Source organism: Acinetobacter sp. TG2027, from assembly GCF_000302435.1.
Lineage (GTDB): Bacteria > Pseudomonadota > Gammaproteobacteria > Pseudomonadales > Moraxellaceae > Acinetobacter > Acinetobacter pittii.
In genome coordinates, this window is the sequence record NZ_AMJN01000066.1 from 1 (window position 1) to 46,038 (window position 46,038).

Consider the following 46,038-nt stretch of genomic DNA (forward strand, 5'->3'; position numbering starts at 1 on the left):
GAATGGTGAGATGACCAAAGAAGCGATCTAATCAATTAAAAAAAGAGACCACAAAATGGTCTCTTTTTAATTTCCACATCCAGAGCTTATAGATAGAATAAAATTTCCTAAATTAATTTGATTTGTAATTGATATTTTTTAAAAACAAATCAACAGCGTATTCAACCCAAGTACTGATTTCATTCTCTGATATTAAATAATCAGGATGCGTCAAACATTTTAGATGAGCATCACTTCTTAATAGCGATAAAAATATATTCGTAGCAACTTCTGAAGAAGAGCTTAATTCAATTTCGCCCTGTTTAACGGATTTTTCTAGATATCCTGCAATGATATTTGCTAGACGCTGTGGACCCAATTCAAAGAATTTTTCAGATAACTCTGGGAACCTTACCGCTTCTGCAATACAAACCCTAAAAAAAGCCAAGCCTGAATGCGATAATATAAAACACAGATAGGTCTTCCCAATTTCAGTTAGTGCTGATCGTAAATTATCGGCTTTTGTCTCAACTAAAATAATTTGTTTTTGCATGTTGGTACATTGACGTTCAATCACCGCTGCAAACATCGCTTCTTTATTCTTATAGCAACCATACATCGTTGCTTTTGAAACCCCCGCTTCCTTTTGAATCATGTCGGTCGTTGTTCCACTAAAGCCGTGGATCAAAAAAAACTTTGTTGCTGCATCCAGAATTTTTTGATCTTTTTCATGAGCTTTCGTTAAACCAGACATATTGACCTTATAAAAATTTTAGCGATTTCGTTCTAAGTGTAACTCATCGAAAAGTTCAAAATCGAGAATTGACGGAAATTTAATTAAAGAGTAGAGTACCGATCGGTACAGTACAGTAAATATTTACTCCGTGCAATGAATTGATGTTTAAGATTTAAGGTAAAAGATGAATACAAAGCCACTCATCGGTTTAGCAGGTGCAATATTTGCTGCAATGACTGTTGAATTTAATAACCGAATTACCAGCATTACTTTAGTCGACATTCGAGGTGCAATGGGTATTAGTGTCGACTCGGGTTATTGGGTTAACAGTATTTACGCAAGTGCAATGATTATTGGCATGATCCTGTCTACGAGTTGGGCAGTCATTTTTTCTATGCGCAGAGTTCTTCTTTTTGCTATAGGACTTTGCCTTTTTTCTAGCGTTTTAATTCCTTTTAGTCCAAATATCGAAATCTTTTATCTATTACGTGGCTTACAAGGGCTCGCCAATGGTTTAACCATTCCTTTGCTCATGGCCTGTGCGCTTAGATTTTTAGGACCTGATATTCGACTATGGGGTCTCGCCTGCTATGCATTAACTGCGACGTTCTTTCCCAACTTAAGTGCTGCACTCTCAGCTTTTTACTTAGATGTAATTGGATGGAAAATGATATTTTTCCAAACCATTCCTTTTTGTGCGCTAAGCGCTGCACTGGTGTATTTTGGTATTCCCCAAGATCCTCTTAATTATTCAAGAATAAAAACTTACGATTGGATTGGTGCCATTTTAGCGATTATTAGCTTAGCTAGTCTGAGCACCCTGCTTTTGCATGGCAATCATTTAGATTGGTTCCATTCTCAATTAATTTGTGTATTGGCTTTAATTAGTGCGATTACTTTACCTTGGTTTTTTATACATGAATGGCGTTATCCGTCACCACTCATTAAACCGCAAATGCTCGAAATCCGAAATTTTGCTTATGCTGTTTTCGCACTCTTTTGCTTTGTCATTATTGGTATGTCCACCAGCACATTACCACTCAATTACTTAAGTGCTGTACATGGCTATAAACCCACTCAGACCATGTGGATTGGCTTACAAATTGCGGCCCTGCAATTTATCTATATTCCTATTGTTGTGAAGCTTTTAAATCAAGCTTGGGTGGATAGCCGGTATGTACACGGGTTTGGCTTACTTCTGGTCATTGCGGGTTGCCTAGGTGCAAGTCAACTTGATACCACATGGAATCAAGACCAATTTTATTTTTGGCATGCAATCTCATGTCTGGGGCAAACCTGTGTCGTGCTCTCGCTCTTAATGATGGGGACAAACAGTGTTCACCCAACTATGGCAATTTATGCATCCCCTATGATTAATACCCCGCGTGCTATTAGCGGTGTACTGGGTGTTTGTATTTTAGACTGGATCAGTCGAGTACGCGGTGAATACCATTCAACACGACTGATTGAAAATACAGCCCAACATGTTTTCCAAAATATTCAAGGCCCTGTTATTAATCCACTTACTCCACCTGTGCTCACCGCAAATGGTGCAGATCGTGTTTCAGGTGGTTTATCTGCCCTAAATTCTGCGATTCAAGCGCAACAATCAGTTTTAGTTATTAGCGATCAATATCTCATCTTAGCTGGCCTTACCGCTATTTTATTCATCGTGATGTTGATTTTGCCAGTTCGAACTTATCCGCCACGTATTGCTCTCATTAAGTTAATGAATAGTCATAACTCAGGAAAATCTTTATGAGTACTCTCGAAGCCCAAGACACCATCCATACCGAACCACCCAAGTTAACCAAGGTGCAATTTCTCAAAAAGCATTGGGTTATGGCTATTGCGTTTATTATTGTCTTAGCATCTATTTTGTGGGTTTTAAAACTTATATTTTTACCGTCTTCGGTTGTTGAAACAGACGATGCACGTGTAGATGTAGAGTATTCAACTATTGCCCCTAAGGTATCTGGCAATATTGAAGAAATTTACATTAAAGATCATCAGACCGTAAAAAAAGGCCAACTTTTAGCAAGGATTGATGCACGTGATTATCAAGCTGCTTTGGCTGAGGCTGAATCTAATTATGCCAAAGCGCAAGCTGACCTGAGTGAAGCAATGCTCGCAGTGGATAGACAACCCACTGTTATTCGTGAAACTGAAGCACAGCTGAGAAAAGTAGAAGCTGGAATTAAGCTCACAAAAGACAATACGGCGCGTTATGAGCAACTACAAGCACTTGGAGCGGAATCTAGATTAATTACCCAGCAGTCTAAGACTACATTGACTGAACAATATGCTGACTTAGACAGCAGTAAAGAAAAAGTGATTGATGCACAGTATCAGCTCAACCAATACAAGATTCAGGTACAAGCCAAACAAGCTGCTCTTAAACAAGCACAAGCCGCACTTGATAAAGCAAAACTGAATTTGAGCTATACAGAGGTTCGTGCGCCTATTGATGGCATGATTGGTCAAAAGTCAGCTAACGTAGGTAACTTTGTGAGCGCTGGTAATCCACTCATGGTGGTTGTTCCTATAGATCAGGTTTATGTAGAAGCCAACTTCCGTGAAATTGAGTTAAAAAAGATCAAGATCGGACAATCTGTTAATGTCTATGTAGATGCTTATAACGTTGAGCTAAAAGGTGTGGTAGACAGCTTCTCTCCATCTACTGGCGCATTTTTCTCTCCGATCTCGGCGACCAATGCAACAGGTAACTTTACCAAGATTGTTCAGCGTCTACCTTTACGAATCAAGCTTATTGAAAATCAAAAAGACGTTAAATTATTACGCCCAGGTTTATCTGTTTTAGTCTCTATTGATACGACTAAATAATTAGTCTAAACCTTGGAATATGAGAGAAAAAAGAGACCTTTTACGGTCTCTTTTTTAATGATGAGTGTTAAAAAGTCTTTAAAACTTTTTGGTGTAGTTGACAAATAGACGATCTTCACCAAAGTCATTGCCATGTTTTACGTTGTAATCAATACGAATGTATTGAAGAGCGACGCCTTTTAAGAAAGGCTGCTGAAACGCATAATTTAAAATCACATTCGATTCAGTTTCATGGTTTTTTTCACCATTGGCTGCATTAAAGTCATGGCCGTAAACATATTTAACCATTGCATTTAAACCTGGAACATAATCTTTAAAGTCGTAGCCATACATCACATGATAAGACTTTTCGTCTTCTTTAAAGAATCCAGTTGCGTTCCAGTTAATGAAATAGGTTTCTGGTAAGAAACCATCTGGTAGAGGGTAAGCTGATTCACCCATAATTTGTTGGTAGCCCAAGCCAAAGGTATGGTTTTTTACTTTGAGCGTTTCTAGCACCCCGATGTTTTACGCATCAATATCAAAAGTATTGCCATCATCTTTTGCATTGAAGTATTTAAACTTAGATGTAAGCGCAAAGTTAGGCTGTTTCCAATTGTGCTCAAGTCCAACATAGTGTTTGTTGTACAGGTCTTCTAAATTACCAAAGTAATATTCACCCTTTAGCGACGGTGTGAATTGATAGCGCAGATCTATGTAATTTAAACCATCAGATTCTTTAGTGATTCCATTTGCCGTGAAAGAAAACTTTTTAAAGTCTTCTTCATTTCGTGGAGATACTTTTTCCACTCGACCAATTTCTGCATAGAGCTGATCTGAAAGTTGCGACTTAAGATTGGTTCCCCAATAAGAGGCAAGTAATTGTCGGCTGGCATCCACAGCCGTTACAGGCAGGTCTAACCAGAGTTCACCGACACTTAAAAGGGTTTTGTCATAACCTAGTTTTAAAGTTGCGCCGTATTTTTGATAGTCTGAAGCCTGAGATTGTGTTTCTTTATTAAAAGGTAAAACCGTGTCCGCAATATGTTTGTCTGAACTCAAGCGCACGGCGTATTGTACAGAAGCATCTGCACCAATCGTAATGGGCTTGTCTGCAATTTGCAGAGGGGTGTCATGCATTTTCGACTTATAAAATAGCGATGCTGCCTGAGACCAACTGCCAGTATCTTTTAAGGCATCATTATCAAAATTACGGTTGATATAGGCATTCTTTAGCGTGAACTTCCATTCATCTTCGCTTTGTTGAGAGGTATCTGCTGCCCACAACAAGGAATGACCACTACAGATAAATAAAAGAGTAGAAAACTTTAAATATGGGGTTTTTAAATATTTCATGAAACAAATCATCCTTTAATTATTGTCTGCGCCATCCTTTGGCACAGACATATATTTGTTCGGTGCGATAGCCTTATCTCAATTTGAAGCGACTAAAACTTGAGACTGATTTTTCTTTAAACGTTTAATGAGTAACAACGAAACCGCGGCACAAAATGCAGGTATCGCTAAAATACTTAAAATTTCAAAACTGGAGAGGTTTAATGACATTAACCAGCCGCCCATAATTGACCCCACAATCGACCCTGAGCGCCCTACTGCGTTGGCCCAACTTACCCCTGTTGCACGGCAATGTGTTGGATAAAAACTAGATGCAAAAGCGTTTGCTCCCACTTGCGAACCACTAATTCCTGCACCTACCCCAAACATGGCAAACATCAATAAAGCCGTGTTTGCCTGTTCAATTCCAAACCCTAAACAAATCAGGAAGAATCCGCCAAAAACATAAGCCGTACTTAAAATTTTGGTTGCATCCATCTTATCCATTAGTAGGCCTAAGACAATCGCACCAATGGTTCCACCTATTTGGAAAATTGAAGTAAGCCATGACGCATTGGATAAATTAAAGCCCTCATTGGTTAATAAAGTAGGCATCCAACTTGAAATCATATAAATAATGAGAAGGCTCATAAAAAAGGTAAACCAAATCAAAAAAGTACCCAAAGCAAAGCCTTTATTAAACAAATCTTTCAAACTTGATTTTTCAACTTCATTGACTGTTGGAACCAAAGTTGGTGTGCTATTTAAATGCGGTGCGATACAGTGAATAATCTTTTCAATTTTCTGGGTGCTCTTCTTTTTAAGCACTAAAAATCGAATAGACTCAGGTAGTAAAAAATATAAGAAAGGTACAGTCGCTAAAGGCAACACTCCCCCAATAAGCAAAATACCGTGCCAACCAATATGAGGAAGTAGCTGAGCTGAAAAAATGCCACCAAGAGCAGAACCAATGGTAAAACCACAGAACATCATAGTCACTAAATTAGAACGGCGAGATGTAGGCGCATATTCAGAGGTCAAAGTAATTGCATTAGGTAAAGCCCCACCTAAGCCCAAACCAGTGAGAAATCTCCAAATAATCAGAGTTTGTAAATCTGCTGAAAAAGAGGCAAAAACACTGGCAATTCCAAACATAATGACCGACCCAATCAAAATCGGTTTACGGCCTAATTTATCGGATAACGGCCCAAAAATGAGTGCACCTGCCATCAGTCCAAATAAACCAGCGCCAAATAAAGGTGCCAAATCGGTTGCTTGCAACCCCCATTCCGCCTTTAAAGCAGGTGCAATAAACCCAACTGCCGCGGTATCAAAACCATCAATCGCAACAATCAAAAAACACAACCACATGATTAATTTTTGCAAAGACGATAGCGGTATTTCATCAATGAAACTTTGTACGTCTATAGAGTTTTGAGACATGAGAGCTCCTTTCGCCAATACATTGGCGTATATGCAATCCTTAGCAAAGGCGCCCAACTGTATTTTTTATTTAGGTTGAGCACCTATTTCAATAAATCAGATCAATTTGATTTATTTCACATTCACCGTAATTCCAGTCAGTCCAGTAATGTCTGCACGCATAACATCACCTTTCACTACCGCACCCACGCCTTCTGGAGTTCCTGTAAAAATCAAATCACCTGCTTTTAGTTCAAATAACGTAGATAAATTGGCAATCGTTTCGGCCACAGACCAAATCAGGTGACTGACATCGCTGTGCTGTTCGGTTTTACCATTTACCGTTAAATGAATATCTGCATTATTGATTTCACCCGTTTGAGTAATCGGATGAATTGGGCCAACTGGTGCAGAAAAATCAAAAGCCTTACCGATTTCCCATGGTCGACCTTTTTCACGCATTGCCATCTGTAAGTCACGACGTGTCATATCTAAACCAACGGCATAGCCATAGATATAGTTCACTGCATCCTCAACCGAGACATTTTTGGCATCTTTACCAATTGCAACAACCAACTCAATTTCATAATGAAAATTTGAAGTTTCAGATGGATATGGAATATCAACCGCATCTTTATTTACCGGAACAATCGACTCAAGATCATTTGGCTTACAAAAGAAAAATGGTGGTTCACGGTCTGGGTCAAAACCCATTTCACGGGCATGAGCAGCATAGTTACGGCCAACGCAATACACACGGCGTACTGGAAATTTATACTCTGAGCCATGAATAAATAGACCCGCAGTGGTCATTGGTTCAAAAATAAATGACATGTTAAATTCCTTCTATTAGGTTAATCACGACTCAAAATGCATCGGCCTGCTGTTCAGGTGCTGCTTTTTGAAATGCTTCTAAGGTCATGCAATGTTGGTAAATTTCATTAATATTTGAATAAGCCGACAAATCGACTTTAAAACGCTCGGCAGACACTACTTGTGGAACTAAATAGGCATCTGCAATGGTAGGTTGATTGCCATAGCAAAACTTTTCGCGATTCTGGTCTTGTTCCAAAATATGCTCTAAAGCAGCAAATCCATCCTGAATCCACTTGGCACACCATGCATTGATTTGTGCATCATCCAACCCTAAGTTCTGGCGTAAATATTCAAGAACACGCTTGTTGTTTAAGGGGTGAACATCGCATCCAACTAATGCAGCAATGGCACGGACTTTTTCACGACCCAATGCATCTGTAGGCAATAAAGCAGGTTCGGGATATTGTTCTTCTAGCCATTCGATAATGGCTGGACTTTGCAACAAGTTTCCCGATTCAGTTTCAAGTACTGGTACAAATCCTTGCGGATTTAAAGCTTTAAAAGCAGCTTGATGGTGTTCGTTTTTAGCGAGCGATATATAAGCCGCTTCGTAAGCCAAACCCTTTAGGTTCAAAACAATGCGAGTTCGGTGTGATGTACCGCTACGGAAAAAACTATAAAGTTTCATGCTACATTCCCTTGATAGTTTTTCACTGCATCAAGGCAGTTATTGACATTCCAACCATATAACCACTCCATTGCATCATAAAAACGTTCAGTAGGACGTCCACGCCACAAATCGTTGCGAACCAAGCGTTGTACACCTTTGGCATGGTAAATTTTGCCCATTTCACGTGAAGACAAAACAATACGTGCTGTACGTGCCACTCGTGCTTTTTGATAAATATCAAAAGCTTTTAAAATGTCATGGTCGGTAACACGTAAGGCTTCGCCTAAAGTTACGGCATCTTCCATCGCCATACATGCACCTTGCGCCATATATTGCGTGGTTGGATGTGCTGCATCACCAAGTAATGTCACACGGCCAAAAGTCCAGGTTTCAATCGGTTCACGGTCTGCGGTTGCCCAGCGGCGCCAGCTTTTAGGTAACTCAATCAATTGACGAGCTTTCGGGCAAATTCCTTGAAAATAAGACAGCACTTCTTCTTTTGAACCATCGGTTACGCCCCACTGTTCTTGCTCACGGCTATGGAACGTCACCACAACGTTATATTCCTTTCCGCCGCGCAGTGGATAATGCACAAGGTGGCAATTTGGCCCGACCCAAATACTGGCCGCATTCCATTTCAAGTCTTCAGGAAACTCGCTTTCAGGTACTACAGCACGGTAAACCACATGGCCTGTAACCAATGCAGGGTCACCTACATAAGTGTCACGCACAACAGATTTAACCCCATCAGCACCGATAAGTGCCTGACCATGATATTGCGTACCGTTTTGATCGGTAATCGTTACGCCAGCATCATCTTGGTCAACTTTTTGAATATAACAATTAGTGATAATTTCCAAGTTGCCGTATTTTTTAGCACCTTCCACTAATGAACCATGAATATCGGCACGGTGAATCACCGCATATGGGTTACCAATACGTTCACGGAATTTTTCATCGGTTGGAATTTTGCCGACCTGATATTCATCAATCGCATCATGCATGACCATATAGTCGGTATAGACCGCTTTACTGCGAGCAATTTCACCAATTCCCAGCGCATCAAAGGCATGAAAAGCATTCGGGCCTAGTTGAATACCTGCACCGATCTCACCAATTTCAGGGGCTTGTTCAAAAACCTGTACCTTAAAGCCTTGTTTTGCCAAAGCCAGTGCAGCTGCAAACCCGCCAATGCCGCCACCAGCAATTAATATCGGTTGTTGAGTATTTGACATGATTTATATCCTTATAAAATATTCTATTTACTGGCGCTCACGCACAGAGTACAGACCCAATTTCCGTTGTAAGGGTGCTTCATCTGCAATAAACAAATAGCATGGTTGATCTGAGGTATTGATTAAATCAATATGTGAAAAACATGGTGCACATGCCGTATCAGCTTTATTTAAATTGAAATCTTTCTGATCAATTTTGACTTGTAACTGACCGTCAATCACATGAAAAATTTGGGCAGTAGAGCGTGGTTGGAGCTGTAAAGTTTCATTTGGTCTGAGCATTAAAGCTGAGTAACCAATAATATTTTGGCAGTCATCACCAGTTTCAGGATTGATGTAAGTCACCTGAATTGGGGCTTGATGGTTTTTATCATCTGCAAGCGCATGCAAAACTTTTTTGGTTTCTTTCCAAGAGTAACGCATGATCGGATACGAGGCATTTTCACGGGTAAAATGTGCAGTTGGCACAATACCAGTACCATAATAATGGGCACTTCCGGCACTGGTCACTTTTTGGATTTCACCCGGTTGTACATAAGAAGCTTCCATGTAATAAACCAAAGGTAAATCCAGTACATCTAACCAGATCACAGGCTCATCACCCTCATGTCCATGTTCATGCCAAAGCCCTGATGGTGTAAGGATTAAATCCCCATGCTCCATCATGCATTTTTGACCTTCAACAGTCGTATACGCCCCTTCACCTTCAACAATCAGACGCACTGCATTTGGGGTATGTCGATGTGATGGCGCCCATTCTTTTGGTAATAAAAGCTGCATGCCAAGATACATGACCGAACTGGCTTTCATATTTTCCAGACCATGTCCGGGATTTGCTAAAACCAATACACGGCGTTCAGCTTTTTCAATTGGTGTTAACTCACCTGCTTCGAGCAATAAAGGTTTAATATTCTGAAAATACCATGCGGTCGCTATCGTCTGCGGCATCGGTTTATGCGGAGGTAATACATTGCGTAAACTTGGCCATAAAGGGACTAAATTTGATTCTTCAAGTTGACCAAGATAACGTTTCGGCAAGTCATCTAGTGTTGCTAACTGTTCCATTTCAGATCCTCTATTTAAGGCCAATTGGTACAAGAATGCTTTGTACTTTTACGGCCTATTCTTCCTTGGTCATCAATTTAACAATCGAAAATTGTTGAATCCATGCACAAAAAACAATAGTCTGTATTGATAAAATCAATACAAGGAAGTTAAAGTGTTTGATCTTGATACTCGGCTTTTACAAATTTTCTTTGAAATTTATAAACATAGCAGTGTATCTAAAGCTGCTGAACAGCTTGAAATCGGACAACCGACTTTAAGTATTGCGTTAAATAAATTACGTGAGCATTTTCAGGACCCACTTTTTGTTCGTATTGAAAATAAGATGCAACCTACTGAGTTATCTAAACAAATATATCCGCTGGTTGTAGAAATTCTGAACCGACTAAAACTGGTTCAAAACTACAATATTGAATTTGATCCACAGACTTCAAATTATCAATTTAAAATCAGCATGACTGATATTAGTCATCTTGTTTTATTACCTAAACTGATCAATTATTTACGTGCCCATGCACCTAATATTCGCTTAGAAATTGTCCCCATTGATGCCAATACACCAGTCATGATGTCAAATGGAGACATTGATTTAGCCATTGGTTTTTTGCCTCAGCTTGAAGCAGGTTTTTATCAGCAAACGCTTTTCCAACAACGTTATATTTGTATTGCCAGTAAAGAACACCCAAGGCTTACAGGCACAACGCTTTCAGACCAAGAATTTCGCCAAGAGCTGCATGTCGATATTTTCGCAACTGGTGGACACTATGTGCTGGAGCATGAGTTACAAAAACTTGGAGTAAACCGAAATATTCTGGTTCGCCTGCCAAGCTATCTAGGCGTTGGATTAGTTGTTCAAGACACAGATGCGATTGCAACGATTCCCCATTATTTAAGTCAGGTGCTTCTAGTAAGAGGCGGTTTAAAAGTTTTAGAACTGCCTTATCATTTTCCAACTTATAGTGTGAAGCAGCATTGGCATGCACGAGTTCATCAAACACCAAGCAACCAATGGTTAAGAAGAGTATGTTTTGAACTTTTTTCTGAGTAGAGCGTTTAAACAGACACCATTAAAAATCTAATAAAAATAAAAAGACTTTGCATAGGTGAATAAGATTTCACTACACAAAGTCTTTATAAAATCTTTTTTAATTAATCTAAATTCATGGCAACCGTTCTAGTTGGAAGCACAAAAGGCTTTACAAGATAAAACCATAGTGCCATCGGGACTCGTCCGAATTAATGCCCCTGTATTTTTTGGTCAACGGCATATTGCGCCGTGGTTGGCGGGTTTATCAGAACGTTATCCAAGACTCTTAATAGAACTAATACAAACCGATGAATTTATAGATCCGTTACGCGAAAGCACCGATTTAATATTTCGCATTGGAACGCTGACCGACTCATCATTTCATGCACGTATTTTTGGTACACAAAAATACCATTTGGCAGCATCTCCTCAGTATGTTGCCAAATACGGTACGCTTGATCAGCCGACAGAACTTAATCAACACAAATGCCTAGTCTATAAAGGCTTTGAAGGTCCTAACCGTTGGTTAGTGCGGAAGCCTGCTGAAGAATGGGTACATTATCCAATTACTCCCTTACTTTCTTCAAACAATGCCGAGAGCTTAATGACAGCTGCACTTCATGGTATGGGGATTGTTTTATTTCCTGACTGGTTGATTGGCGAAGCTTTAAAACAAGGACACTTAATCAAGCTTTTACCTGAATATGAAGTCGCGATTAAATCGCAACCCCAGCATATTGCAGCCATTTATCCAAATGTCCGCCATCCACCACTTAATATTAGAGCAGTGATAGATTATTTTTCAGAAATCTATGGAGACACACCGTATTGGCAGAATTAATTTTGTAAATAGAGTAAAAGAGATCAATTAACTGGTATCTTTTTGATTTATAACAAATCTATAAAGACTTAGCCGCAAATACTAGCTATTATTCTTTTTGTTTTTGGATCGATAACTATCGTGACTCTGTCTGGGCGAAATTCTTCTGTAACTGGCTCCCCAACATAAGCACTTCGATAAACTCTCGTATTAGTTGCCCACCCATAACCCATATAGAATAAGGCTTACGGTATAATAACAATCTATTAATTTATAAAATAAAATCAGGTAATTGCGTTCATTGTAGGAAATTGAAAGACAAATATCATACATCACAAAACTTGCTTAAGCTTGAACACTTCATCCATATTTCTAGAATATTTCTCCACTTTTTCCCGCTCTATGTTGAAAATATTTTTCCAAAATCCCCTCTACTCCACAAAATTTAATAATTTTTCTCTAGCTCTTATAAGAATATCGATTGGGCTATTCTTTTTAACGACTGGATATAACAAGCTTTTTGTAGAAAAGAATCAACAAATTATGTTGGATACTATAATTCATGCAGGAATACCATTTCCTGAGTTCATGGCTGTCTTTGTATCTCTTTGTGAGTTTGTACTTGGACTAATGCTTACTATTGGGCTCTTTACTCAAATTTCTTGTTTGATCTTGATCTTTATTTGTTTTATTGCATTCATCACAGTAGGCATCTATACAATTCCATCAGGACTAGATTTAATAACTTGGACAAGTTGGTTTTTTTATATTCACGATCTACTTTATATATTTATTCTAACTTTTATTCTTTCCAAAAAGCCTGACCCTTTAACCCTTGATCATTTATTATTTAAAAAATTTATGTAAATAAAAGCCCTGCTAACAATCAGTCTTTAGCTGGGCTCTCTTTAGTGAAATATGTTTGACTAATTTAACTAATTTAATACTGGTACTTATAATTAAGATATAGAAAATAGAGAGCGTACAATACTCCCGCGACAATGAGAGTAAGAAAGAATGAAACTAAACATATGATTTTCATTTCAAATGATATATTCGCTTTAATTCCTGTCTCTTGCTCCCTTCTTCTTATAGAAAGATAACCTTTCATATTCCAAAAAGTGAAAAATATAATCGTAATAATTATGAGACAAAGCAAAAGATAGTATTCTGATGTGAAAGGATTATTGATAGCGTCATTGCATTTTTGCTTTTCTATTATTTCTGCTTGAGTTAATTCAGTTTTCACTGAAACACCCCATTTCTGACTATCAGGTAGAAAATACTTATATTCACAATAATCTATAAATTTTTCTTTCTGATCACGTCCATCTCCTTTAGTTCCAGAAGATGATGTATGATTAAGTCTTACTGTAGTTGTCATTTGCCATTTGTATTTAAAAATTTGGAGCAATTATAAATACCAACTTGCTCCAAACTCAATAAACACTATTACAATAAAAAAAGCCCATCTTCCGATGAGCTTTTTATTTAATTGGGATTATTAATATGCATTAGGCTTTAAATTCTGCTAATACAAAGTTTTTTACTATTTCATCAAAATTAGGTTTCAGAAGAGTTGGCTTGCTATCTTTTATAGTTTTATACCAATAACTCGCTGCAACTCCCATACTAATCAAAGCTAACAATTTCATTGCTCACCTCACTTATTGGGAAGAGTGAAACTTAAAGTATCATTCGCGTTTGTAGCGTTCCAACTCGTTTTAGGGTGGTTTCTGTATATTTTTTAAGCACTATGTAATAAATAAAGCCCATATCTTTGTGAGCTTTCTTTAAGGTCAGTAGTGCAATTTACTTACATCGCATCCAATATAACGCAAAAAAGATTTATTCTTCGGTTTTAACTTCGTCTGTAGCTGGAGTAATTATAAATGGTTGAGTGAAGTAAACTGGATAATCCAGATTCTTATATCTAAGATTCAGCTTTTCCTGAAATTTCATAAAGTTTGCAGCTCTTATCATTTTTAAAATTTTTTCATCTTGCTCTAGATCACCACTACTCTTAGTAAGAACTACCTCAAATGAACCATTTTTATAAAGTTTTATACGTGCCTCTGCTGTTAGATCTTTTGGCGCTGATTTAGAAATATGAGTACTTGGAACTTTATCATTTCCATAGACAGACATGCCAAGAGTTAAAACAAATAGTCCTTTTACTAAATATCTTTTTATCATATTTTACCTATAGTTACGTTTACTCATATTTTTATAAATGCTAGGATTAAATAAATCATTGAATAACCTAAATAATATGAGCTTTAGTATTTATTTACCAGCTAAATCTTTTAAAGGGACACATAACAATACTATTATCGAAGGTAGTTTCGAATCTGGTTCATTTGAAGGCCATCTTTTCTTTAATGGAAATTATTTACTATTACCATCCAAGAGCTGCGGCAATTTGAACTGCTCCTATTGCAGAAGCTAGGAACAAAAAGATTGCAGGCACTTCTATAGCGACAAAAAGTCGCATTACTTGCCAAAAAATTACTTTATCATGTTTCCATGATAGATAAATTCTCTTAAAAAAATTAATAAAAGTCTGTTTTAAAGTATCTTTCTTATTCATTGGAATGCCCAAACTTTTAATTCGCTCATCCAATTCATTATTTAATGGTTTAATAAATTGCATAAAGCTAGAGAAACACCAGAAAAATAAAAAACTGATAATTGCTAAAGTAAATATCCAAAAAACTAACCACTGATAAGTCCAGATAGGTAAATGAACAGCTCGATAAAGTAATAATAAGCAAATCGAACCTAATACTGATTGAGTAACTAGATTTGACATAAATTTAGAAAAGGCTTCTTGCCCGTTCTCACTTAAAATATACATAGAAAATTCCTAAAAATATTAATTTTCATAAAGTTAAAGTTATTATGTTTGCAAACATGTGAGTAAAGATAATTGTATTTTTAATCTTCAGCAAGATACTTAATAATTGTTATTCAACAAATTATATACTTTTTTACAACTGATTTTTTACATTAATTATGGTCTAATTCTTTTTAAATCCAAAGCGCCAACTTTTCCCAGTTAGCGCTTTTTTTGTTTACAATTTCCTGATTATTTTTTATAAAATTCTCTAGCGGTGTATTAAGCCAATGATCAATTTACAGCTTATTCTCAGCTAAAAATAACTGATTAATGTACCCGAACAAAAAAACCTCACCACCACATCCCTCTCTTCCAAACTTTTTGAGCTTAAAATCTGGAACATCAAGCCATCAATTAAGTTTAAAAACAAATTGGCATCGGGCTTTAATGAATGAGTGTCCAAACTAAAAACCAAATCAAAAAGTTCTTTAAGCAGCTATTTTCTATACTCAATTGCCATGTGGTAGGCCTGCGAGTAAATCTGTTTAGTTTCAAAAATGGCTTTAAGTATGCGGTGCCGCCCAATTATGCCACCACACCTCAAGCAGTAAAACTAAGAAAAAAGAGACCTTTTATGGCCTCTTTTTCTAAAAAATAGAACTTGGTAAAAGATTTTAAATTTATTTTTTCATTAGTTTAAAAGCAACTACATAGTCACCGGGCGGTGTTTGCATAAAGTAATGGCCACCTGCAACAATAACAACATACTGCTCTCCATCAATAGAATAAGTCATAGGTGTTGCTTGTCCACCCGCAGGTAATTTGGCACTCCAGATCGACTTACCAGTTTTACTGTCAAAGGCATGCAAACGGTTATCAGTTGCAGCAGCAACGAATACAACTCCACCATCTGTAATAATAGGCCCACCATTATTAGGTGTACCAATATTAATAGGTAAATATGTTGGCAATCCAAATGGACCATTGTGCTCTGCAGTTCCCAAAGGTTTTTGCCAAATCACTTTCTTGGTGTTCATATTAATAGCAGTAACCATTCCATATGGTGGTTCATTACAAAGCACATTGGTAATTGGAGCATAGAATGGTTGAACATTTACTGCATAAGGAGATTCAGCCATTGCTGCAATTGAGCCATTTTTCTTAGCACTAAATTTCGGATCATCCATCGGTAAAATACCTTCTTGATCTGCTTTAGCTCTTGCAACCAACTGGTTGTACATTGGGGTATTACTCCAGTTAGCGATCAAAATACCATTTTTAGGGTTATAGGCTATGCTTCCCCAATCACTACCACCATTAAATCCAGGATATTGAATCCATGGTTTATTAACCGTAGGAGGAGTAAATTCACCCACATAATATGCTTGTCTATATTTAATACGACAAAGCATTTGATCAATTGGTGATATGCCCCACATTTTTGATTCTGTTAAATCTGAAAACCCTAATCGAGGAATATCTACAGACCATGGTTGTGTAGGCGAACGCACATCATCTGGAATAACAGATTTAGGAGCTTGGCGCTCGACAACTTTTGAAATGGGTTTACCTGTAATTCGGTTTAATACAAATGTCTGTCCTCTTTTTGTTGGCATAATGAGCGCTGGAACAATCTTTCCTGATTGATCTTTATAATCAAGTAGAGTTGCTTGTGATCCTAAATCATAATCCCATGCGTCCTTATGAACAGTTTGAAAGCTCCATTTTTTTACCCCTGTTTGAGCATCCAATGCAACAACTGTGGTAGAAACTTGATTTTCTTCTTCTGTACGTAAAGCGCTATAGTAGTCGGGGGCCGAACTTCCTGTTGGAACATAGACTGTATTTAATTTTTCATCAACAGTCATAACTGTCCAAGAGTTAGGCGTACCACGGCTATAGGTTTCACCTTTTGGAGGTAATCCATGTCGATTTGGTTGTCTTACATCCCAAGCCCATTTAAGAGAGCCAGTATCAACATCGTATGCACGTATTACCCCGGATGGTGCTGTACGGCGTTGGTTATCTTGAACTTTATGGTTGACTACAATTACTCCATTTACTACAGGGGGTGGCGATGTAACAGCCATGAATCCTGGAACTGTATGACCAATCCCTTCTAGCAAGTTAACATGTCCATTTGTACCAAATTGGGGACATGCCTTTCCTGTTTTTGCATCTACCGCTATAAGTTGCATATCTAGTGTGCCTTCAATCACCTTTTCATGACATATTTCATTCTCAGGAATTACTTTTGAAGTATAGAACGTGACACCGCGACACACTGCGGTCGACGGTAATTTTTCATAAGCTAAATTATGCTTATATTCCCAAATTTTCTTACCAGTACGCGCATCTAATTTCAGCATGTTATTGGTAGCAGTACACAAGTAAAGAGCATCATTGACTTTAATTGGTGTTGTTTGGGCAGCCCATTTATTTTTTTTATCTACAGGAGGCATATCTCCTGTACGCGTTACCCAGACTTGTTTTAACTGATTAATATTTTCAGGGTTAATTTGATTAGTGGGTGAAAAACGGGTTCCCTGCGCATCTCTTCCATAATACCGCCAATCACTATCTGGTTGAGTACTATCCGCATGGTATACATTTGAAGTATTTTGAGGAATTTGGCTTGTATCGAGAGAAGTGAAATAGGGATACCATGCTAATGCACCTGCTATAACAAAACATGTAACAATAAAGCCGGTAAAACTATAAGCAACTCTTTTTCGTATACCATGCGCAATATATGGCAGGAGTAAAGATAAAAAAAATGCGAATACAGCTATGGTCGCTACACGAGGTATCCAGCCCCAAAATCTTGTACCAGACTCCCAAATTGTCCAAATGAGTGTGTACACAAAAACTATGCCAAAGATTTTAGCGCCTATAATCTTGTTTAGATATAGATATATACTTGATATTATGAGTAATAATCCAGTAATGCAGTAATACCAAGATCCATTTAATATTATTAAATATGCTCCACCACCAAACAAAGTCAGAGCAAACAATAACTGTATCACTGCATAAGCTTTTATAAAAAAGCTTGCACTCCCTATAGATTTAGAGCCCATTATTACCTCTTTTTAAATTATTTTTAAACATAATTCCAAGCCATATCTTTAAAATCACCGTATATAATTTCTATTCACAGTCACAGTATCTAGATTTAAAAAATTTGCGAAAGGTTAGGTGAATTTTAAAGGAATAGAGAGTGTGAATAATGCTTAAAAACAGTAGAAGATAGATTTTTCTACAGACAAATACTTTTACAAAGACACTATTAATTATAATTTTTTTAAAAAGCTAAACTATCGCTAAAAATGAAATTATATGTTGCATTTTTTGCAACATAAAAAAATAAATAAAAAATAACAATAGTTTATATTAATATTTTTATAAAAATGTATTTAAAAAATATCTTTCACTCTCTCAAAATACATGGTAAAAATCATATATAAAAAACAAATAGATACACAAAAATTTCTTAAAAAATACTCTACTAAAATATACATTTATTTTTCTAGGTATTACTTATTTTCAGTAAAATTACAAAAAAATAAGCATATTATAGAAAAATAAAAATCTTAATTTTTGATGCAGCCCCTATGAAAGACCTGAACGATTTATACATTTTTTCCCTAATTGTAGAGCATGGTGGATTAAGCAAAGTTGAAGAAAAAACTGGTATAAGCAAATCCAAATTAAGCCGTAGATTATCTACATTAGAAAAAAATCTAAATATTAAATTACTACAAAGGGACTCTCGACAAGTCAAAATGACTGCTATTGGCGAACAAATTTATCAATATGTTCAATCTATGCTTAAAGAGGCTCAAAATGTTTATGATTTAATTGATCAATGTCAAGAGGAGCCAATAGGTACTATTAATGTGAGTGTTCCAATTGGAGTTGCAGAAAGACAATTACCTTTGATTGTTCCAGAATTTATGGAGAAATACCCTAAAGTTGCAATAAACTTTATAGTGACTAATAAAAAAATTGATATATTAAAAGAATCAATAGATATTTGTATTAGGGTCGGCTCTAGCAAAGAAGTTGATAACAATTTAGTAATGAGACATTTAGGCTATCTTGAATCCGTTTTAGTCGCTAGCCCTGAATATATTCAACGGTATGGAATACCTAAACATCCAAATGAATTAAATAATCACAAATTATTAAGCAACAACCTGGATAATGAAAATCAGATTTGGTTTTTTGAAAATTTAGAACAAAAGTTAAATACAAGTATAAAGCCATTTATTAAAGCTTCAAGCCTAACATTACTCATGTCATTAGCACAAGATAACCAAGGTATTGCTTTACTCCCTCTTATCAGATGCCGAGATTTAATAAATGAAAAGAAACTTATAGTTATTTTACCTGAATGGAAGCTTCCTAAAGGAAATTTTCATATAATATTTCCACCTAGAAGTGGAGCACTTCCAGCATCTAAAGTTTTTCTCGATTTTTTAATTGAAAAAATGCCAAATTTAATCAATAAAATGCAAGCTATAACATAATTTATTTTTAAATTATTTATTTAAATTTCATTCTACAAAATACGTTATTTCTATAATCTATTTTATGACTATAAAATATAAAAGAGGAACATACGGATGTTCCTCTTTTTACATAAAATTTATTGCGACAAACTTGATTCAAACTTTAGAACTTCTTGTATAGAACTTCTTTTTTCCAAGTTATATTTCAAATTGAGAATTTTAGGCCATTTCTCTAAGTCTATAGAAAAATAGTCACACCAATGTAGCATTACAAAGAAATAGAAATCTGCGATTGAGATTTCATTGCCATTTAAATACTGATTTGACTGAAGTTTATTTTCAATAAAATCAAAACTTCTTGATAACTTGTGTTTGGATACTTCAATCCAAGACTCAATCTTTTCTTTGTAGAAAAAAGCAGAGAAATTTTTATGTATATCCATACTAATAAATGACAATAGACTCATCATTTCATAACGTTCAAAAGAACTAGATTTGGGTATTAGATTTTTCTCTGGAACCAAGTCAGCTAAATAAGTCAGTATTGTTGTAACTTCAGTTATGACTTTACCATTTTCAAGTCCAAGTGCTGGAACTGCCCCTTTAGGATTAATCTTTAAATAATCCAATCCGGATCCAGTGACTTTTGTTGATAAGTCTACAAACTCTGTATCAAATACTTGCCCTGTTTCTTTTAAAGCAATATGAATCGCCATTGAACAGGCATGAGGATAAAAAAATAATCTCATTGATAATAACCATTATTTAAATAGAAAAATAAAGGTAAAAATACAAATATGTACCTTTACCTTTCTGAAATTATTTAAGTTTCTTATCTACACTCAGGCCACCTGCGCCAAAGATAACAAGAGCCAGTAGACCTCCAGCCATTGAAATGTTTTTCATAAACATAATTTGGCTGTTCATATCAGAACCACTGTGAAATAGCACTGCTGCCACTAACGAGAAACCAAACAATAGAAATGCTGCAAGTCGCGTTTGAAGGCCAATCAATACAAGGAAACCACCTCCAAACTCAACCAGAATTGCTAATGGCAATAATGCAGATGACACTCCCATAGACTCCATATATCCAGCATTACTCGAATATTGAAATATCTTTCCTAATCCGGATAAGACAAAAATTACAGATATCATTACCCGCATTAGAAGTGATGCAAATCCAAATACTTTTGGATGTTGGATAATTTTTTCGATTGCGTTATTAATTCTAGTCATAATTATTCTCTCTCAGTTTGGAGCAGGAATAGCAAACATTTGTGGAATACTATTAATTGCTTTACTAATTGATTGAGAACGAGTTGGAAAAGCCATTCCTTCAGCACGTACTACAAATACGTCTTGTATACCTAAGAAATTAAAAATATCTTTTAAATAAGATTCTTGATGATCCATAGGAAATTGATCACCATAAGCACTACCGCGAGCACTCACAATAATAACTTTCTTACCTGAAACTAAGCCTTGTGGCCCATTCTCTGTATATCTGAAAGTCCGACCTGCAATTAAAATTCGGTCAATCCATGCTTTCAAAGTGGTGGGAATACTCAAGTTGTACATCGGTGCCCCTAGTACAAAAATATCTGTTTCTTCAAATTGTTGAAGAATACGTTCATCAACTTGTGCTTCTTCACTCAAACTATCAAAGTGTTTTGAAAAATGTGGAAGTGGTTCTACATGCAAATCGCGATAGGTTACCTCTAAAGGACCATGTTTTTTTAACTCTTGAACTACTGCTTGCCCAATCTCCCGAGTAGCCGAGAATTCACCGAGAGCACTTGAGTCTAAATGTAAAAGTTTCATTTCATACCTATAAGGGTTTTAAGTCGTGAAATGAGTTTATTCGTTTTATATTTGCCACTTAAGCCCTATAATCGGGAACATATGTTGCAAAAAATGCAACCAACAAAGATAAAGTTCGAAGTAAGATAAATTATTGGTTCATTAAGGTTAAAACACCGATGAAAGATTTAAATGATTTATATATTTTTGCTTTAATTGTCGAACATGGTGGTCTAAGTAAAGTAGAACAAAAAACAGGTATATCTAAATCAAAATTAAGCCGAAGACTCTCAAATTTAGAGAAAAATTTAAACGTTAAATTATTACAACGAGACTCAAGACAAATTAAGCTTACTGCAATCGGCGAGCAGATTTATCAATATGTACAATCAATGCTTTTAGAAGCGCAAACTGTTTATGACTTAATAGATCAGTTACGCGGCGAGCCGATTGGATCAATTACTGTAAGCATTCCTATAGATGTTGCAGAAAGAATTATGCCTCTCATTCTTCCTGAATTTATGGATAGATACCCAAAAGTAGAAATCAAATTTATTGTTACCAACAAGAGGGTTGATATTCTTAAAGAATCTGTCGATATTGGGATCCGTATTCGACAGAACTTAGATAGCGATCACAATTTAGTGATGAGACATCTTGGTTATACACAATCAGTATTAGTCGCCAGTCCACAATATCTCAACCAATATGGTACACCTACGCATCCTAGCGATTTAAGTAAGCATAAATTGTTAAGTAATATCGAAAATGAAAATCAAACTTGGTTCTTTAGCAATCAAACTATTAATGAAAATGTAAGTTTGCCTATAAAACCATTTATCAAAGCTGCAAGTTTAACTTTGCTTAATTGTTTAGCTACCGATGGAAAAGGTATTGCTTTGCTGCCTTTATTAAAATGCAAAAGCCTGATATTAGAAAAGAAACTTATCGTCGTTTTACCTGAATGGGAACTTCCAACTGGAAATTTTCATTTAATCTTTCCATCTCGGAGCGGTGCTTTACCAGCATCAAAGGTTTTTCTTGATTTCTTAATCGAAAAAATTCCTCCTCTACTCAAAGAAATGCAGGATATTTAATTAAAATAAATATATAAAATGTCTATACCCGATTTTAGGTATAGACATTTTTTACTATTGATAGGCATACATTAATAAAGCTGTGATTTCACCATTCTTTGGAACTGAAGTTTCAAACCCATAATATTGTCCATATTTTGGTCGTAAATATTCAGTTGCCTGATTACCTATTGCATCAAGATATGCTGGTAGCTGGGCCATATGTGAATTTGTTTTCTGAGGATCAGGAGCTCCTACTCCCCACTGCACTACCCCATATGATTGGCCCACTGCTTGTTTCATATCTTTTAGGAATTCTAAATAGAAATCTACATCAGCTTTAGATCCAACATTTCCATGGCCACCACTCAGAAATACCCAATTTAAACTTTTTAATTCTTTTAAATTTTCTTCAAAATAAAGAGGAACTTCAGCACCAGCGAAACCCCAATAAGGTAATTGATCGGCATTTATTAGATCGGGAATATGTGCAACTTTCTCACTTGGAATTAACCAAACACCTGTATCGGCAGTATGTGCTGCATATTTGAAACCATGTACTTGAACATTCACCCCTTCAAAATTAAAACTACCATTTTTAAAAGGAATTGTTTCAGTAGGTTTTGGTAATTTACTTTTAATTCGGTTTAAAAGCTCTGCTGTAGCATCAGATGAAATAATACGTACTTTGACACCTGCCTTTTTAGAAGCTTCAACAATTACTGGAGCTGAGCTGATATGATCAGCGTGCGCATGCGAATAGACAATTGTTGTAACAGGTAATTTTGTTACTTCTGAGATCGCTTTTAAAATCTTTTCTCCAGCATTTTCAACTGGGTCAAATAACAGTACTCCTTTTTCACCTACATAAAACATCGTTCCATAAAATTGAGATTGAAAAAAATAAGTATGTTCTGTCATACGTTGCAGTACATACTCTTGCTGAAGATTTCGGTTATATAGACGGTCAATTTTTTCCGATGGATTTAAAGCTTTATTACTCGATTGGGAAACATAAACCGCATTTACAGTAGAGGGAGCTTCTGGAATATCTATCGTACTTTGAGCATTGGCTCCATGACTTATGTTCAAATACATTAAGCCTAGTAGTGTGGTATTTAAAAAGATCTTTTTCATTCGAAACCTCAGATATACAATTAAATTAAATGTTCTATACTTGATAAAAACATTCTTATATTTCTGATTTCGAAAGATTAAAACAAGCTACTAAAATAAGAACTTAAGTTGCAAAAATAAGAACAGTCAGCAGTTATTTTTTAACTTAATATTCTCGTATTAATAAATTTTTTTAAATATAAATGCTCAACGCTATTTTCTAGATTCGTAACAGGCTTTTTTTAAGTTTTCCATTGCATCTGCTGGCATAGGTGCTGTCATCATTGCATGATAATTCATACATTCTGGGGTCTCTTCCTTTTGCACATTCTGATTAGTAACACAGGCAGAGATAATAAAAGGGATAGATAATATTCCTAACAATTTCATAAGCAAATTCCCAAATTATGATGAAATAATTCTAAATAATTTTATTTTAATATATGTTTGATTTTGTTAAATATACTCAAAAACCAAACAACTAAAACCATGTTCAATTCATAGTAAAAAACCTCCCCACAACCACATCCCTTTCCTCCAAACTCTTTGAGCTTAAAATCTGAAACATCAATCCATCAATCAAATTTAAAACCATGTCAGCACTTGGTTTTAATGCGTGAGTTTCCAAACTAAAAACCAGATCAAAAAGCTCTTTAAGCAGCCATTTTCTATATTCAAGCGCTATGCGGTAGGCCTGCGGGTAAATGTGTTTAGTTTCAAAAATGGCTTTAAGTAATAGATAGTACAGGCTATTAAAATTGACATGTAAAACAATAATCTCTTTGAGTTTATCGCTTGAGGTTCGGTAACGGCTTGAGTAGATAATTGCCAGCACTTCTTCTTTGAGTTTGCTTTTTTGAAAGGATACACACATTTCAATAAGTCGCTGTTTTGAGTGAAAGTAGTTATAAAAAGTGGCTTTAGGAACTTTGGATTTTTTGATGATTAAGTCCACACCCGCATTGTGAAATCCATAGAGATTGAACAGCTCTATTGCTGTATGAAGAACCTGTAATTTTTTGGAAGATCTTTCTAAAGTTGGCATCGTTTTACCATTATAAATTCTTGTTGTTGCTAAAAGAGATAAAAAAGCCTGTGCCTTTTCTGGGAGAAAAAAAGGCACAGCAAAGCCGTAAAGACTGTGCTTGGCACATCTCAAGTTTTATTGTTGCTAAGTTTTTGGTCGTGACGATTTAAAGCCTGAAAAGCCTATAGGCAATCAAGTTTCTTTAAAGTGATTTAAGTTGTGTCGAGATAGATTTTGACAGTGAGTGCCAATAATTTATGAATGTGCATAGCCAACTCCTTCTTTTGGGAGTTCTGCCAAAGCATTATAAATTATGGTGGCAGAACGGAAGCAGGTTGACGGACTGGGTTCGACATCCAGCACACCCGAAGGTGTCCCACTCCCGTCCTACCGCTACGGGAGGGAACGAGGTGTGCACACAAGACTATTCCTCAGAAGAAATAATCCTGATGTGGTCGAATCATCGGTCCGTCAAAACCGACTGGCAATGTAGGCCAGCCCGCAAATGGTAATCTTCAATATTTGAGCTGTCAATGTGAAATTGGCTAGAAATTATTTAATTAAATTATTGTTTTTCATTTAATTACATAATTAAGGAAAACCTTAAATATTGGCTTAACAATTTGCTTTTATAACAGCACTCTAACGCTTTCTTTTTATTATGACTGCGCTTGCTCGGGCATAAATATTTTAAATTTTGAGACTAAAAAAGGAGGTGTTGGCCTCCTCTTTTAATTCAACCTATAAACAATACCTTTATCTGTCCGATATTATTGAAGATTCTTTGAGTACGTTTTGGTTGATATTTGTGTGATCTCTTTCTTTTCTAGACGATTTAACAATGTGCCAAAGATTGCAGCAACAATGTACATAAATAATGAATAAACTGCTGCTGGCATAGCGGCCATACTGCTTGCCATTACTGTAAAAGCAATGGTCATGGCTAAGGTACTGTTATGAATTCCAATTTCAAACGCGCAAGCTTTTGCCTGAAAGCTATTTACACCCAATAATCGTGGGACAAAATAGCCAACCATTAAACTACATACGCAAAACAGCAAAGTTGCCAATCCAATTTGCCCAATATACGTCATCAGATTTTGATAATCTCGTGCAACTGCTAATATGATGATCGATACGAGAAAAACGATAGCAAAGATACGCACAGGTTTATTGAGTTTTTCGGCCGTATGCGGTGCAAAATGACGGACTAACATCCCGATCCCAACGGGAACTAAAATAATAAGAAAAACTTGTATGATTTTAGAGAATTGCAATCCTACATTTTGCCCATTTTCCATAAAGTGTTGTATTGCGAAATTCACGATTAATGGAAGTGTAAAGGCAGCAATGACCGAATTTATAGCCGTTAAAGTAATATTTAAAGCGATATCCCCTTTATAGAGATAACTAAATAAATTAGCTGTTGGCCCGCCCGGTGACGCAGAAAGGAGCATTAATCCAACAGCAAGCATTGGTGGTAAAGCAAGAACCTTACAAATAATAAATGCAATACCGACTAAAATAACCAGTTGGCAAAATAATGCGATAAAGACGGCTTTGGGGTGTTGTCGTACGCGTTTGAAGTCATTTATGGTTAACTCTAGACCCAAACCAGCCATAATAATTGCGAGTGCAATTGGTAAAAATACGGTAATTAATCCTGAACCCATAATCTCATTCCTTTTTTCATTTATTTATGGAGCTTCTAGCCTCATACACTTATGTTTTTAATTAAAAGTTTTTATTAAACCTTGAGTTCTTTTCTTAAAATTTTACCCACATTTGACTTGGGTAATTCATTAATAAATTGAATATAGCGTGGTTGTTTGTAGCCAGTCAGGTTTTCTTTTGCATAGATTTGGATTTCTTCAACCGATAAAGAGTCATCCTTTTTGACAATAAAGGCTTTAGGCACTTCACCCGATTTTTCATCTGCAATGCCAACCACGGCGACTTCTAAAATTTTTGGATGTTGGGCTAAAACTTCTTCAATTTCGTTCGGAAAAACATTAAAACCTGACACTAAAATCATGTCTTTTTTACGGTCAATAATTTTGGTATAGCCTTTTTCATTCATAAAGCCAATATCACCCGTTCTAAAGAAACCATCAGCAGTCATGACTGCTTTCGTTTCTTCAGGTAAATTCCAATAACCTTTCATGACCTGCGGGCCACGAATTGCAATTTCTCCAGTTTCACCGGGTGCTAATTGGTGACCTTCATCATCCAAAATTGCAATATCCGTGCTCGGTACAGGAATACCGATCGTGCCACTAAAAGTATTAGAGACTGGTGGGTTAAAGGTCGCCACAGGAGAAGTTTCTGATAAGCCATACCCTTCACGGATAATACGTCCTGTCAGTTTTTCCCATCCATCGGCCGTGGATTTCAAAATTGCCATACCGCCGCCAGTGGTAATTTCTAAACGGCTATGGTCCAGCTTATTAAAGCCTTCATGATGAAGTAGTGCATTAAATAAAGTATTTACAGCAGGAAAAACCGTGGGACGATATTTTTCAAAACAATGCACGAGAGCATCTAAATCACGTGGGTTTGGAACTAAAACAGTGGCATAACCTTTATTCATTGCACTGTGTAATAAACAGACAGTAAAACCAAAAATATGATAAAGCGGTAAGGCACAGATCGCTATTTCATCTTCAAAAGCATCTCGGTCACCAAAATAGCTTTTAAAAACCACATTATTTTGTAATAAGTTGGCGACAATATTTTTATGGGTTAATTCTGCGCCCTTGGATACACCTGTTGTCCCGCCCGTATATTGCAAAAGCGCAGTGTCCTCAAGAATAAGCTTAGGACGTATGTAGTCTTGGGCATTTGTCTTCAATAAAATTTGCTTAAAAGCGTATTTTTTAGAATCTAAGGTGTCTAATTCAGTAGGTTGCTCGACCAACATTTCAGTCATGGTGGTGGTAATAATCTGCTCAACCGACACGTGCTCTTTAACTGCCTCATAAACAGGTAAAAACTGTTCTAATATAAATAAGACTTTTGCGCCTGCATCATTTAATTGATGCTTTAACTCACGTGCTGTATAGAGGGGGTTAATATTGACCAGAATGTAACCTGCACGAATCACGGCAAGTGAAATAATTGGGTACTGAATAATATTGGGCATCATTACGGCAACTCGTGTACCTTTTTCTAGCCCTAAACTTTGCAAGAATGTTGCTACTTGTCGGCTATATAAATCGATTTCAGCATAAGAAAAAGATTGATCTGCAAATATAAAAGCCTTTCTTTGCTGGAACTTATTAAAGCTGTTGTCCCATAAATCGAGAAGTGAAGTTTGTTCATCCGGCAATGTAATCATACTTTCTATATTCCATTGCTTATATTCGTCTAACCAGATCTGATTTGTCATCTTATTGTCCTTTTATGAGAGGGAGAAATGGACCTATTCCTACTCCACTTTTTATATTTTCTTTAATCTCTTAAACTGCTTACTCTCGTACAGAAATAAACTGTTTATATAACTAAGCGATCCATTAAATAGTTAAATTAAAATTTATAACCAATTTTCAAACCGTAACCGATTGAATAGTTATTTTTATATTCACCAACATAATATTCACTGCCTGCCTGAGCACCAAGCTGTCCTTTGGCATCACCAAGCCATAGATACTTCATTCCACCTGAAATAAAGTATTTTGAAGTTGGACTATATTGCGCACCAAGACCAACACTGTAATAACCTTTAGCTGGCCCACCTGTGGACACCCGTTCACCTGCTCCCGAGTCCCAACCTACAGAAACTGAACCTGACCATTTATCGCTTAGGCGTTGCCCAATTCCAAGATTGGCAGACCATTGATCATCATAATAACGAACCAGATTAAAACCGTTTGGACGACTTGGCGTTGATAGAACCCCAACAACTTCTGAGATTTCGCCAAAACGATAGGGTTTAAACTCAAAATCATTCCAGTGAACCCAACGCACGTTACCGAACAATAAAGTACCTTTGCGTAATCCGGTCTGAAATTCCAAATTCACTGACTCTGGCGCTCTAAACTTAGTTGAGCCTGATGTGCCTGCTTCGGGTAAGCCCGCAACAATACGATTGAGTGCCTCCTTACGAGATTCAGTGAGTTGTCCTATAGAAACCATATATGCCAAATGCTGATCAAGAAAATCACGGCCTTGCTGTGTACTCAACATATCAACCAGTGGCGCATTTTCATTGGCAGTCACTTCATGCATAATTTCTGAACGATAGGTCAATGAGGCTTTAATGGCTTTTTCGGGAATTTGATAACCAAATCCTGCCAACCAACCCCAATCTCCAACTTCTTTGGCATTAAAGTCATAGCCATTATATACACTGAAAACTTGACCTCTTAAATTGACGTTACTTTTAAACGTCTGATAAACAGGACCTGCATAAAAATTCCAGTTCTTATCCGGTTGATAACCAAATATCAGACTAAAATTTTGCATAACAAAATTTGATTTGGTGTTCCCTGTTACGACCTCTCCACCAGTCTTTTGGGCAAGTGTTGCTGAATCAATGCCTGGTACTAAAATCGTATCACTCGGCTTAGCAACAAAACTGTTATTTCCATAATATTCAGAGTCGGAAGTAAATGGCTGATCGTAAAGAAAACCAAATGAAAACTGAGGTGCTAACTGTAATTTCAAGGCTGCACTGGGACGATAATCAGAGTTTGCAATATCAGAAATACTATTACGTGTTGGGTTTGTACCCGCTTCTTGTCCTTCTAATGAAGTGTCTGAAACAGATAAACTTGCCTCAAAATAATTACCAGGTTGTAGAAATGGAGAAATTGATTGTCCTGTTCGATCAAATGCTGCTGCATAGAGTGGGCTCGTACAAAATGAAGCCATGACCATGACTAATGTTTTCTTTTTCATCTTTTAATCCGTCCTAGATTTTTATTTTTACTTATTAGGGCGCTCTTTACTGAACGCCTGATGTTTGTTTTTACATAGTGATTCTTATTAGGTATTTTCTATAAAATCAGGTTGTTCTCCTTTTCTGTCAAACGGCGCGGTTAAGGAATGGTTCTTACTAGAACCATTCTTCTGACATATTGAGTGGAGTCGTCTCTACCGGATCAAGTACCGCTAACCAACTTATAATTTTCGGCATTTCCCAGCCAAAGAAATAATCACACGCTGCAAGCTTCCCATACAGAAAATCAGGATCTGTTGAGTTCGGCATGAGTTTATGAATGACTACCGCTTGATCAAGCCATAACCACCCCACTACAAGATGCCCAAAAGCTTCCAGATAATTGGCGGCATTTGCCAGTTGAAGTTCTACATCGGTTAATGCATGCAATTTCTCTGTTACATTTCGGATGAGTTGCCACTTTTGGTCTAATTGATCTGCATGATCTTTTAAAGAAGGCTCAGCTTTGGCTTGTGCGATCGTATTCATGATTTTTTCATGTAATAGCTTCATCGACAGCCCCTGATTAAGACGAGTTTTTCGTCCTAATAAATCGAGCGCCTGAATGCCAAATGTTCCTTCGTGAATGGGGTTGAGTCGATTGTCCCGATAAAACTGTTCAACATTATATTCACGGGTATAACCGTAGCCGCCATGAACTTGAATGGCTAAATCATTTGCCACCAGCCCCCATTCAGAAGACCAGCTTTTCACCACTGGTGTTAATAGATCAAGTAATTGATGGGCTTGATCGCGTTGCTCGGCATCTTCAAGCGAGTGAATATCATCGGTTAATCGGGCTGCATATAGGCACAGTGCTAATGCGCCTGAGACATATGCTTTTTGCGCCAAGAGCATACGGCGTACATCTGCATGTTGAATGAGCGGGATTTGTGGAGAACTTGGATTGCGTTCACTACGAGAACGACCTTGTACTCGAGTTTTTGCATAATCTAAAGCATGAAGATAACCTGTATATCCCAATGCTGCTGCCCCAAGTCCAACCGAAATTCGGGCTTCATTCATCATATGGAACATATAGGCCAACCCTTTACCAGCTTCGCCGACTAGCTCACCAATTGCGCCTGCTTCTCCTTCGGGTGTGAAACGACCTTCCCCAAAATTCAGCACACAATTCACAGTTCCCCGATAACCCATCTTGTGGTTAATTCCAGCTAATACCACATCATTACGTTCACTTGGCTGTCCATTTTCATCGAGTAATTTGCGCGGTACGGTAAACAGAGAAATGCCTTGCACACCTGCTGGTAATTGTCCATTTTCATCTGGAATTTTTGCCAGAACCAAATGAACAATATTGTCAGAAATATCGTGCTCGCCGCCTGAAATCCACATTTTGTTTCCAAACAAACGATAACGACCATCTTTTGTTTTAATCGCACGTGTACGAATATCAGCCAGACTTGAACCAGCTTGCGGCTCCGATAAACACATCGTTCCGAAACATTTGCCTTCTATCATGGCGTTGACATAGGGTTTAACTTTTTCAGGTTCACCATGAGCCATTAATAAATTTGCATTACCAATGGTTAAAAAGGCATAGCCCGCTGTTCCTGAATTGGCACCGAGTAGATATGCCATACCTGCACGCTCAATGGTATTGGGTAAGTTCATTCCATTCCAATCTGACGGAAACGCTGCACTCATCAAACCTGCATCAGCAAAGGCCTTAAGTGCGACCCCGACTTCAGGATTAACAGTTACACGTTCACCATCAAAAACAGGTTCGTTACTGTCATTTTTTTTATTATGAGGAGCAAATAAATCGGTTGCCAAAGCCTCGTAAACGTTTAAAACAGATGTATATTCAAAACGGTCCTGTCCTGCAAAAGTATCGCGTTGGCTGAGTTCTTCAACTTTTAGCCAATCGAATAGCAAAAAATCGACATCACGGCGAGAGAGAATTAATTTATTGCTCATGGTTTATTCCTATACATTTACAAGTGTAAGCCACTCTGTCACAAGTGCTGGTTTTGCCTGATCTTCGATTTCAATCGTGACTTCCATGATCAACTGATAACTTCCCTCATTTTTTTGGGAAACATTTTTTAAGTGAAAATTTCCACGCACCCGCTTACCGCTATGTACAGGACTAATAAAACGCAAATTATTGATGCCATAATTCACGCCAGATTTCTGCCCCTGTACAGTCGGCAAGACTTGAGCGGCCATCGCTGAAAGTAAAGAGAGTGTTAAAAAACCGTGGGCAATCGTGCCACCAAAAGGTGTCTGACGAGCAGCTTCTTCATCCACATGAATAAATTGATGATCTTGTGTGACATCCGCAAAGGTATTAATCATGTTTTGATCAATGGTCATCCATTGCGAGCTACCTAATTCTTGACCTTGCAACTCAACCAGTTGGTCGATGCTTAATGTATTTTTTGTCAAAATTACTCTCCTGCCATTAATGAAGCTTTTTTCAGCTCAAGCTCACCTTGAGCGCCTCCTCTGACAGGCACAAACTCACCTGTTCGGTCTGCAACATCAGCTAAACGTTGTGCTAAAACATGCGGAACCTGTTCATCCGTACCTAAATAAATTCCTTGAGTAAGGGTAATGTGGGCAGCTTCAAAACTACCTGCGCCCGCACAAAGAATCATACGAGTCGGTGCATCTTCGCTAACCAAAGTCGCGATTGCAGGACTGACCGCACTTGGAGCAAGAGCTTTAAGGGCTTCTTCGGGTAATAATCCTTCAAGCATACGAGTTGCTGCTGTTGGTGCTAGACAATTTACCCGAACATTAGATTTTTCACCTTCTAAAGCCAGTGTCTGCATGAGTCCAACCAATGCCATTTTTGCAGCACTGTAGTTGGACTGCCCAAAGTTGCCATATAGACCAGATGATGAAGTCGTCATAACAATACGACCATATTTTTGCTCGCGCATGATATCCCATACCGCTTTTGTGCAATTTACTGCCCCCATTAAGTGGACATCAATCACGGTACGAAAGTCATCTAGTGACATTTTGCTAAAAGTTTTATCTCGAAGAATTCCAGCGTTATTAATTAAAATATCTACACGTCCCCAACGGGCAATGGTTTCATCTACCATCTGTTGAACTTGTTCAATATCCGTGACTGAAGCACCATTTGCCATCGCCTCGCCACCAGCCGCAATAATTTCATCCACGACTTTTTGGGCCGCCATGGTTGAGCCACCTTTTCCGTTTACATCGCTACCAAGATCATTCACGACCACTTTTGCACCCAAACGTGCCAGTAACAATGCATGTTCCCGCCCTAGACCTGCGCCTGCACCTGTAACAATAGCCACTCGATTGCTTAAATTAATTGTCATGATTTTTTCCTAAACATATGAATAAGATGTATTTAATAAATGTTTTAATAAGCTGTCACGCCGCCATCAATTGCAATGGCTTGACCTGTGAGATATGAGTTTTCTTTGGCACACATCATCAGCATCATTGCCACCACTTCGCTTGGATGGCCAAGACGCTTCATTGGCGAGGCTTGCCCTAAAAAGTCTTGTTTCTCTTTGAGTTCACTGTCGACCACCATCGGGGTGGTTGTATAAAATGGACAAATTGCATTAACTCGAATGCCTTTATTTGCATATTCAACCGCTGCTGTTTTGGTTAATCCCACCACAGCATGCTTTGCCGCAGCATAGGCAGCCAATTTGGGAGCAGCGCCTAAACCTGCAACAGAAGCAACATTCAGAATAATGCCCCCACCTTGTTGCAACATCTGACGAATTTGATGCTTCATTCCAAAGAACACACCTTTGGCATTGACGGCAAAACTCAAATCCAGATCTGCTTCATCGGTATCAATAAAGCTTTTCATAGGCGGACTCATACCTGCATTATTGATCCCGACATCGACTCTACCAAACTGAGTAACTGCACTTTGCACCAAAGCCTGTACATCTGCTTCACAACTGACATCACACACTTGCGCAACCACCTCCACTCCTGCTTGGCGTAGCGGTTCAACTACAGTATTTAACCCTTCAATATTCAAGTCACCCAACACTAATTTTGCACCATACTTTGCCAGTTGCTGTGCCAGCAATGCACCAAATCCACTCGCCGCACCTGTGATTAAGACCACTTGACCTGAATAATGTTCGTACATTGCTATTCTTCCCTAAATAGTTAAACCGCCATCAACCACAATACATTCACCATTGGTGTAACTCGCAGCATCGGACACTAGATACAATACGGTACCTGCCATTTCACGTGGTTCTGCGTGACGGCGTAATGGAATTGTGTCCATCCAACTTTTATAAATATCTTCATTTTCAAATAGTGCCGAAGCAAATTTGGTCTTGGTAAGACCCGGCAATAAAGCATTCACTCGAATGCCCAATGGCCCACATTCTTTTGCAAAGGCTTTGGTCATATTCACCACCGCAGCTTTGGTAATAGAATAAATACCTTGTCGATCTCCGGGTTGCAGGGCATTTACAGATGCGGTATTAACAATTGTACCGCTGCCCTGTTCTTTCATTAATTTGCCCGCCTCAATAGACATGAAGAAATATCCACGAATATTGACTTCAACCGTTTTGTTATAGGCTCCAATATCTGTATCGAGAATATGCCCAAAATAGGGATTGGCGGCCGCATTGTTGACCAAAATATCTAAACGTCCATGTTCTTTACGAATATATTCAAAAATTTCTGCAATATCTTCTAACTTCCCCACATGGCAAGCAAAAGCCTCCGCCTTTCCATTTGCTGCAATAATTTCATTAGCAACGCGTTGGCAATCTACAACTTTCCGACTAGAGACAATTACATGTGCACCTTGTTCAGCTAAAAGTTTGGCAATTTCCTCGCCAATGCCGCGACTTGCACCTGTAACTAAAGCTATTTTTCCAGTCAAATCAAATAAATGTGTTGCCATATCATTTCCTTATGTTCATAGGTTTTATAAAAATTAGTTGTAATCAATGCTTCTAAATGTGGTTACCACAAGCGCTACATTCAAAATTCACGGTTTTAATCACTCTATTTCTTACGCTATTTCCTGACCATATCTAACTTGTTACAATGAATAAAATGAATTGTTTGAATAACAAACTATGAATGAAATGAATAATAATATTGCCTCTCTTGCTCGTATTGACCTGAATTTATTTCGTGTATTTGTGGCAATTTATAAAGAAAAAAATCTAACACGGGCCAGTGAACAACTTTATCTAAGTCAACCTGCTGTTAGCCATGCTTTGGCACGTTTACGTGATCATTTTAATGATCCATTATTTATTCGAGATGGACACGGTGTTGTTCCATCACCTTTAGCCAAACGTTTATGGCCTAAAATTGAACAGTCATTACAACTTATACATCAAGCAATTCAGAGCACACATGACTTTGTGCCAGCACGAGATTTAAAGCATCTCACAATTGCTATGAATGATGAGTATGAAGGAATTTTTTTACCCTCTATTATTCAGCACTTGACTCAATTTAATCCTAATTTGCAGTTAAATAGCGTACGCATTGATCGTAAAAACTTAAGACATGAGCTTTCTACGGGGAAAATTGATTTTGCGATTGATGTTCAACATTCAGTTGAAGATAGCATTGGTTATGAATGCCTTACTAAAGATCAATTTGTAGTAATAAGTCGCAAGCAGCATCCTTTATTATCCACAACAAACCTAACCAAAGAAATTTATTTAGAAACTAAACACATTACAGTGTCCTCTCGTCCTACAGGTCGTGTCTTTGAAGATTTTTTCTTATCTAAACAAGGTATCAAAAGAACGATTAGTTTCCGCTGCCAACAATATGAAACGGCAATCCGATTAATTACACAAATGGACCATTTACTCACGATTCCTCAATGTCAAATTGCTCATTTTAAAGATGCTTACCCTCAAATTAAGGTGCATCCGCTACCGATAGATATTGTTGGATATCAGATGAATTTATATTGGGATCAGCAAAAGTCCCATGAACACCAAATCGTATGGTGTAAGAGCCAAATATTGCAGCTTATGAATAGTTTATAAAATAGTAAATTTATGACAGTAAAATTCTATTTCGCTTGCGCTACTCATATTTTTATGTATGATTGAGTAATCACTCAATTAATATTTTTATATATGGCTCGTCCTCGTAGTGAAGATAAACGTAATGCAATTTTAAGTGCTGCTATCGAAACATTGGCAGAGCTTGGCGAGCGTGCGTCTACCTCAAAAATTGCCAAAGTTGCTGGTGTGGCAGAAGGTACTTTATTTACCTATTTTAGTAATAAAGAAGAACTGCTGAACCAGTTATATCTTTCGCTAAAGGCCGAACTGCGTCAGGTGATGATGCTTAGTTACCCGACTAACGCTGACCTGCAAACACAAATGTCGCATATCTGGCAAAGCTATTTGGACTGGAGTTTAGAAGCTCCCCTTAAACGTAAAGTAATGGCGCAGCTTTCAACATCGGAACAAATTACTGAGCAAAGTAAACAAATTGGTATGCAAACCTTTTGTGACCTCACCCAAAACATTCAAGAATGTATTAATGACGGAAAATTAAGAGATTACCCACCGTTATTTATTGCTTCAATTTTAGGTGCGCTTGCTGAAGTTACACTCAATTTTATTGCCCAAGACCCTTCTCAAGCCGAGCGTTATCGCAAATCAGGTTTTGAAGCCTTTTGGCATGCAGTTTCAATATAGATAAAAGTAAGGATGCGCGGCGTCCTTATTTTTGAATGAATTAATGAGTGAGTAAATACTCATTTAAATAAATCAAAATAAGCACTTAGCCCAAGTTCTTATTTATACATATAGGTTTGTTCCAATAAGGAAAAACAAAATGACTATTTCAAACACAACAGACTTGCCTGCTCCCCTAATGCCATCTCAACAACACAATGGCAAATTTAGAAATACGCGTCCAAATCAACACAAGCCTTCTTTTGGTAAAACGCTTCAGCTCATGTGGAAGTTTTTATTTAATAAACCAAAAGACACCGTTCCAAATAGAGAAATTCCTGTTTTAAGTTTGTCGAAAGAACAGTTATTAAGTGCGCCCGATCGCTCTCTATTTCGTTTGGGCCACTCAACCATCTTGTTAAAACTGCAAAATGAATTTTGGTTAACCGACCCAGTGTTTTCAGAGCGTGCTTCGCCTTTTCAATGGCTTGGACCAAAACGTTTCCATCAGCCACCAATTAGCATTGCGAACTTACCACCTATTAAAGGCGTGATTTTGTCGCATAACCACTACGACCACCTCGACTACCATGCAGTGATGCAACTTCACGATAAAGTTGAGCATTTCTTAACACCGCTTGGTGTGGGTGACACACTCATTAAATGGGGAATTCCAGCAGAAAAAGTTCAACAACTTGATTGGTGGGATACTACCCATGTAGATGGACTAAAATTGGTGGCTACCCCTGCTCATCATTTTTCAGGCCGTGGTATGGGCGATAGCAATGCGACGCTTTGGGCCTCGTGGGTGATTATTGATAATGATTTACGTGTATTTTTTAGTGGAGATACGGGCTATTTTGATGGGTTTAAAGAGATTGGATATCGTTATGGCCCTTTCGATCTGACCATGTTAGAAACGGGTGCTTACGACCCCGAATGGCCTGATGTTCACATGCAACCAGAGCAAACTTTACAAGCACATATCGATTTAAAAGGACGTCATTTGCTGCCTGTGCACAACGGTACTTTTGATTTGGCCCTTCATGCTTGGGATGATCCATTTGAACGTATCGTGGCTTTGGCTCAACAAAATGAGTTAGCGATTAGCACACCGCAAATGGGAGAACTCTTGAATCTTAATGAACCAAATGTCGAAAATTATTGGTGGCGTTCGTAAGTTTGAAGAAATTATTTGGAGAGTAAAAGAATGCTTTTTCTCTCCAATATTTAAATTTTAACTTGTGTGGTGTGCCTTCCACGGAAACTTAATTGTGCACAAAACAAAAACCAGAAATAAAAATTGGGAAATATACATATAGTTAAGCAAGTCTCGCCCTACTTTTAATGTAATCCAAGTGTTGTGAATGACATCACTAAATATAATGAGAAAAGTTAGAATTAAGCCGATACGAGGTCTATAAAATAGAAGAATTGCTGCAAGTGGATCAATAAACGTTAAAGATGTCCAATAAATACAAGTAAATAAAGGCGCATTGTTATAGTCCCAAAACAAACCATGCATCAAAACTGTTTGTAAATGGTTGAACCCTGCACCAATAAGGCAAAGTGCATAAATACATCTAATAGTAAATTCAGTTTTCAAAAACAACTCTCTTATTCATTCATCATGCTATGTAAAAAATATTTTTATTTGGATAAAGCTATTCAATATTTTAATTGCAACAATCTACATAAATATAATTTAAAAGACTCTAAAAATAAATGATAAATGGCTATCCCCTTTCATCAATCTTACTTATAAGTTGTGAACTATTTGATTAAGCATCTATTAGAAATTCATACGATTAAAAGAACTCAATAAAATATTTTTTATAAATTATTAAAATTTTTTTATTTAATAAAATTTAAATTATTCAGTTAGATATATTCAAAATTAACACTTTTAAATAGCTTGCTTAAAACTAGGATTGGTTTTGTCTTAGTTTTATTATTGACTTAAAACACAGACTGCATTAGTCTGTGTTTATAATTGATCAATTATGAAATTAAATGGCTTATATCACTAGTAGCATTGAGTATGCGATTCACTGTCTTCTTTTTCTTGTGAACAATGAAGATAAACCTTTGAGTAGTAAGGACCTTGCTGAATTACAAGGAGTCTCTCCGAGTTTTATGGCCAAGATTTTTCCTAAACTTGAAAAGGCAGGTCTCGTTATTGCTCAAGAAGGTGTTCGCGGCGGCTATTTACTCGCCCGATCTGCTCATGAAATCAGTTTTTTAGATATTGTGAATGCCATTGAGGGTGAAAAACCGCTTTTTGAGTGCCAAGAAGTTCGTGGGAAATGTGCAGTCTTTAACACTGCCCCGCCAGATTGGGCAACCAGTGGTGTGTGCGCAGTACATGCAGTCATGCTACAAGCCGAAAAAGCCATGCGAGATGCTTTAGGTGCTCATACACTTGGCGATATTGCAGACCGTTTTGGCCGTTATGCACCTGACGTGTTTTTTAGTGATGTAAATGGCTGGATCAATGAACGCATCGAAGGAAGAACAGCAAAAATGCGTAAAAGTAAAATATCGCGGGATACCCCCGACTAATAAGTTAGTAGGGGTTCGCACCCTAATATAAAACACCCTTAATCCTTTTTAAATGCCTTCTCAGATTTTTTCGGACAATCAGAGAATGGATTCGCTCACCTTAAATTTTGTGATGAGTAGGAATATGTTGTCCGAAAATCTATCAAAAGGATAATCAAATGAGTAAGCGTATTATTATTGCAGGTTCTGGCTTTGCTGGCTTATGGGCTGCACTCGCTGCACAAAGAGCAATTCACTTAGCGTCGCAAGAACAAAACATTGAGGTACTGATTGTTTCCCCGAGCCCGAATGTTGGGATTCGTCCTCGTCTTTATGAAGCTGTGCTTGAAAACATGAACCCTGATATTTCAGAGTTATTAAGTGTGGTGGGAGTTAAATTTCTGGCAGGTTGGGTAAATAAAATTGATGTCGACCAACAGGCAATTGAGGTTTCAACCACCGATGACAACAAACAATCCTTAAGGTATGACCGTTTTATTCTGGCAACCGGAAGTACGACGTTTATGCCGCCTATATCGGGTCTTACCGAATATGGCTTTAGCGTAAGCACACTAGAAGATGCTGAAAAACTAGACCAACATCTTAAAAACTTAGCTAATAAACCTGCAAATGCAGCGCGTAATACGGTGGTCGTTGCAGGTGGTGGTCTTACTGGGTTAGAAACCGTTACTGAAATGCCTGAACGTCTGCGTAGCATTTTAGGTGAAACTGATGTCCGTGTAGTTTTAGTTGATTCCTCAACAGAAATTGGCGCGGCTATGGGGGATCAAGCAGCTACCGTTATTCGAGAAGCTCTTAGCGAGCTTGGTGTGGAAGGTAAAGCTGGGCTACGAGTTACAGCACTAGATGCATCAGGGGTAACACTTTCTAATGGCGAAAGAATTGAAACAGAAACCGTGATTTGGACTGCCGGTATGCGGGCTAATCCACTCACCTCTCAAATTGCTGGTGAAAAAGATAATTTAGGCCGTTTGATTGGGGATTCTTATTTACATGCACCTGAAGCAAAAAACATTTTTGTGACTGGCGATACTGTAAAAGTTCCAACCGATGATTTAGGCAATTTTAATGTGATGTCGTGTCAGCATGCTATGAGCTTAGGCCGTGTGGCGGGTTATAACGCTGCGGCAGAATTGGTTGATTTACCACTTCATCCATACAGTCAACCGAAGTATGTCACTTGTGTTGACTTAGGTCCTTGGGGTGCACTTTATACTGAAGGTTGGGATCGACAAGTTCAATTTGTGCGTGAGGAAGCGAAAAAAATTAAACAAGAAATTAATACCGTATGGATTTATCCACCAGTTGCTGACCGTGAAGCAGTTTTTGCAATAGCAAACCCTGATTTTGTAATTGTTCCTTAAATTTAACCTCGTAGGATCAATCCATTTATTTAAAAACCCTAAAAGCAAGCCCATCGCTGGTCCTACTTTTAGGGTTTATATTTGAATTATTAAATTATGACTTTTCTAGCTCTTCTATTATTGCTAGAGCCGTCTTTTTAGCTGAAAAAGGGTTTTGACCTGTAATTAACTTGCCATCTTGAACGACATATGGTGCAAAAGGAATAAAAGCCTTTTCATAACGAGCGCCATATTCTTTCGCTAACTCTTCGGCATTGTACGGCACTTTTTTTGCCACCCCTGCCAAAACCTCTTCACTCCATGCAAAGCATGTTAATTTTTTGCCTGTTATAAGTCGTTCACCATTTGAAAGTCTGACATTGAGCAAGCCACAATAGCCATGACAAACACTTGAAACAATACCGCCTTTTTCATAAATATTTTTGGTGATTTCTTGAAGTTCAGGATTATCTAAAAAATCCCACATCACCCCATGGCCACCTGTGTAATAGATCACGTCATAATCTTGCCAATTAATATCGGAAGGCTTAAAGGTATTTGCCCCAGCAGCGTAATAAAAGCCTGATCTTTTTCTCGGTCTTTAACAGATTTATCTGCTACTAAAGGCACAAGCGATTTTGGTTCAATTGGAGTTTTTCCGCCATTTGGACTCACAATATCTTGCACATAACCTTGTTTTTCAAATTCGTCATAGGCATGGGTGAGCTCACCTAACCACAGTCCTGTTTGTTGATCTACATCCTTATAGCGTGAAACATTGGTCACGACGTGTAATATGCGTTTAGACATTTTCTCACCTCATTTTTCATATTTATAATTCTATTCTTTCGTCTATCAAAGCATAGAAAGTTGTTACTGAAAGTGTGTGCTTGGTAAAGTTATGAACCTTGCTTTTGTGTTACTATAAGTCTAAAGTTAGCTTGAATGTCAAGAGAGTATGTAGCTATGAATATTAGCGAGTTATCGAAATTAAGTGGTTTAAGTACCCCTACTATTCGTTATTACGAGCAAATTAAACTCTTGCCTAAAGCAAAAAGAAAATCGAATGGCTATCGTGAATATACTGATAACGATTTGAAACAACTTTCTTTAATCCAGCAAGCTCAACAAGTCGGGTTTTCTTTAGCAGAAATTAAAGCATTTTTGCCATCGAAAGTTGTCGCTTGGGACCATGATGCTCTCATTCAAACGATTGAAACCAAAATTCAGGAAATAGAAATTTTAGAACAAAAGCTAAAAGTCAGTAAGCAAAACTTACATACCATGATTGAAGCTATTAATAACAAACCAGATGAAATTACATGTGAGCAAAATGCAGAACGTCTGATGAATCTCTATTTTGACAACGCAAAAACACCATAATTTCAATTAGAGTTAATCGCTCTCGCGTTGTATAGATGGGTACTGGTATCAACTAAGTAACCAAAGCGTTTAAGTATCAATCTATAAATCTAAAAAAACGAATTACGGACCAACGCTGTAATTCGTTTTTTCATGCAAATACTATAGAAAAAAATCAGCCAATCTTTTGATAGCGAAAACCTTATTCGGGACCATCAATAAATGTGCTGTTTTAATAAAGGCTTTATTAATTAATGACCAGTGGACCAGAACCCGGTAGTTCGGTCACTAGCTTATAACCCATCAATTTTGCAGGTGTGTATGTACCACCCTTAACGGTATTTTTGAGCAAATAATTCACTACAGTCAGTGAACCATTTACGGTAAGGCTATAAGCGTTTTCCGTTTGGATGCGGGCGGTTTTGATTTCCCCACGTGAATTTCTTGCTTCACCCCAAACATAGGTGGGTACTTTTGCGCGGAGTTCCTCATTTGGCCCAACAACCGTTTTTTCTATACGCGATTTAATAAACTTCTGTACAGCATTTAGTTTTAATACTGGGCGTAAATAGTTCATCATTTTCGCACCAAAAATCATTTTGGGAAATGCGGGTACAAACACTTCAATGTTTGGAATACCTGTTGTATAGAACGCTGTAGATACGTCTCCCCATGGAACACTCATGGCACTTTTTTTACCATCACCAAAATCAATGGTCCGAACATAATGTGCTAATGGAACGGTAGTAATTTTTCCGTTTTTACGAATTTTTCCGCCTTCGGCCATGCCTTCTGTACTTGTTTTAGCAGTACCCGGTGAGAACCCTGTTCTAGAGTCAAAACCAAGCGCTAAATGGGTCGCATCTGGCAATGCTTCTTTGAGCGCAGCAGCAACACAATCTGTCGGGATCACATCGAAACCGACACCCGGACAAAGCACAACATCGGCTTTTTCAGCTTGACTATTAAGTGACTGTGCCAATTCAAATACAGCGATTTCACCAGTAATATCTAGATAGTGAGCACCAGCCTTTATACAAGCTTCCATCATGGGTTTTGATGTTGCTGAAAATGGCCCTGCACAGTGCATCACCAGTTTAAAGCCTTGGAGTTGTTGACTTACCGCATCTATGTTATCCAGCCCAAAAGCTTTATAGTCAAGTCCCAACTCTTGAGCTAATGTTTCAACCTTAGCGTTGTTACGACCAGCCAGAGTTGGTTTTAGACCTTGGCGTACAGCTTCACGAGCGATTAACTCGCCCGTGTAGCCATTTGCTCCATAAATTATCCAGTTTGAATCGTTAGGATTTGTCATAACACAACTCACTTATTAAGAAGCAAATGAATAGTCACGCATGCCTTTTTTGTATTGGCGGGTACGGCATGACATCGCTGATTGTTGCAAAATTAAAGCCCAAGCTGGTGAAACATTTGGTTTTGTTTTTTTACCAGAGCTTAAATTACGTAACTGGAATTTGACCACCGCCATATTGGCAAGTGAAGCAAGTGTTTTGTTCTTCCAAGTAATCGGTTTTAATTCAGGGCTAAGATTCTGGCCTTGTTTCCAAGCATTTGGCAAATTAGGTTCAATCGCTAGAGCTGTGGCAATACCGACCATATCTACACCGCTTTCAACTACTTTTTCTGCCACTTGTTTACGGCGTATGCCACCTGTCACCATAACAGGCATTTTGGCAACTTTACGAATCTCTTGCGCAAATTCTAAAAAATAAGCTTCACGAGCAAGAGTACGGCCATCACGTGCTTGACCTTGCATGGCAGGTGCTTCATAGCTACCGCCTGAAAGTTCAACCAAATCTACAGCGTGTTCATTTAGCATTTTAACTACTTGTTGAGCATCTTCAGCGCTAAATCCACCGCGTTGGAAATCGGCTGAGTTCAGTTTTACTGCAACAGTAAACGTAGGCGAAACGACTTTACGAACTGCTTCCACAATCTCAATTAAAATACGAGCACGATTTTCTAAAGAGCCACCCCAATGGTCTTGGCGTTTATTACTCAGTGGTGAAAGAAACTGGCTTAATAAGTAACCATGTGCTGCATGAATTTCTACACCAGTAAACCCAGCTTTTTCACCTAGACGCGCTGTGTTTGCAAAACGCTGAATCACCTCTGCAATCATAGATTCAGTCATTTCAATTGGTGTATTAAAGCGATTTGACATTTTGCCAAGATCAAGTGAAATAGCCGATGGCGCCCAAGTCTGCTGACCAAGGTTTGCTTGCATTTGACGCCCCGGATGGTTAATTTGAAGCCACACCTGAGCGCCTTTTGAGCGACCAATTTGTGCCCATTTTTTAAAAGTATCTAGATGCTTTTCATCTTCAAGCACTACGCCACCCGGTCCAGTCATCGCTCGGCGGTCTACCATCACATTTCCAGTAATAATTAGACCTACGCCACCATTTGCCCAAGCCTGATATAAACGCATTAATTCTTCTGATGGTGCATGGTTTAAATCAGCCATGTTTTCTTCCATTGCTGCTTTAGCAATACGGTTAGGAACATATGAGCCATTTGGGAATACTAATTTTTCGAACACTTTCATTGGTATGACCTCATTCAGTATGACTTTACTTTAAGATTAAAACTAACTTTAATGTCAATACCTTTTATTATTCCTATATTTATTACTTTCAATTTCAGTAATTTATAAATAAAAAAGAGGCACTTAACGCCTCTTTTTTAAAGTTTGAATGTTTTTAATTATTCGCGAATAAAGGCCAATAAATCAGCATTAATCACTTCATGGTTTACGGTTAACATACCGTGAGAAAAACCTGGGTAGATTTTGAGTTGGCTATTTTGAAGTAACTCAGCAGATTTTACGCCAGAAGTTTTATACGGCACGATCTGGTCGTCGTCACCATGCAACACCAAAACAGGAACCGTGATTTTCTTTAAATCTTCGGTGAAGTCAGTTTGTGAGAATGCCACAATACCATCGTAATGTGCTTTTGCACAACCCGTCATACCCTGACGCCACCAGTTCGAAATGATACCTTCAGATGGTTTCGCATCTGGTCGGTTAAAACCATAGAACGGGCCAGATGGAAGATCACGGAAAAATTGCGCACGGTTTGTGAGTACTTGATTTTGAAGGTCATCAAAAACTTCTTTTGGTAAACCTTCGGGATTATTTTCAGTTTTAACCATTAGTGGAGGAACTGCACTCACAAGGACTGCTTTGTTAACATTTTCCTGACCATGACGTGCAATATAGCGGACTACCTCGCCACCACCAGTTGAGTGTCCAATATGAATTGCATTTTTAATATCGAGATGTTTAACCACTTCTGCAACGTCATCTGCATAGTGGTCCATATCATGACCATCCCACACTTGACTTGAGCGCCCGTGCCCACGTCTGTCATGAGCAACTACGCGGAAACCTTCTTTAAGGAAAAAAAGCAATTGTGTGTCCCAATCATCTGAACTTAAAGGCCAACCGTGATGAAAAAATAAAACTTGGGCATCGCGTGGCCCCCAGTCTTTATAGAAAATGTCTACGCCATCTTTTGTGGTTACATATCCCATCTTTGTACTCCTGCTGAAAATCTGCTTCTAGATTCGTTATAAAGGTATGAATATTTATCGTAAGATTAAAGTTAGCTTTAAGGTCAATAGCCTCAATCTTATTGTTAAAATAAAATTTATATGAAGACTCTACTGTACTCTGTATCTTTTTAATCTTTAATTGTTTTTTATTTTATTTCTTTTAAATGTCAAAGACTTTACAGCTAGAAATTAAAGTCTTGACTTTAAAGTGAACTTTAACCTTATAGTGCCGACATTGGCTATAAATTAACACGTCTTGATAAAGACAACGGTAGCTACGCGGTCAATTAATGTAAAGGTGAACTCCAATGAATATAAAACAACAATTTACTGAGGTTGAATTTGGACAACAAAAAATCAAAGTACCCAAAGGTGGTTATTATGACCGTTTTAGAATGAATCCCGATTTAGATGAAGTCGCTCAAGACCCTGCTGCTGGCAATATCGACTTTTTCCGTCATATTCCTAAAAAATTAGTTGAATCAAGAGTTGGACCTGTTTGGGCACCGAACTTTTATTATCGTAGTGCAAATGTTCAGCTATTAATGCTTGCTCCCATTAAACAGATTAAGGCAAAACTTCCTGATGCTTTAACGCCCTTACAACCATTTCCTGGTTATGGGTTAGTCGCCGTCACTTTTTTCTCTTATTCGGTTTGTGACAATGACCCGTATAACGAGGTGTCGATTGCGATTGTTGTACGCAAACCCAAGGCTCGTGGGCCTCACATCGCAGAGTTAATGAAATCGATGCGTCAACGCCACTTTCATGCACATGTTTTAGCTTTGCCTGTAGATACAGAAATTGCTAGAGTCCGTGGTGTATATGGTTACCAGTTACCAAAATGGTTAACAAAAATTGATATCAGTATTAGTTCAAAAGAGGTTCAAGCCAAAATTTTCGATGTTAATGGAAAATTGGATTTAAGTTTAAAAACTGCTGTTCCTACTTTAAAACGTGTCGATTCTGAAACACATATTAATAAAGCAACCATGCTACATATAGTCGATGGGAAATGGCATCAAACAGATGTTCAATCAAACGTTCTTTCTTTTGCGCAAAAGCTTTTTCCAAAGAAAGTACAATTTGTGAAAAATGAAGGCCCTTTGACAAAGTTGCTAAATGAACTTGGCGCTTCAAAAATTCTCCGCTTGGATGTTATTCAAGATGCCCAAGCAGTCCTTAATTTGCCTACTCCGTTATAAATCTATTCTTCGAGATATAAAAAGAGACCAACTTGTGGTCTCTTTTTTTAATTGATTAGATCGCTTCTTTGGTCATCTCACCATTC

42 protein-coding genes and 4 pseudogenes are annotated in these 46,038 nt (G+C 37.6%); 14 read left to right on the forward strand and 32 right to left on the reverse strand.

What is annotated here, in order from left to right:
• Nucleotides 1–112 precede the first annotated feature (112 nt).
• Complete coding sequence (locus B806_RS0118760) at nt 113–733, reverse strand: TetR/AcrR family transcriptional regulator (RefSeq protein ID WP_017385947.1); 621 nt, start codon at nt 731–733, stop codon at nt 113–115.
• Nucleotides 734–899: 166 nt separating this feature from the next.
• On the opposite strand from B806_RS0118760, the gene B806_RS0118765 reads away from it, so the two are divergent.
• Together B806_RS0118765 and B806_RS0118770 are read left to right on the forward strand one after the other, a co-directional pair.
• Entirely contained in the window at nt 900–2,477 is a 1,578-nt protein-coding gene (locus B806_RS0118765; protein WP_017403354.1) for an MFS transporter, read from the forward strand.
• Nucleotides 2,474–3,559, forward strand: a complete 1,086-nt coding sequence (locus B806_RS0118770; protein ID WP_017385949.1) for an HlyD family secretion protein — start codon at nt 2,474–2,476, stop codon at nt 3,557–3,559. Before B806_RS0118765 ends, B806_RS0118770 begins: the two co-directional genes overlap by 4 nt.
• A gap of 78 nt (nt 3,560–3,637) precedes the next feature.
• Here the strand turns inward: B806_RS0118770 and B806_RS0118775 are convergent.
• The 6 genes and pseudogenes from B806_RS0118775 to B806_RS0118800 form a co-directional block, all read right to left on the reverse strand.
• Nucleotides 3,638–4,894, reverse strand: a pseudogene (locus tag B806_RS0118775) (OprD family outer membrane porin).
• A 78-nt stretch (nt 4,895–4,972) separates the two neighbouring features.
• Complete coding sequence (locus B806_RS0118780) at nt 4,973–6,316, reverse strand: aromatic acid/H+ symport family MFS transporter (protein ID WP_017385951.1); 1,344 nt, start codon at nt 6,314–6,316, stop codon at nt 4,973–4,975.
• A gap of 111 nt (nt 6,317–6,427) precedes the next feature.
• Entirely contained in the window at nt 6,428–7,129 is a 702-nt protein-coding gene (locus tag B806_RS0118785) for a fumarylacetoacetate hydrolase family protein (RefSeq protein WP_017385952.1), read from the reverse strand.
• A gap of 31 nt (nt 7,130–7,160) precedes the next feature.
• The gene (maiA, locus tag B806_RS0118790; protein ID WP_017385953.1) at nt 7,161–7,799 is read right to left on the reverse strand and encodes a maleylacetoacetate isomerase; all 639 of its coding nucleotides are present in this window, start codon (nt 7,797–7,799) and stop codon (nt 7,161–7,163) included.
• A complete protein-coding gene (locus tag B806_RS0118795; RefSeq protein ID WP_017403355.1) occupies nt 7,796–9,016 on the reverse strand; it encodes a 3-hydroxybenzoate 6-monooxygenase in 1,221 nt (406 codons plus the stop codon). Before B806_RS0118795 ends, maiA begins: the two co-directional genes overlap by 4 nt.
• 27 nt (nt 9,017–9,043) lie before the next feature.
• On the reverse strand, nt 9,044–10,081 hold the full coding sequence (locus B806_RS0118800; protein WP_017385955.1) for a cupin domain-containing protein: 1,038 nt from the start codon (nt 10,079–10,081) through the stop codon (nt 9,044–9,046).
• A gap of 154 nt (nt 10,082–10,235) precedes the next feature.
• Between B806_RS0118800 and B806_RS0118805 the strand changes: the two genes are divergently transcribed.
• From B806_RS0118805 to B806_RS0118815, 3 genes and pseudogenes are all read left to right on the forward strand, one after another.
• A complete protein-coding gene (locus B806_RS0118805) occupies nt 10,236–11,129 on the forward strand; it encodes a LysR family transcriptional regulator (protein WP_017385956.1) in 894 nt (297 codons plus the stop codon).
• Nucleotides 11,130–11,262: 133 nt separating this feature from the next.
• Nucleotides 11,263–11,949, forward strand: a pseudogene (locus B806_RS0118810) (substrate binding domain-containing protein); the annotation flags it as partial.
• Between the two features lie 381 nt (nt 11,950–12,330).
• Nucleotides 12,331–12,795 carry a DoxX family protein gene (locus B806_RS0118815; protein ID WP_017386102.1) on the forward strand — a complete coding sequence of 155 codons (465 nt, stop codon included), beginning with the start codon at nt 12,331–12,333 and terminating at the stop codon, nt 12,793–12,795.
• Between the two features lie 73 nt (nt 12,796–12,868).
• On the opposite strand, the gene B806_RS0118820 is transcribed toward B806_RS0118815, so the two are convergent.
• The 6 genes and pseudogenes from B806_RS0118820 to B806_RS0118845 all read right to left on the reverse strand — a co-directional run bounded on the left by B806_RS0118820 (nt 12,869) and on the right by B806_RS0118845 (nt 17,847).
• Nucleotides 12,869–13,312 (reverse strand): hypothetical protein, encoded by a 444-nt coding sequence (locus tag B806_RS0118820; RefSeq protein ID WP_228132072.1) that lies wholly within the window; start codon nt 13,310–13,312, stop codon nt 12,869–12,871.
• Between the two features lie 130 nt (nt 13,313–13,442).
• Nucleotides 13,443–13,583 carry a hypothetical protein gene (locus tag B806_RS0118825; RefSeq protein WP_000770264.1) on the reverse strand — a complete coding sequence of 47 codons (141 nt, stop codon included), beginning with the start codon at nt 13,581–13,583 and terminating at the stop codon, nt 13,443–13,445.
• A gap of 193 nt (nt 13,584–13,776) precedes the next feature.
• Nucleotides 13,777–14,124, reverse strand: coding sequence for a TonB C-terminal domain-containing protein (locus B806_RS0118830; RefSeq protein WP_017403358.1), 348 nt, complete (start codon nt 14,122–14,124; stop codon nt 13,777–13,779).
• A 202-nt stretch (nt 14,125–14,326) separates the two neighbouring features.
• Nucleotides 14,327–14,785, reverse strand: coding sequence for a hypothetical protein (locus tag B806_RS0118835; RefSeq protein ID WP_017403359.1), 459 nt, complete (start codon nt 14,783–14,785; stop codon nt 14,327–14,329).
• Nucleotides 14,786–15,080: 295 nt separating this feature from the next.
• A pseudogene (locus B806_RS20150) lies at nt 15,081–15,338 on the reverse strand (TetR family transcriptional regulator); the annotation flags it as partial.
• Nucleotides 15,339–15,447: 109 nt separating this feature from the next.
• Nucleotides 15,448–17,847, reverse strand: coding sequence for a membrane-bound PQQ-dependent dehydrogenase, glucose/quinate/shikimate family (locus B806_RS0118845; RefSeq protein WP_025466713.1), 2,400 nt, complete (start codon nt 17,845–17,847; stop codon nt 15,448–15,450).
• 534 nt (nt 17,848–18,381) lie between these two features.
• On the opposite strand from B806_RS0118845, the gene B806_RS0118850 reads away from it, so the two are divergent.
• Nucleotides 18,382–19,299 (forward strand): LysR family transcriptional regulator, encoded by a 918-nt coding sequence (locus B806_RS0118850; protein WP_017403362.1) that lies wholly within the window; start codon nt 18,382–18,384, stop codon nt 19,297–19,299.
• A gap of 119 nt (nt 19,300–19,418) precedes the next feature.
• On the opposite strand, the gene B806_RS0118855 is transcribed toward B806_RS0118850, so the two are convergent.
• From B806_RS0118855 to B806_RS0118865, 3 genes are all read right to left on the reverse strand, one after another.
• Nucleotides 19,419–20,030 (reverse strand): glutathione S-transferase family protein, encoded by a 612-nt coding sequence (locus B806_RS0118855; protein ID WP_017403363.1) that lies wholly within the window; start codon nt 20,028–20,030, stop codon nt 19,419–19,421.
• Between the two features lie 70 nt (nt 20,031–20,100).
• Complete coding sequence (locus tag B806_RS0118860) at nt 20,101–20,520, reverse strand: DoxX family protein (protein ID WP_017403364.1); 420 nt, start codon at nt 20,518–20,520, stop codon at nt 20,101–20,103.
• 12 nt (nt 20,521–20,532) lie between these two features.
• Complete coding sequence (locus B806_RS0118865; RefSeq protein ID WP_017403365.1) at nt 20,533–21,105, reverse strand: NAD(P)H-dependent oxidoreductase; 573 nt, start codon at nt 21,103–21,105, stop codon at nt 20,533–20,535.
• Nucleotides 21,106–21,263: 158 nt separating this feature from the next.
• Here B806_RS0118865 and B806_RS0118870 point away from each other — a divergent pair, with 158 nt between their 5' ends.
• The gene (locus tag B806_RS0118870; protein ID WP_000654049.1) at nt 21,264–22,181 is read left to right on the forward strand and encodes a LysR substrate-binding domain-containing protein; all 918 of its coding nucleotides are present in this window, start codon (nt 21,264–21,266) and stop codon (nt 22,179–22,181) included.
• Between the two features lie 54 nt (nt 22,182–22,235).
• Here the strand turns inward: B806_RS0118870 and B806_RS0118875 are convergent, their stop codons facing one another.
• The 11 genes from B806_RS0118875 to B806_RS0118925 all read right to left on the reverse strand — a co-directional run bounded on the left by B806_RS0118875 (nt 22,236) and on the right by B806_RS0118925 (nt 34,145).
• Nucleotides 22,236–23,297, reverse strand: coding sequence for an MBL fold metallo-hydrolase (locus tag B806_RS0118875; protein WP_017403366.1), 1,062 nt, complete (start codon nt 23,295–23,297; stop codon nt 22,236–22,238).
• A gap of 192 nt (nt 23,298–23,489) precedes the next feature.
• Nucleotides 23,490–23,666, reverse strand: a complete 177-nt coding sequence (locus tag B806_RS19910; RefSeq protein ID WP_017403367.1) for a hypothetical protein — start codon at nt 23,664–23,666, stop codon at nt 23,490–23,492.
• A gap of 103 nt (nt 23,667–23,769) precedes the next feature.
• The gene (locus B806_RS0118885; protein WP_017403368.1) at nt 23,770–24,321 is read right to left on the reverse strand and encodes a TetR/AcrR family transcriptional regulator; all 552 of its coding nucleotides are present in this window, start codon (nt 24,319–24,321) and stop codon (nt 23,770–23,772) included.
• A 752-nt stretch (nt 24,322–25,073) separates the two neighbouring features.
• Nucleotides 25,074–25,976 carry a bile acid:sodium symporter family protein gene (locus B806_RS0118890; protein ID WP_000534580.1) on the reverse strand — a complete coding sequence of 301 codons (903 nt, stop codon included), beginning with the start codon at nt 25,974–25,976 and terminating at the stop codon, nt 25,074–25,076.
• Between the two features lie 74 nt (nt 25,977–26,050).
• The gene (locus B806_RS0118895; RefSeq protein ID WP_017403369.1) at nt 26,051–27,691 is read right to left on the reverse strand and encodes an AMP-binding protein; all 1,641 of its coding nucleotides are present in this window, start codon (nt 27,689–27,691) and stop codon (nt 26,051–26,053) included.
• A gap of 137 nt (nt 27,692–27,828) precedes the next feature.
• The gene (locus tag B806_RS0118900) at nt 27,829–29,202 is read right to left on the reverse strand and encodes an outer membrane protein transport protein (RefSeq protein ID WP_017403370.1); all 1,374 of its coding nucleotides are present in this window, start codon (nt 29,200–29,202) and stop codon (nt 27,829–27,831) included.
• Nucleotides 29,203–29,359: 157 nt separating this feature from the next.
• The gene (locus B806_RS0118905) at nt 29,360–31,183 is read right to left on the reverse strand and encodes an acyl-CoA dehydrogenase (RefSeq protein WP_017403371.1); all 1,824 of its coding nucleotides are present in this window, start codon (nt 31,181–31,183) and stop codon (nt 29,360–29,362) included.
• A 9-nt stretch (nt 31,184–31,192) separates the two neighbouring features.
• Complete coding sequence (locus B806_RS0118910; RefSeq protein WP_017403372.1) at nt 31,193–31,654, reverse strand: MaoC family dehydratase; 462 nt, start codon at nt 31,652–31,654, stop codon at nt 31,193–31,195.
• A 2-nt stretch (nt 31,655–31,656) separates the two neighbouring features.
• Nucleotides 31,657–32,568 (reverse strand): SDR family NAD(P)-dependent oxidoreductase, encoded by a 912-nt coding sequence (locus tag B806_RS0118915; RefSeq protein ID WP_000154576.1) that lies wholly within the window; start codon nt 32,566–32,568, stop codon nt 31,657–31,659.
• A 44-nt stretch (nt 32,569–32,612) separates the two neighbouring features.
• Nucleotides 32,613–33,368 (reverse strand): glucose 1-dehydrogenase, encoded by a 756-nt coding sequence (locus B806_RS0118920; RefSeq protein ID WP_017403373.1) that lies wholly within the window; start codon nt 33,366–33,368, stop codon nt 32,613–32,615.
• Between the two features lie 12 nt (nt 33,369–33,380).
• Nucleotides 33,381–34,145, reverse strand: coding sequence for an SDR family oxidoreductase (locus B806_RS0118925; protein ID WP_017403374.1), 765 nt, complete (start codon nt 34,143–34,145; stop codon nt 33,381–33,383).
• Nucleotides 34,146–34,323: 178 nt separating this feature from the next.
• Between B806_RS0118925 and B806_RS0118930 the strand changes: the two genes are divergently transcribed.
• The 3 genes from B806_RS0118930 to B806_RS0118940 all read left to right on the forward strand — a co-directional run bounded on the left by B806_RS0118930 (nt 34,324) and on the right by B806_RS0118940 (nt 37,081).
• The gene (locus B806_RS0118930; RefSeq protein ID WP_017403375.1) at nt 34,324–35,259 is read left to right on the forward strand and encodes a LysR family transcriptional regulator; all 936 of its coding nucleotides are present in this window, start codon (nt 34,324–34,326) and stop codon (nt 35,257–35,259) included.
• Nucleotides 35,260–35,352: 93 nt separating this feature from the next.
• On the forward strand, nt 35,353–35,922 hold the full coding sequence (locus B806_RS0118935) for a TetR/AcrR family transcriptional regulator (protein WP_000113715.1): 570 nt from the start codon (nt 35,353–35,355) through the stop codon (nt 35,920–35,922).
• 139 nt (nt 35,923–36,061) lie between these two features.
• Complete coding sequence (locus tag B806_RS0118940) at nt 36,062–37,081, forward strand: MBL fold metallo-hydrolase (RefSeq protein ID WP_017403376.1); 1,020 nt, start codon at nt 36,062–36,064, stop codon at nt 37,079–37,081.
• 57 nt (nt 37,082–37,138) lie between these two features.
• Here B806_RS0118940 and B806_RS19705 read toward each other — a convergent pair whose 3' ends face one another.
• Nucleotides 37,139–37,507 (reverse strand): hypothetical protein, encoded by a 369-nt coding sequence (locus tag B806_RS19705; RefSeq protein WP_079381131.1) that lies wholly within the window; start codon nt 37,505–37,507, stop codon nt 37,139–37,141.
• Nucleotides 37,508–37,914: 407 nt separating this feature from the next.
• Here B806_RS19705 and B806_RS0118945 point away from each other — a divergent pair, with 407 nt between their 5' ends.
• Together B806_RS0118945 and B806_RS0118950 are read left to right on the forward strand one after the other, a co-directional pair.
• Entirely contained in the window at nt 37,915–38,463 is a 549-nt protein-coding gene (locus tag B806_RS0118945; RefSeq protein ID WP_017386088.1) for an Rrf2 family transcriptional regulator, read from the forward strand.
• 158 nt (nt 38,464–38,621) lie between these two features.
• Nucleotides 38,622–39,827, forward strand: a complete 1,206-nt coding sequence (locus B806_RS0118950; protein WP_017386087.1) for an FAD-dependent oxidoreductase — start codon at nt 38,622–38,624, stop codon at nt 39,825–39,827.
• Between the two features lie 94 nt (nt 39,828–39,921).
• Here B806_RS0118950 and B806_RS0118955 read toward each other — a convergent pair.
• Nucleotides 39,922–40,616, reverse strand: a pseudogene (locus tag B806_RS0118955) (type 1 glutamine amidotransferase domain-containing protein).
• A gap of 156 nt (nt 40,617–40,772) precedes the next feature.
• Between B806_RS0118955 and B806_RS0118960 the strand changes: the two are divergent.
• Nucleotides 40,773–41,189: a MerR family transcriptional regulator gene (locus B806_RS0118960; protein ID WP_002113932.1), complete on the forward strand. Its 417-nt coding sequence runs from the start codon at nt 40,773–40,775 to the stop codon at nt 41,187–41,189.
• 226 nt (nt 41,190–41,415) lie between these two features.
• Here B806_RS0118960 and B806_RS0118965 read toward each other — a convergent pair whose 3' ends face one another.
• The 3 genes from B806_RS0118965 to B806_RS0118975 form a co-directional block, all read right to left on the reverse strand.
• Nucleotides 41,416–42,483 (reverse strand): saccharopine dehydrogenase NADP-binding domain-containing protein, encoded by a 1,068-nt coding sequence (locus B806_RS0118965; protein ID WP_017386086.1) that lies wholly within the window; start codon nt 42,481–42,483, stop codon nt 41,416–41,418.
• Nucleotides 42,484–42,498: 15 nt separating this feature from the next.
• Nucleotides 42,499–43,737 (reverse strand): NADH:flavin oxidoreductase/NADH oxidase family protein, encoded by a 1,239-nt coding sequence (locus tag B806_RS0118970; protein WP_017386085.1) that lies wholly within the window; start codon nt 43,735–43,737, stop codon nt 42,499–42,501.
• A 158-nt stretch (nt 43,738–43,895) separates the two neighbouring features.
• The gene (locus B806_RS0118975) at nt 43,896–44,726 is read right to left on the reverse strand and encodes an alpha/beta hydrolase (RefSeq protein WP_017403377.1); all 831 of its coding nucleotides are present in this window, start codon (nt 44,724–44,726) and stop codon (nt 43,896–43,898) included.
• 329 nt (nt 44,727–45,055) lie between these two features.
• On the opposite strand from B806_RS0118975, the gene B806_RS0118980 reads away from it, so the two are divergent.
• A complete protein-coding gene (locus tag B806_RS0118980) occupies nt 45,056–45,952 on the forward strand; it encodes a hypothetical protein (RefSeq protein ID WP_001022499.1) in 897 nt (298 codons plus the stop codon).
• Nucleotides 45,953–46,038: the final 86 nt, after the last annotated feature.

Bases quoted from the DNA above. Each gene is read 5' to 3' on its own strand.
- B806_RS0118760 (WP_017385947.1), bottom strand. From the start codon at position 733: ATGTCTGGTTTAACGAAAGCTCATGAAAAAGATCAAAAAATTCTGGAT.
- B806_RS0118765 (WP_017403354.1), top strand. From the start codon at position 900: ATGAATACAAAGCCACTCATCGGTTTAGCAGGTGCAATATTTGCTGCA.
- B806_RS0118770 (WP_017385949.1), top strand. From the start codon at position 2,474: ATGAGTACTCTCGAAGCCCAAGACACCATCCATACCGAACCACCCAAG.
- B806_RS0118780 (WP_017385951.1), bottom strand. From the start codon at position 6,316: ATGTCTCAAAACTCTATAGACGTACAAAGTTTCATTGATGAAATACCG.
- B806_RS0118785 (WP_017385952.1), bottom strand. From the start codon at position 7,129: ATGTCATTTATTTTTGAACCAATGACCACTGCGGGTCTATTTATTCAT.
- maiA (WP_017385953.1), bottom strand. From the start codon at position 7,799: ATGAAACTTTATAGTTTTTTCCGTAGCGGTACATCACACCGAACTCGC.
- B806_RS0118795 (WP_017403355.1), bottom strand. From the start codon at position 9,016: ATGTCAAATACTCAACAACCGATATTAATTGCTGGTGGCGGCATTGGC.
- B806_RS0118800 (WP_017385955.1), bottom strand. From the start codon at position 10,081: ATGGAACAGTTAGCAACACTAGATGACTTGCCGAAACGTTATCTTGGT.
- B806_RS0118815 (WP_017386102.1), top strand. From the start codon at position 12,331: ATGTTGAAAATATTTTTCCAAAATCCCCTCTACTCCACAAAATTTAAT.
- B806_RS0118820 (WP_228132072.1), bottom strand. From the start codon at position 13,312: ATGACAACTACAGTAAGACTTAATCATACATCATCTTCTGGAACTAAA.
- B806_RS0118825 (WP_000770264.1), bottom strand. From the start codon at position 13,583: ATGAAATTGTTAGCTTTGATTAGTATGGGAGTTGCAGCGAGTTATTGG.
- B806_RS0118830 (WP_017403358.1), bottom strand. From the start codon at position 14,124: ATGATAAAAAGATATTTAGTAAAAGGACTATTTGTTTTAACTCTTGGC.
- B806_RS0118835 (WP_017403359.1), bottom strand. From the start codon at position 14,785: ATGTATATTTTAAGTGAGAACGGGCAAGAAGCCTTTTCTAAATTTATG.
- B806_RS0118845 (WP_025466713.1), bottom strand. From the start codon at position 17,847: ATGGGCTCTAAATCTATAGGGAGTGCAAGCTTTTTTATAAAAGCTTAT.
- B806_RS0118850 (WP_017403362.1), top strand. From the start codon at position 18,382: ATGAAAGACCTGAACGATTTATACATTTTTTCCCTAATTGTAGAGCAT.
- B806_RS0118855 (WP_017403363.1), bottom strand. From the start codon at position 20,030: ATGAGATTATTTTTTTATCCTCATGCCTGTTCAATGGCGATTCATATT.
- B806_RS0118860 (WP_017403364.1), bottom strand. From the start codon at position 20,520: ATGACTAGAATTAATAACGCAATCGAAAAAATTATCCAACATCCAAAA.
- B806_RS0118865 (WP_017403365.1), bottom strand. From the start codon at position 21,105: ATGAAACTTTTACATTTAGACTCAAGTGCTCTCGGTGAATTCTCGGCT.
- B806_RS0118870 (WP_000654049.1), top strand. From the start codon at position 21,264: ATGAAAGATTTAAATGATTTATATATTTTTGCTTTAATTGTCGAACAT.
- B806_RS0118875 (WP_017403366.1), bottom strand. From the start codon at position 23,297: ATGAAAAAGATCTTTTTAAATACCACACTACTAGGCTTAATGTATTTG.
- B806_RS19910 (WP_017403367.1), bottom strand. From the start codon at position 23,666: ATGAAATTGTTAGGAATATTATCTATCCCTTTTATTATCTCTGCCTGT.
- B806_RS0118885 (WP_017403368.1), bottom strand. From the start codon at position 24,321: ATGCCAACTTTAGAAAGATCTTCCAAAAAATTACAGGTTCTTCATACA.
- B806_RS0118890 (WP_000534580.1), bottom strand. From the start codon at position 25,976: ATGGGTTCAGGATTAATTACCGTATTTTTACCAATTGCACTCGCAATT.
- B806_RS0118895 (WP_017403369.1), bottom strand. From the start codon at position 27,691: ATGACAAATCAGATCTGGTTAGACGAATATAAGCAATGGAATATAGAA.
- B806_RS0118900 (WP_017403370.1), bottom strand. From the start codon at position 29,202: ATGAAAAAGAAAACATTAGTCATGGTCATGGCTTCATTTTGTACGAGC.
- B806_RS0118905 (WP_017403371.1), bottom strand. From the start codon at position 31,183: ATGAGCAATAAATTAATTCTCTCTCGCCGTGATGTCGATTTTTTGCTA.
- B806_RS0118915 (WP_000154576.1), bottom strand. From the start codon at position 32,568: ATGACAATTAATTTAAGCAATCGAGTGGCTATTGTTACAGGTGCAGGC.
- B806_RS0118920 (WP_017403373.1), bottom strand. From the start codon at position 33,368: ATGTACGAACATTATTCAGGTCAAGTGGTCTTAATCACAGGTGCGGCG.
- B806_RS0118925 (WP_017403374.1), bottom strand. From the start codon at position 34,145: ATGGCAACACATTTATTTGATTTGACTGGAAAAATAGCTTTAGTTACA.
- B806_RS0118930 (WP_017403375.1), top strand. From the start codon at position 34,324: ATGAATGAAATGAATAATAATATTGCCTCTCTTGCTCGTATTGACCTG.
- B806_RS0118935 (WP_000113715.1), top strand. From the start codon at position 35,353: ATGGCTCGTCCTCGTAGTGAAGATAAACGTAATGCAATTTTAAGTGCT.
- B806_RS0118940 (WP_017403376.1), top strand. From the start codon at position 36,062: ATGACTATTTCAAACACAACAGACTTGCCTGCTCCCCTAATGCCATCT.
- B806_RS0118945 (WP_017386088.1), top strand. From the start codon at position 37,915: ATGGCTTATATCACTAGTAGCATTGAGTATGCGATTCACTGTCTTCTT.
- B806_RS0118950 (WP_017386087.1), top strand. From the start codon at position 38,622: ATGAGTAAGCGTATTATTATTGCAGGTTCTGGCTTTGCTGGCTTATGG.
- B806_RS0118960 (WP_002113932.1), top strand. From the start codon at position 40,773: ATGAATATTAGCGAGTTATCGAAATTAAGTGGTTTAAGTACCCCTACT.
- B806_RS0118965 (WP_017386086.1), bottom strand. From the start codon at position 42,483: ATGACAAATCCTAACGATTCAAACTGGATAATTTATGGAGCAAATGGC.
- B806_RS0118970 (WP_017386085.1), bottom strand. From the start codon at position 43,737: ATGAAAGTGTTCGAAAAATTAGTATTCCCAAATGGCTCATATGTTCCT.
- B806_RS0118975 (WP_017403377.1), bottom strand. From the start codon at position 44,726: ATGGGATATGTAACCACAAAAGATGGCGTAGACATTTTCTATAAAGAC.
- B806_RS0118980 (WP_001022499.1), top strand. From the start codon at position 45,056: ATGAATATAAAACAACAATTTACTGAGGTTGAATTTGGACAACAAAAA.